The organism is Cupriavidus sp. OV096 (assembly GCF_900115455.1).
GTDB lineage: Bacteria > Pseudomonadota > Gammaproteobacteria > Burkholderiales > Burkholderiaceae > Cupriavidus.
The window spans coordinates 55,222-109,983 of record NZ_FOWM01000014.1 but is presented as its reverse complement, the minus strand read 5'-3'; the positions used below and the strand labels follow the sequence as shown (position 1 = coordinate 109,983).

At 68.2% G+C, this 54,762-nt stretch carries 56 protein-coding genes, 1 tRNA gene and 2 riboswitches (1 of these 59 only partly in view); of the genes, 36 read left to right on the top strand and 21 right to left on the bottom strand.

The features are described from left to right. Positions 1–34: 34 nt before the first annotated feature. Complete coding sequence (gene gcvT, locus BM115_RS23925) at positions 35–1,162, bottom strand: glycine cleavage system aminomethyltransferase GcvT (RefSeq protein WP_092300279.1); 1,128 nt, start codon at positions 1,160–1,162, stop codon at positions 35–37. A gap of 92 nt (positions 1,163–1,254) precedes the next feature. Then, positions 1,255–1,377, bottom strand: a riboswitch (glycine riboswitch). A gap of 21 nt (positions 1,378–1,398) precedes the next feature. Next, positions 1,399–1,486, bottom strand: a riboswitch (glycine riboswitch). A 119-nt stretch (positions 1,487–1,605) separates the two neighbouring features. After that, entirely contained in the window at positions 1,606–1,827 is a 222-nt protein-coding gene (locus BM115_RS23920) for a glycine zipper 2TM domain-containing protein (RefSeq protein ID WP_092300425.1), read from the bottom strand. A 253-nt stretch (positions 1,828–2,080) separates the two neighbouring features. On the opposite strand from BM115_RS23920, the gene BM115_RS23915 reads away from it, so the two are divergent. From BM115_RS23915 to BM115_RS23905, 3 genes are all read left to right on the top strand, one after another. Continuing rightward, positions 2,081–4,189, top strand: coding sequence for a UvrD-helicase domain-containing protein (locus BM115_RS23915; protein ID WP_092300276.1), 2,109 nt, complete (start codon positions 2,081–2,083; stop codon positions 4,187–4,189). A gap of 349 nt (positions 4,190–4,538) precedes the next feature. After that, on the top strand, positions 4,539–5,270 hold the full coding sequence (locus tag BM115_RS23910; RefSeq protein WP_092300273.1) for a response regulator: 732 nt from the start codon (positions 4,539–4,541) through the stop codon (positions 5,268–5,270). A 60-nt stretch (positions 5,271–5,330) separates the two neighbouring features. Then, positions 5,331–6,527, top strand: a complete 1,197-nt coding sequence (locus tag BM115_RS23905) for an ATP-binding protein (protein ID WP_255370965.1) — start codon at positions 5,331–5,333, stop codon at positions 6,525–6,527. 24 nt (positions 6,528–6,551) lie between these two features. On the opposite strand, the gene BM115_RS23900 is transcribed toward BM115_RS23905, so the two are convergent. Next, entirely contained in the window at positions 6,552–7,658 is a 1,107-nt protein-coding gene (locus BM115_RS23900) for an ABC transporter substrate-binding protein (protein ID WP_369823528.1), read from the bottom strand. 254 nt (positions 7,659–7,912) lie between these two features. On the opposite strand from BM115_RS23900, the gene hemN reads away from it, so the two are divergent. Further along, positions 7,913–9,352 carry an oxygen-independent coproporphyrinogen III oxidase gene (gene hemN, locus BM115_RS23895; RefSeq protein ID WP_092300267.1) on the top strand — a complete coding sequence of 480 codons (1,440 nt, stop codon included), beginning with the start codon at positions 7,913–7,915 and terminating at the stop codon, positions 9,350–9,352. A 118-nt stretch (positions 9,353–9,470) separates the two neighbouring features. Here hemN and BM115_RS23890 read toward each other — a convergent pair whose 3' ends face one another. Next, positions 9,471–10,379 carry a c-type cytochrome gene (locus BM115_RS23890; protein ID WP_092300264.1) on the bottom strand — a complete coding sequence of 303 codons (909 nt, stop codon included), beginning with the start codon at positions 10,377–10,379 and terminating at the stop codon, positions 9,471–9,473. Between the two features lie 323 nt (positions 10,380–10,702). Between BM115_RS23890 and BM115_RS23885 the strand changes: the two genes are divergently transcribed. Beyond that, positions 10,703–10,778 (top strand) — tRNA-Arg (locus BM115_RS23885). Between the two features lie 111 nt (positions 10,779–10,889). Here the strand turns inward: BM115_RS23885 and BM115_RS23880 are convergent. Further along, positions 10,890–11,801 carry an SDR family oxidoreductase gene (locus BM115_RS23880; RefSeq protein ID WP_092300261.1) on the bottom strand — a complete coding sequence of 304 codons (912 nt, stop codon included), beginning with the start codon at positions 11,799–11,801 and terminating at the stop codon, positions 10,890–10,892. 238 nt (positions 11,802–12,039) lie between these two features. Here BM115_RS23880 and BM115_RS23875 point away from each other — a divergent pair, with 238 nt between their 5' ends. The 5 genes from BM115_RS23875 (at position 12,040) to BM115_RS23855 (ending at position 19,887) form a co-directional block, all read left to right on the top strand. Further along, the gene (locus tag BM115_RS23875; protein WP_092300258.1) at positions 12,040–13,431 is read left to right on the top strand and encodes an FAD-binding oxidoreductase; all 1,392 of its coding nucleotides are present in this window, start codon (positions 12,040–12,042) and stop codon (positions 13,429–13,431) included. A gap of 71 nt (positions 13,432–13,502) precedes the next feature. Beyond that, positions 13,503–13,907 carry an alternative ribosome rescue aminoacyl-tRNA hydrolase ArfB gene (arfB, locus tag BM115_RS23870; protein WP_092300419.1) on the top strand — a complete coding sequence of 135 codons (405 nt, stop codon included), beginning with the start codon at positions 13,503–13,505 and terminating at the stop codon, positions 13,905–13,907. Positions 13,908–14,093: 186 nt separating this feature from the next. Then, positions 14,094–17,297, top strand: coding sequence for a bifunctional cytochrome P450/NADPH--P450 reductase (locus BM115_RS23865; RefSeq protein WP_092300256.1), 3,204 nt, complete (start codon positions 14,094–14,096; stop codon positions 17,295–17,297). 300 nt (positions 17,298–17,597) lie between these two features. Then, the gene (locus BM115_RS23860) at positions 17,598–18,809 is read left to right on the top strand and encodes an MFS transporter (RefSeq protein WP_092300253.1); all 1,212 of its coding nucleotides are present in this window, start codon (positions 17,598–17,600) and stop codon (positions 18,807–18,809) included. A gap of 52 nt (positions 18,810–18,861) precedes the next feature. Continuing rightward, positions 18,862–19,887, top strand: a complete 1,026-nt coding sequence (locus tag BM115_RS23855) for a GlxA family transcriptional regulator (RefSeq protein WP_092300250.1) — start codon at positions 18,862–18,864, stop codon at positions 19,885–19,887. 27 nt (positions 19,888–19,914) lie between these two features. Here the strand turns inward: BM115_RS23855 and htpX are convergent, their stop codons facing one another. Beyond that, positions 19,915–20,793: a protease HtpX gene (gene htpX, locus BM115_RS23850; RefSeq protein ID WP_092300247.1), complete on the bottom strand. Its 879-nt coding sequence runs from the start codon at positions 20,791–20,793 to the stop codon at positions 19,915–19,917. Between the two features lie 121 nt (positions 20,794–20,914). Continuing rightward, positions 20,915–21,250: a hypothetical protein gene (locus BM115_RS23845; RefSeq protein ID WP_092300244.1), complete on the bottom strand. Its 336-nt coding sequence runs from the start codon at positions 21,248–21,250 to the stop codon at positions 20,915–20,917. A gap of 176 nt (positions 21,251–21,426) precedes the next feature. On the opposite strand from BM115_RS23845, the gene BM115_RS23840 reads away from it, so the two are divergent. The 4 genes from BM115_RS23840 to BM115_RS23830 all read left to right on the top strand — a co-directional run bounded on the left by BM115_RS23840 (position 21,427) and on the right by BM115_RS23830 (position 23,344). Beyond that, a complete protein-coding gene (locus BM115_RS23840) occupies positions 21,427–21,861 on the top strand; it encodes a Cd(II)/Pb(II)-responsive transcriptional regulator (protein WP_092300241.1) in 435 nt (144 codons plus the stop codon). Positions 21,862–21,986: 125 nt separating this feature from the next. Beyond that, entirely contained in the window at positions 21,987–22,133 is a 147-nt protein-coding gene (locus BM115_RS27365) for a hypothetical protein (protein WP_177220001.1), read from the top strand. 163 nt (positions 22,134–22,296) lie between these two features. Beyond that, positions 22,297–22,725, top strand: coding sequence for a nucleoside diphosphate kinase regulator (gene rnk, locus BM115_RS23835; RefSeq protein ID WP_092300238.1), 429 nt, complete (start codon positions 22,297–22,299; stop codon positions 22,723–22,725). Between the two features lie 265 nt (positions 22,726–22,990). Then, positions 22,991–23,344 carry a hypothetical protein gene (locus BM115_RS23830; protein ID WP_092300235.1) on the top strand — a complete coding sequence of 118 codons (354 nt, stop codon included), beginning with the start codon at positions 22,991–22,993 and terminating at the stop codon, positions 23,342–23,344. Between the two features lie 146 nt (positions 23,345–23,490). Here BM115_RS23830 and BM115_RS23825 read toward each other — a convergent pair whose 3' ends face one another. The 6 genes from BM115_RS23825 to gcl all read right to left on the bottom strand — a co-directional run bounded on the left by BM115_RS23825 (position 23,491) and on the right by gcl (position 31,043). Continuing rightward, positions 23,491–24,375: a KPN_02809 family neutral zinc metallopeptidase gene (locus tag BM115_RS23825; RefSeq protein WP_092300232.1), complete on the bottom strand. Its 885-nt coding sequence runs from the start codon at positions 24,373–24,375 to the stop codon at positions 23,491–23,493. A 135-nt stretch (positions 24,376–24,510) separates the two neighbouring features. Then, positions 24,511–25,995, bottom strand: a complete 1,485-nt coding sequence (gene pyk, locus BM115_RS23820; RefSeq protein WP_092300229.1) for a pyruvate kinase — start codon at positions 25,993–25,995, stop codon at positions 24,511–24,513. A gap of 61 nt (positions 25,996–26,056) precedes the next feature. Continuing rightward, positions 26,057–27,388 (bottom strand): glycerate kinase type-2 family protein, encoded by a 1,332-nt coding sequence (locus BM115_RS23815; protein WP_092300226.1) that lies wholly within the window; start codon positions 27,386–27,388, stop codon positions 26,057–26,059. 89 nt (positions 27,389–27,477) lie between these two features. After that, the gene (glxR, locus tag BM115_RS23810) at positions 27,478–28,401 is read right to left on the bottom strand and encodes a 2-hydroxy-3-oxopropionate reductase (protein WP_092300223.1); all 924 of its coding nucleotides are present in this window, start codon (positions 28,399–28,401) and stop codon (positions 27,478–27,480) included. A gap of 57 nt (positions 28,402–28,458) precedes the next feature. After that, a complete protein-coding gene (gene hyi, locus BM115_RS23805) occupies positions 28,459–29,241 on the bottom strand; it encodes a hydroxypyruvate isomerase (RefSeq protein WP_092300220.1) in 783 nt (260 codons plus the stop codon). 17 nt (positions 29,242–29,258) lie between these two features. Beyond that, positions 29,259–31,043, bottom strand: coding sequence for a glyoxylate carboligase (gcl, locus tag BM115_RS23800; RefSeq protein ID WP_092300216.1), 1,785 nt, complete (start codon positions 31,041–31,043; stop codon positions 29,259–29,261). A 295-nt stretch (positions 31,044–31,338) separates the two neighbouring features. Here gcl and BM115_RS23795 point away from each other — a divergent pair, with 295 nt between their 5' ends. After that, on the top strand, positions 31,339–32,019 hold the full coding sequence (locus BM115_RS23795) for a hypothetical protein (protein WP_092300213.1): 681 nt from the start codon (positions 31,339–31,341) through the stop codon (positions 32,017–32,019). Between the two features lie 63 nt (positions 32,020–32,082). Beyond that, positions 32,083–33,000 carry a LysR family transcriptional regulator gene (locus tag BM115_RS23790; RefSeq protein WP_092300210.1) on the top strand — a complete coding sequence of 306 codons (918 nt, stop codon included), beginning with the start codon at positions 32,083–32,085 and terminating at the stop codon, positions 32,998–33,000. A 183-nt stretch (positions 33,001–33,183) separates the two neighbouring features. On the opposite strand, the gene BM115_RS23785 is transcribed toward BM115_RS23790, so the two are convergent. After that, positions 33,184–33,876, bottom strand: a complete 693-nt coding sequence (locus BM115_RS23785) for a GntR family transcriptional regulator (RefSeq protein WP_092300207.1) — start codon at positions 33,874–33,876, stop codon at positions 33,184–33,186. A 62-nt stretch (positions 33,877–33,938) separates the two neighbouring features. Further along, positions 33,939–35,360, bottom strand: a complete 1,422-nt coding sequence (locus tag BM115_RS23780; RefSeq protein WP_092300204.1) for a C4-dicarboxylate transporter DctA — start codon at positions 35,358–35,360, stop codon at positions 33,939–33,941. Between the two features lie 290 nt (positions 35,361–35,650). Here BM115_RS23780 and BM115_RS23775 point away from each other — a divergent pair, with 290 nt between their 5' ends. Together BM115_RS23775 and BM115_RS23770 are read left to right on the top strand one after the other, a co-directional pair. Beyond that, positions 35,651–36,919: an allantoate amidohydrolase gene (locus BM115_RS23775; protein WP_092300202.1), complete on the top strand. Its 1,269-nt coding sequence runs from the start codon at positions 35,651–35,653 to the stop codon at positions 36,917–36,919. Between the two features lie 84 nt (positions 36,920–37,003). Further along, positions 37,004–38,254, top strand: a complete 1,251-nt coding sequence (locus tag BM115_RS23770; RefSeq protein ID WP_369823534.1) for a M20/M25/M40 family metallo-hydrolase — start codon at positions 37,004–37,006, stop codon at positions 38,252–38,254. A gap of 89 nt (positions 38,255–38,343) precedes the next feature. Here the strand turns inward: BM115_RS23770 and BM115_RS23765 are convergent, their stop codons facing one another. Then, positions 38,344–38,850, bottom strand: a complete 507-nt coding sequence (locus BM115_RS23765; RefSeq protein ID WP_092300196.1) for a MarR family winged helix-turn-helix transcriptional regulator — start codon at positions 38,848–38,850, stop codon at positions 38,344–38,346. A 90-nt stretch (positions 38,851–38,940) separates the two neighbouring features. Between BM115_RS23765 and BM115_RS23760 the strand changes: the two genes are divergently transcribed. The 3 genes from BM115_RS23760 to BM115_RS23750 are packed head-to-tail and all read left to right on the top strand — an operon-like array spanning position 38,941 to position 40,499. Next, positions 38,941–39,405, top strand: a complete 465-nt coding sequence (locus tag BM115_RS23760) for a carboxymuconolactone decarboxylase family protein (protein ID WP_092300416.1) — start codon at positions 38,941–38,943, stop codon at positions 39,403–39,405. Continuing rightward, entirely contained in the window at positions 39,402–39,857 is a 456-nt protein-coding gene (locus BM115_RS23755; protein ID WP_092300193.1) for a GNAT family N-acetyltransferase, read from the top strand. The genes BM115_RS23760 and BM115_RS23755 overlap by 4 nt, the downstream gene beginning before the upstream one ends. Positions 39,858–39,860: 3 nt before the next feature. Further along, positions 39,861–40,499, top strand: coding sequence for an FMN-dependent NADH-azoreductase (locus BM115_RS23750; protein ID WP_092300190.1), 639 nt, complete (start codon positions 39,861–39,863; stop codon positions 40,497–40,499). Here BM115_RS23750 and BM115_RS23745 read toward each other — a convergent pair whose 3' ends face one another. Then, on the bottom strand, positions 40,500–41,057 hold the full coding sequence (locus BM115_RS23745) for a GNAT family N-acetyltransferase (RefSeq protein WP_255370964.1): 558 nt from the start codon (positions 41,055–41,057) through the stop codon (positions 40,500–40,502). 123 nt (positions 41,058–41,180) lie between these two features. Here BM115_RS23745 and arsC point away from each other — a divergent pair, with 123 nt between their 5' ends. After that, complete coding sequence (gene arsC / locus BM115_RS23740; RefSeq protein WP_092300185.1) at positions 41,181–41,540, top strand: arsenate reductase (glutaredoxin); 360 nt, start codon at positions 41,181–41,183, stop codon at positions 41,538–41,540. Between the two features lie 97 nt (positions 41,541–41,637). Here arsC and BM115_RS23735 read toward each other — a convergent pair whose 3' ends face one another. The 3 genes from BM115_RS23735 to BM115_RS23725 form a co-directional block, all read right to left on the bottom strand. Then, positions 41,638–41,865, bottom strand: a complete 228-nt coding sequence (locus BM115_RS23735) for a hypothetical protein (protein WP_092300182.1) — start codon at positions 41,863–41,865, stop codon at positions 41,638–41,640. A 105-nt stretch (positions 41,866–41,970) separates the two neighbouring features. Next, the gene (locus BM115_RS23730; protein WP_092300179.1) at positions 41,971–42,642 is read right to left on the bottom strand and encodes a 3'-5' exonuclease family protein; all 672 of its coding nucleotides are present in this window, start codon (positions 42,640–42,642) and stop codon (positions 41,971–41,973) included. Between the two features lie 10 nt (positions 42,643–42,652). Further along, complete coding sequence (locus BM115_RS23725) at positions 42,653–43,303, bottom strand: MBL fold metallo-hydrolase (RefSeq protein ID WP_092300176.1); 651 nt, start codon at positions 43,301–43,303, stop codon at positions 42,653–42,655. A gap of 408 nt (positions 43,304–43,711) precedes the next feature. Between BM115_RS23725 and BM115_RS23720 the strand changes: the two genes are divergently transcribed. Next, positions 43,712–44,377, top strand: coding sequence for a septal ring lytic transglycosylase RlpA family protein (locus tag BM115_RS23720; RefSeq protein WP_092300413.1), 666 nt, complete (start codon positions 43,712–43,714; stop codon positions 44,375–44,377). 77 nt (positions 44,378–44,454) lie between these two features. Here the strand turns inward: BM115_RS23720 and rsmI are convergent, their stop codons facing one another. Beyond that, a complete protein-coding gene (gene rsmI / locus BM115_RS23715; protein WP_092300173.1) occupies positions 44,455–45,390 on the bottom strand; it encodes a 16S rRNA (cytidine(1402)-2'-O)-methyltransferase in 936 nt (311 codons plus the stop codon). 15 nt (positions 45,391–45,405) lie between these two features. Between rsmI and BM115_RS23710 the strand changes: the two genes are divergently transcribed. The 13 genes from BM115_RS23710 to soxB form a co-directional block, all read left to right on the top strand. Then, positions 45,406–45,807 (top strand): YraN family protein, encoded by a 402-nt coding sequence (locus BM115_RS23710; RefSeq protein WP_092300170.1) that lies wholly within the window; start codon positions 45,406–45,408, stop codon positions 45,805–45,807. A gap of 30 nt (positions 45,808–45,837) precedes the next feature. Further along, positions 45,838–46,425, top strand: a complete 588-nt coding sequence (locus BM115_RS23705; RefSeq protein ID WP_092300167.1) for a phosphoheptose isomerase — start codon at positions 45,838–45,840, stop codon at positions 46,423–46,425. Between the two features lie 186 nt (positions 46,426–46,611). Then, on the top strand, positions 46,612–47,427 hold the full coding sequence (locus tag BM115_RS23700) for a BON domain-containing protein (RefSeq protein WP_255370963.1): 816 nt from the start codon (positions 46,612–46,614) through the stop codon (positions 47,425–47,427). A 21-nt stretch (positions 47,428–47,448) separates the two neighbouring features. Further along, positions 47,449–47,853, top strand: coding sequence for a c-type cytochrome (locus BM115_RS23695; protein WP_255370962.1), 405 nt, complete (start codon positions 47,449–47,451; stop codon positions 47,851–47,853). A 10-nt stretch (positions 47,854–47,863) separates the two neighbouring features. Then, a complete protein-coding gene (locus BM115_RS23690) occupies positions 47,864–49,156 on the top strand; it encodes an NAD(P)/FAD-dependent oxidoreductase (RefSeq protein WP_092300158.1) in 1,293 nt (430 codons plus the stop codon). Positions 49,157–49,206: 50 nt separating this feature from the next. Next, positions 49,207–50,100, top strand: coding sequence for an EamA family transporter (locus tag BM115_RS23685; protein ID WP_092300155.1), 894 nt, complete (start codon positions 49,207–49,209; stop codon positions 50,098–50,100). A gap of 226 nt (positions 50,101–50,326) precedes the next feature. Continuing rightward, the gene (locus BM115_RS23680; RefSeq protein WP_092300152.1) at positions 50,327–50,653 is read left to right on the top strand and encodes a c-type cytochrome; all 327 of its coding nucleotides are present in this window, start codon (positions 50,327–50,329) and stop codon (positions 50,651–50,653) included. A 120-nt stretch (positions 50,654–50,773) separates the two neighbouring features. Then, positions 50,774–51,229: a thiosulfate oxidation carrier protein SoxY gene (soxY, locus tag BM115_RS23675; RefSeq protein WP_092300149.1), complete on the top strand. Its 456-nt coding sequence runs from the start codon at positions 50,774–50,776 to the stop codon at positions 51,227–51,229. 76 nt (positions 51,230–51,305) lie between these two features. Beyond that, positions 51,306–51,617, top strand: coding sequence for a thiosulfate oxidation carrier complex protein SoxZ (soxZ, locus tag BM115_RS23670; protein WP_092300146.1), 312 nt, complete (start codon positions 51,306–51,308; stop codon positions 51,615–51,617). 22 nt (positions 51,618–51,639) lie between these two features. Next, positions 51,640–52,113, top strand: coding sequence for a DsrE family protein (locus tag BM115_RS23665; RefSeq protein WP_092300143.1), 474 nt, complete (start codon positions 51,640–51,642; stop codon positions 52,111–52,113). Between the two features lie 135 nt (positions 52,114–52,248). Then, positions 52,249–53,088, top strand: coding sequence for a sulfur oxidation c-type cytochrome SoxA (soxA, locus tag BM115_RS23660; protein ID WP_092300140.1), 840 nt, complete (start codon positions 52,249–52,251; stop codon positions 53,086–53,088). A gap of 16 nt (positions 53,089–53,104) precedes the next feature. Beyond that, entirely contained in the window at positions 53,105–53,800 is a 696-nt protein-coding gene (soxX, locus tag BM115_RS23655) for a sulfur oxidation c-type cytochrome SoxX (protein WP_092300137.1), read from the top strand. Between the two features lie 19 nt (positions 53,801–53,819). After that, positions 53,820–54,762: the 5' portion of a thiosulfohydrolase SoxB gene (gene soxB / locus BM115_RS23650; RefSeq protein WP_092300134.1), read on the top strand. 779 nt of this gene lie beyond the right edge of the window; only the first 943 of its 1,722 coding nucleotides appear in the window; its start codon is at positions 53,820–53,822; the stop codon falls past the right edge of the window.

The window sequence follows — 54,762 nt, the reverse complement described above, 5'->3', positions numbered from 1 at the left end:
GATGGCGACCGTTGGTGTCAGCCGGGCGGATGCCTCAGCTCACGAGTGCCTTGCCATTGCGCACAAACGGCAGTTTAACCACAGTCGCGGTCAGTTTGCGGTCACGAATCTCGACCTGGACCTCGGTGCCGGGCACAACGCCCTGCGGCAGCCGGGCAAAGGCAATGGATTGGGAGAGGGACGGGCTGAAGGTGCCGCTCGTGATCTCGCCGTCGCCGGCGGGGGTGATCACCTTCTGGTGCGCACGCAGCACACCGCCCTTGTCGCGCAGGATCAGGCCGGCAAATGTCTTATGTTGTCCGGCTGCCAGCAGCGCCGACTTGCCGATGAAATCGCGCTCGCTCTGCAGGTCGACGGTCCAGGCCAGGCCGGCGTCGAGCGGCGAGGTGTGGATGTCCATGTCCTGGCCGTACAGGTTCATGCCGGCTTCCAGGCGCAGCGTGTCACGCGCGCCCAGTCCGGCCGGGCGCACGCCCACGGACTGCAGCTTTTCCCAGATGCCGGCCACGTTCTCGGCCTCCACCACCAGCTCGAAGCCGTCCTCGCCGGTGTAGCCGGTGCGGGCCACCATCAGCTCGCCGACCATCGGGTCCCGCACCACCACCGCGTTGAACGGCTTGAGTGCGTCGGCCGGCTGGGTCGACGGGAAGGCCTCGTGCACCTTGGCGCGCGCGTTCGGGCCCTGCACGGCGATGATCGCCAGCTTGCCCACGCCGGCCGGCGCCACGTCGCCCCGGCGCGGGGTGATCGTCACGCCGCTGCCGGTGGCCGCGTTGCGGGCCGTGATCCATTCGATGTCGCCCAGCGCCGTGCTGGCGTTCACCACCAGGCGGAAGCGGTCTTCGGCGAAGAAATAGACGATCAGGTCGTCGATGACGCCGCCCTTTTCGTCGAGCATGCACGCATACAGGGCCTTGCCCGGGGTCTGGAGCTTGTCGACGTTGTTGGCCAGCAGGCCGCGCAGGAAGGCGCGCGTGTTGGGGCCGGACAGGTCCACCACGCACATGTGCGAGACATCGAACATGCCGGCATCGCCGCGCACCGCGTTGTGTTCCTCGATCTGGGAGCCGTAGTTGACCGGCATGTCCCAGCCGCCGAAATCGACCATGCGGGCACCGAGCGAGCGGTGGATGGCGTTAAGGGGCGTGGCCTGGAGCGTCATGGGAAATCCTCTGGAGCGAATACGGCAGCGAAAACGAAAAAAGGGTCATCCGCCGTGGGGATCGATGGCAATGCCACCAATCCGCCGCGGCGGATGACCCCTCTGTCCTCGATACCTGAGAGATTACGATGCAGCTTGCCGCATCGCGCGCCCCTTCGGTGGACACGCTCGCCATGCGTTGGCACGGGCGGGTGTCGCTCTCCAGAGTGCGGCATGCATCGTGTGCATGTTGCATGCCGATCCGACCGGTCCGTGGTGCCTGAGAGTTTTCGGGTGATACCCCTTCGGCGGCGCAATGGCTGCGCGCTCTCCCGGTTGGATGCGCGTGAATGTACGGGACGGGTTGACCTTTGTCAACGCGGCGCCGACGCCACCTTGCTAGGCGCCGGGGAGGGGGCTGGCTGTAATTCCTGCCGCCTGAGGTAAGGACTACCCGCGCCGGATCAACGATCCTTCGTGACGACGTTACCCACCACGCCACCCACCGCCGCGCCACCCACCGTGCCGAGCGCGCTGCCGTTGGTCAGCGCCGCGCCGCCGAGCGCGCCAACGCCCGCGCCAATGGCGGTGTTGCGGGTCTTGGGGCTCATGTCCGCGCAGCCGCCAAAGGCCGCCAGCGTGACACCGATCAGCGTGATTTTCGCCAGGGTTCGCATTGTTTTCATGATCGCCTCCGAATGTGCCGAATTTGTCATCAGGACGGCGTCGCCGCCGGTCCCGCATGACCGTATGAGGCAATCTCCATGCCCCGGATGTCCCCTCGGACGTCACTTTTACGAAGTGTTACCGCGATGAAACACTGGTAGCACTTGCGTCCTTGATGTCCGTCATCAGGCACCGGCGCAGGCCACCCTGCGTGTTAACATCGACGCCTTTCGCGCGCCCGCCAAGCGTGCGCCATCCGGCACCCGCCCACCTATGACCCACGGACTCAACGCCGCCCAATCCGAAGCCGTTCGCTATCTGGACGGGCCCTGCCTCGTCCTCGCGGGCGCCGGGTCCGGCAAGACGCGCGTCATCACGCAAAAGATCGCCCACCTGATCGAGGACAAGGGCTTCGAGCCGCGTCACATCGCCGCCGTCACCTTCACGAACAAGGCGGCGAAAGAGATGCAGGAGCGCATCGGCAAGCTGATGGAGGGCAAGACCACGCGCGAGGGCAAGCGGATTCCGCTCAAGCAGCTCACCGTCTGTACCTTCCACTCGCTCGGCGTGCAGATTTTGCGGATGGAGGCGGAGCACGTCGGCCTGAAGCCGCAGTTCTCGATCATGGATTCGGACGACTGCTTCGGACTGGTGCAGGAGCAGCTCGCCACCACGGACAAGAAGCTGATCCGTAGCGTGCAGGGCACGATCTCGCTGTGGAAGAACGGCATGATCGATCCGGAGACCGCGCTGGCCCAGGCCGCCAATGCCGACGAGCACCAGGCCGCCATGGTCTACCGCAATTACGTGGCCACGCTGCACGCCTACCAGGCGGTGGATTTCGACGACCTGATCCGCCTGCCCGCCGAGCTGTTCGCGCGCGACGAGGCCGTGCGCCTGAAATGGCAGAACCGCCTGCGCTACTTCCTCGTCGACGAATACCAGGACACCAACGCCTGCCAGTACGCGCTGCTCAAGCTGCTGGCCGGCGGCTCGCACCTGCGCGCGCCGGCGTTCACGGCCGTGGGCGACGACGACCAGGCCATCTACGGCTGGCGCGGCGCCACGCTGGACAACCTGCGCGGCCTGCAGACCGATTTCCCGGACCTCAAGGTCGTCAAGCTCGAACAGAACTACCGCTCGACGGTGCGCATCCTGGAGGCGGCCAACGCGGTCATCGCCAACAATCCCAAGCTGTTCGACAAGAAGCTGTGGTCGGAGCACGGCATGGGCGACCCCATCGCCATCCATCCGATGAACGACGAGGAGCACGAGGCCGAGTCCGTGGTGTTCCGCCTGTCCGCCCACAAGTTCGAGCGCCGCGCGCAGTTCCGCGACTACGCCATCCTGTATCGCGGTAACCATCAGGCGCGGCTGTTCGAGCAGATCCTGCGGCGCGAGCGGATTCCGTACGTGCTGTCCGGCGGCCAGAGCTTCTTCGACAAGGCGGAGATCAAGGACATCTGCGCCTACCTGCGGCTGATCGCCAATCCGGACGACGATCCCGCGTTCATCCGCGCCATCACCACGCCCAAGCGCGGCGTGGGCAACACCACGCTGGAGGCGCTCGGCACGTTCGCGGGGCAGGCCAAGGTGTCGCTGTTCGAGGCCGCCATGATGGGCGGCATCGAAGGCAAGCTCCAGCCGCGCCAGCTGGAGCCGTTGCGCGTGTTCTGCGAGTCGATGGTGCGCCTGGCGGACCGCGCCAAGACCGATCCGGCCACCGTGCTGCTCGACGACATGATGGCCGGCATCCACTATGAATCGTACTTGTACGATACCTTCGACGAGCGCCAGGCCCAGTCGCGCTGGACCAATACGCTTGAATTCCTCGACTGGCTCAAGCGCAAGGGCACGCGCCCGGAACCCGAGGCCGGGGAGGGCGAGGCCACCGGCTTCGACAACGCCGACGGCTTTGGCGACGAAGGCAAGAACCTGCTCGAACTGACACAGACCGTGGCGCTGATGAGCATGCTCGAAGGCCGCGAGGAAGACCCGGACGCGGTGCGGCTCTCCACGCTCCACGCGTCCAAGGGCCTCGAATATCCGCACGTGTTCCTGGTGGGCGTGGAGGAGGGCATCCTGCCCCACGCGCGCGAGGACGAAGACATGAGCGACGAGAAGATCGAGGAAGAGCGCCGGCTGATGTACGTTGGCATCACCCGCGCCCAGCGCAGCCTCCAGATCAGCTGGTGCAAGAAGCGCAAACGCGCCCGGGACACCTACTCCTGCGAACCCTCGCGCTTCATCGCCGAAATGAAACTCGAAGAAGCGCCGGCTCCCGTCGACGAGACCCCGGCCATGAGCCCCAAGGACCGGCTGGCCAATCTCAAGGCGCTGCTGGGTACGCCGGGCGCACCCGGCAAGCCGGTGACGGGTTGAGTCGCATCCCCTACCAAGCATCACGGCCGATACAAGGCAGACAAGACCGCGCGCCTCGCGCTTTCTAATATGGCGACGCGTCAGACGCCTCGGCGACTGGCGCCGTGCCGCGCCTGCCCTTCGGTTAGCGGTGCGGCTGGGTACGCTTGCGTGCCTGGCTCTTCCCTGTTGAACGCTCCCGGCGCGGCAGTGCCGGGGGCGTCGTTTTGTCAGGCGAAGTTATCCACAGCGCACGTATCGAACCTGATACAAAGCCGCCACAGCGCGAATATTGCAAACTGGTACAGTTGACCGCCGGTCGTTGCGCAGGCCGTCGCCCGCCGGCGTTTCCCATCCCTCCCGCTTTGCCATGGACCTCACTCCCGCCTTGCCTACCCGCCTGCTGATCGTCGACGACGATCCCCAGATCCGCGCCATGCTGGCCGAATACCTGGCCACGTTCGGCATGGCGGCCGATGGGGCCGAAGGCGGGGCGTCGATGCGCACGGCCATGGCGCAGCATCACTATGACCTGGTCATCCTGGACCTCTCGCTGCCCGGCGAGAACGGCCTGACGCTGTGTCGCGAGATCCGCGAGCGCACGGACATCCCCGTAATCATGCTGACCGCCCGCGCCGAACTGGCCGACCGTGTGGTCGGACTCGAGGTGGGGGCGGACGACTACGTGACCAAGCCGTTCGAGATGCGTGAACTGGTGGCGCGCATCCACACGGTGCTGCGGCGCAGCCGGGCCGATGTGCGTCGTTCGGCACCTACCCCGGCGGGGCACGAGGTCAAGTTTGGCGCGTGGCGGCTCAACACCACGCTGCGCCAGTTGCTCGACGAGGAAGACACGGTCGTGCCGCTGTCGAACGCCGAGTTCCGCCTGTTGCTGACCTTCATCGAGCACCCGAACCGCGTGCTGGATCGCGAACTGCTCATCAACCAGGCACGCGGTCGCGACCTCGACGTGTTCGATCGCAGCATCGACCTGCTGGTCTCGCGCCTGCGCCAGAAACTGCGCGACGATCCGCGCGACTCGGCGCTGATCCGCACGGTGCGGGGCGAGGGCTACGTCTTCACGGTCAACGTGGATTCCTGACGCATGGCCGCGTCCCCCCCGCCGCCGAACGCCACCGCCGGCGTCCGGACAGACCCCACCATGCGGCGCCACCTTTTCGATTCGATGTTCCTGCGGCTGTTCCTGGTCATGGCCGCGATCATGGTGGCCGTGCACGTGCTTGGCGTGACCGTCATCGAGGGCCTGTTCCCGCGCCCCGGCTCGCCGCGCTGGGAGGAACGCATGCGCGAGGCGGCCTCGGAGGCCGCCGCCGCCGGCAAGCCATTCCACCGCCCCGAGCCGTCGCAGCGCGGCCCGCGTTTCGAGGAAGACGAGGAGGCGGGCGAGGGCGGCCCGGCCGGGGAGCGCGGCATGTTCCGTCCCGGCCATCCCGACCGGCGCGGGGAGCCGCCCGGACCGCAGCGCCACTTCCCCCCCTGGCACGGACTCTGGCCCCTGCATCCTGGCCTGATCTTCCAGTTCATCGCCATCGTGATTTCGTCGTGGGTGGGCGCGCGATTGCTCGCGCGGCCGGTGCAGCGGCTGGCCACCGGTGCGAACCGGCTGGCCCAGGATGTGCACGCCCCGCCACTCGACGATGATGCGGGTCCGGCCGAAGCGCGCGCCGCCACCAAGGCGCTGAACCTGATGCAGCAACGCATCCGCACGCAGCTGGCGCAGCAGTCGCGCTTCCTGGCGGCAGTCTCGCACGACCTGCGCACGCCGCTCACGCGCATGAGCCTGCGCATCGAGCGCATCGAGGACAACGACGTGCGCTACCGCCTGCGGCAGGATCTGGCCGAGATGAACGGGCTGATCGACGCCACGCTCTATTACCTGCGTGACCGCGACGACGGCACCGGCCCGCGCCAGCGCGTGGACGTGCAGGCGCTGCTCCAGGCCATCGTCGACGATGCCGAGGAACTGGGGCAGGACGTGCGGCTCTCCGGCACCGCCGCGCCGCTGCTGGCCTACCCGGCGGAGTTGCGCCGCGCCGTGGTCAACCTCGTCGAGAACGCGCACCGCTACGGCGGCGCCGCGCATATCGTGCTGACGGACAGCCCCGAGCGCGTGCAGATCGACGTCTGCGACAACGGCCCCGGCATTCCGCCGGCCGAGTTGCAGCGCGTGCTGGAGCCGTTCTATCGCGTGGAGTCGTCGCGCAGCCGGGCTACCGGCGGCGTGGGGATGGGGCTGTCGATTGCCGCCGATATCGTCAATCGCCATGGCGGCGAGCTGACGCTGGACAACCGCGTCGAAGGCGGCCTGCGCGTGCGCATCACGCTGCCGCGCGACTAACTAATAGATATAGCGGCGCGCGGGTCAGGCGCGCTGCGGCACGCCCGACTTGCCGATCGGCGCCAGTTGCACGTACTGAGAGCCGCGCAGCCCGCGCGTGAAGTCGAGCGTGAAATCGCCCACATCGATGCGCGACTGCAGCGCGCGGCGCAATTCCAGCGCACCCGGCGCCTTGGCCGCGCCGGCAGCGCGCACCAGCCAGGCGGCGCCAATGTAGCCGGCCAGCGTGGCCGGGGAGGGCGGTTCGTCGAGGTACTGCTTCATCCGCGCCACGTGTTCCTTGACCACGCGCAGCGTGGATTCCTGCGGGCCGGGCGCCACCTGCGTGACCACCACGCCCCCCGCGTAGTTGCCGCCGAGAATCTCGCGCGCCGAGGCCGGGCTCACGGCCGACAATCCCACCAGAAAACCGTACCAACCCTGCGAGGCCAGCGCGCGGCCAAGGCCGCCGTAGGCAAGCGTGTCGCCGGCCACGATGACCGCGCCGGGCCGCGTCGCGGCGATGCGGCGCGCGCCGTCATCGACACTGCCGGTCAGCGTCACCGCGCGCGTACCGAGGTCGCGCTCCATCCGATCGAGCCACGGCGAGCCCGCCGCGAGCGTGCCGGCGGCGAAGTCGGGCGACACGGCCAGGACGATGTTCTTGAGGCCGTAGCTGCGCAGCTGCCGCACGGCGGCGTCCAGCTCGGCCTGATAGTCGGCGCGCGTGAACCAGATGTTGTCGGCGGCAAGCGAAAGCCCGGAGAGCGGGGCGACGATCTGCACGCCGCGCCGGCTCAGTTCGGACGACGTGGCCAGCGTGGGCAGCAGGGTGTCGCCGGGGCCGAACAGCACGTCGATATGGTCCGACTCGGCCATGCCGATGGCCTGCGAGGTGGCGATGCGCGGGCTGGCATCGGCATCCCGCACCACGTGTACGATGCGCGGCCCCTGAACCGAGGCGTTCGCCGCATCGAACAGCACCTTGGCGCCGGCCAGGTAGTCGCGCGCCAGATCCGCTTGCGGCCCCACGCGGTCCAGCAGATGGCCGACCACCAGCGCCCGGCGCTGCGAGGAGGGCTGCGGTTGCGGCTGGGCGAACGCGGCCGGTGCCGCGAGCATCGCGGCCAGCGTGCCGAACGACCGGAGCATGCGGCGGCGCGCCGGCGCGGCGGGCGACATCGTTCTGGGCGAGGCTGGGCGCATGGTCGGCGGGCGTTGGAATCGGGTGGAGGAGGGGACGGCGGGCAGAGCCTATCGGCCGTTCGTGACGCTCGGATGACGCCAACGCCCCACGGTGGCGGGGCTGCGGGCGCAAGCGCGGCGTGCGCTTGATGCGCGTCAAGGTGAGCGACGGCGCAGGGGCATAGCATCGTGACCATCTTCGCCCGCAAAAAGAGCGCACCATGTCCGCCCCCACCCTCCCCAGCATGCCTGCCGCCACGGCGTTCGACCGCCGCGCACTGGCCGACTTCCGCAGCCTGGCCGGCCGCATCGACGGCAACGGCCCCCGCTACACCTCCTACCCCACCGCCGACCGCTTCGACGCCGAAGTGGACGACGCCCGCTACCTCGCCGCGCTCGACGCCTGCCGCGCGGACTCCCCCGCGCCGCTCTCGCTCTACCTGCACATCCCGTTCTGCGAGAACATCTGCTACTACTGCGGCTGCAACAAGATCATCACCAAGGACCACGCCCGCAGCGCGCGCTACGTTGACTATCTCGCCCGGGAAATGGCAATGGTTGCCGGCCGGCTCGGCGAGCGCCGCGCGGTCATGCAATCGCACTGGGGCGGCGGCACGCCGACCTTCCTCGATCCCGACGAAATGCGTCGCGTAATGGCGGCGCTGACGCAACACTTCCACCTGCTGCCCGGGGGCGAGCACGCCATCGAGATCGATCCGCGCCGCGTGACCGATGCGCGCATGGCGCTGCTGGCGGAACTCGGCTTCAACCGGATCAGCCTCGGCGTGCAGGACTTCGACCCGGAGGTGCAGGCGGCGATCCATCGTGTGCAGTCCTATGAGGAAACGCGCGATGTGGTGCTGGCGGCGCGCCGGCTCGGCTTCCGCTCGGTCAGCATGGACCTGATCTACGGGTTGCCGCACCAGACCACCGAACGTTTCGCGGCGACCATCGACCGCGTGCTGACGCTGCGGCCGGACCGGCTCTCGGTCTACAGCTACGCGCACCTGCCGCATGTGTTCAAGCCGCAGCGGCGTATCGACGAGGCGACGCTGCCGCCCGCCGGCGAGAAGCTCGACATCCTGGTATCCACGATCGAGCACCTGACCGCCGCCGGCTATGTCTATATCGGCATGGATCATTTCGCGCTGCCGGACGACGACCTTGCCATCGCCCAGCAGGCCGGGCGCCTGCAACGCAACTTCCAGGGCTACGCCACGCATGCGGGGCACGATCAACTGGGCTTCGGCGTCTCGGCGATTGGTGCGGTGGCGGGCCACTACGTGCAGAACGCGCGCACCACGGACGAGTACTACGCCGCGCTGGACGAGGGCCGGCTGCCGGTGGCGCGCGGCTTTGGCATGTCCGCCGACGACCACCTGCGCAAGGCGATCATTGGCGCGCTGATGTGCCACGGCACGCTCGACATCGCGGCGGTGGAGGCCGGGCATGGCATCGACTTCGCCCGGACCTTCGCGCCGGAACTGGCGGGGCTGGACGCGCTGGCGACGGAGGGGCTGTTGCGGCGCGATGCGTCGCGGATCGACATCACTCCGCTGGGCCGGCTGCTGGTGCGTCGCGTGGCGATGGTGTTCGACCGCTACCTGCGCCAGGACGCGGGGCGCGAAGTGCCGCTGGTGCGCTATTCGCGCGTGGTCTGAACTGCTGCCTATATATATAGGGATAGGGGCGCCGGACCGACCGGCCCCCAATCGAAACAAAAAAGCCCGCGAGGATCGTCGCGGGCTTTTTTGCGTGGACTTACAGGTGCGCTTTGCGTTACTTCGAGGCGTTGACCATGTAGTCGGCGGCGGCGATCACATCGGCATCGGCGCCGGCATAGCCACCCTTGGGCGGCATCACGCCCTTGCCCTTGAGCGCGAAGTTGTGGACGGCGTCCATGCCTTCCTTGATGCGCGGTGCCCAGGCGGCCTTGTCGCCGAACTTCGGCGCACCAGCCACACCGGCGGCGTGGCAGGCGGCGCAAACCTGGTCATAGACCTTCTTGCCGGTTTCGGCCGATGCAGCGGCCGGGGCGGCAGCCGCCGCAGCAACGGGTGCGGCGGCAGCGGGTGCCGGTGCAGCAGCCGGGGCAGCCGGCGCGGCAGGAACCGCCGGGGCCGCGGCCTGTGCGTCAGGCGCCGAAGCCGCAGCCTGGGCCGGTGCCGCCTGGGCAGGCGCGGGCGGTTCCGGGAACTTGGCGCCGCCGGCGTCGGCCAGGTGCACCACGGCACGGGCCAGTTCGTAGTCGGTGTAGTCGTCCGGCGAGGTGCCGGCGCGGGGGGGCATCGCGCCCTTGCCGTTCATCACGGACTTCAGCAGGCCGTCAAAGCCCTGGCCGATCCGCGCGGTCCAGTCGCCGGGTGTGCCGTGCTTGGGCGCTCCGGCCGCACCGGTGGCGTGGCAGGCGGCGCAGACTTCCTTGTAGACCTGCTCGCCGGTCTTGAAGACGCGCGGCGCGTTCGGGTCCTTGATTTCCAGGGAAGCGACGGGTTGGATGCGATGGTTGACGGCTTCGGCCGTCTGGGTGGAGCCGGCGCCCTCGTGGGTGCCGTGACCAACAAAACTAACCAACAGGACGATCACGAGAATCGGCACCACGAAGGCGGCGATCACGACAGCGATCAGTTGTTTCGGGGTCTTGATGGGAGACTCGTGGTGGTCGTTTTCTTGGTGGACGTCACTCATACAGAACTCTCGATTTTGCAGGGAAACCTAGTGCAGCGCGTTGGGGGCGGCTTGCTTTGTTGGCCCTTGTCGGGGATGGGTCTGTTTTCGCCTTTCGGCTATCTGCGTCCGGGCCATGTCTCGTGTCCCGGGTACGTCTCGTTTCGACGCAAATAGCTGGCGATTATAGACCCAAGCCGTGGCGTCCGGGGCCAAAAGCGGCGGCTGCGAGACCTGCCGGAACCCTTCCCGGCGCAACCCGCATGGACGCCGCCCGACAAACGAGGTATCCTATGCGACTTTCCGACGCCGGCCCTCGTCCGACGTCAATCGCAGCTCACATCGCGCCCGTAGCTCAATGGATAGAGTACTGCCCTCCGAAGGCAGGGGTTGCTGGTTCGATCCCAGCCGGGCGCACCAATAGACTGGCTTGCAGTCAGTCCACGCTAGTCAATCCCGCGCACGCGAATTTCCAACAGTTTGTGGTCCGAAGCCAGGTCGACTTCCAAGCAGCGGACGCTTGCGCCCGTCTCACCGATACCCCGTGATATCCGCCGGCTTGCCCGCATCGACCACTTCGGTCATGTAGCGCCAGGCGTCGGGCTGGCTGCCGTCGAGGTCGGTGAAGCCGTAGACCTGCGCCAGTTGGCCGCTGGATAGCGTCTGGCCGTTCCAGCGGGCCAGCTCGGGGTCGGCGGCGAGGGCGGCCACGGCGCGGCCTACGTAGGCGGGGGTTTCGGAGATTGCGAAATGGGGTTGCCGTGCGGTGGCGTCGCGCCAGTTGGCCTCGGTGACGCCGTAGGCGTCCAGCATGGCCTCGGCGCGCAGCCAGCCCGGCGTCAGTGCCACGGCGGTGGCGCCGTACGGCCCCAGTTCATGCGCGAGGGCGAAGGCCATGCGCAGCACGCTGGCCTTTGCCAGATCGTAGAAGAACGACACGCGGTAGTTGGTGGCGTTGTAGGCCGCGGTGCCGTCGGTCACTTCCACCACCAGCCCACCCGGCGATTCGATCAGTAGCGGGATCGCAAAATGGCTGGTAATCGCATGGGTATGCACGCCCAGTTCGAGCGTGCGCAGGCCAATGTCGAGCGACGATTCCCACACGGTCTTATTCCACTCCATGACCGTGGCGCCCCAAATGTCGTTGACGAGGATGTGCAGCGCGCCGTGGTCGGCGCGGATGCGGTCCACCAGCGCGCTGACCTGGGATGGCACCGTGTGATCCACCCGCACGGCGATGCCCCGGCCACCTGCCGCCGACACCAATTCGGCAGTTTCCTCGATGGTCTCCGGGCGATCCATCTCGGAGCGCTGTGCGCGCGTGGAACGCCCGGTCACGTAGACCGTGGCCCCGGCCGCCCCCAGTTGCACGGCGATGCCGCGTCCAGCGCCACGGGTGGCACCGGCCACCAGCGCGACGCGGTCTCTGAGCGGAGCAGTCATGGGAACGATGCTAGGCAACCGGCGCGCGTGCCGCAAGGTACGCCGCCGCGCGCGAGGCGTCTCCGGCGCCGCCTCACCGCTGTAACCGATCGGTCGATTTCCGGCCCCCGGCGCACGCGGCGCGGCCCGGCGGTAGCCGGCAGGCCAGCGTGGATGCCCCCTCCGCGATTGTGGCGCGCGCCTTGCAAGGAGAAGAGGTTCCGTCGCCCGCATCGCGCACACCGTGGAGGAAACCGCCATGCCAACCCTGACCCCTGCCCATCTCGACATGCTGCGCCAGTCCGTGCGCGGCAAGGTCCTGCTGCCCGCCGACCCCGGCTACGACACGGCCCGCACCGTCTGGAACGCCACCGTGGACAAGCGGCCGGCCGTGATCGTGCAGTGCACGGGCACCGCCGACGTGATCCAGGCCGTCAACTTCGCGCGGGACCGGGGCCTGGTGCTGGCCGTGCGCGGCGGCGGACACAATATCGCAGGCAGTGCGATCTGCGCCGACGGGCTGGTCATCGACCTCTCCGCGCACCGCAGCGTCCAGATCGATCCCAAGGAAAAAGTGGCCTGGGTCAGCGGCGGCGCCTTGCTGGCCGATTTCGACCACGAGGCGCAGGCGCTCGGGCTGGCCACGCCGCTCGGCATCAACTCCACCACCGGCGTGGCCGGGCTGACGCTCGGCGGCGGGTTCGGCTGGCTGACGCGCCAGTACGGCATGACTGTGGATAACCTGCTCGGCTGCGAGGTCGTCACCGCCGATGGCCAGCGCCGCTGGGCCAGCGCCACCGAGGAGCCCGACCTGTTCTGGGCCTTGCGCGGTGGCGGCGGCAACTTCGGCGTGGTCACGCTGTTCCAGTTCAAGCTGCACGATGTCGGGCCGATGGTCACCACCGGGCTGCTCGTCTTCCCGGCCGCCGAGGGCAAGTCGGTGCTGCGCCAGTACCGCACCTTCGCGGAAAACACGATGCCGGACGACCTGAACGTGTGGGTCGTGCTGCGCAAGGCGCCGCCGCTGCCGTTCCTGCCTTCCTCCGCGCATGGCAGCGACGTGGTGATCCTGGCCGTGTTCTACAACGGCGATCCCGACAAGGCCGACGCGGCCATCGCCCCCCTGCGCCAGTTCGGCCAGACCGTGGGCGAGCACGTGGGGCCGGCGCCGTACGCAGCGTGGCAGCAGGCGTTCGATCCGCTGCTCGGCCCGGGCGCGCGCAACTATTGGAAATCGCACAATTTCTCGCGCCTGGACGACGCCGCCATCGACGCGATGACGGACTTCGCGCTGCGCCTGCCGTCGCCGCTGGCCGACATCTTCATCGGCCAGGTGGGCGGGGTGGCCAACCGCGTGGCGCCCGATGCCACCGCCTACGCGCACCGCGACGCCCGCTACGTGATGAACGTGCACGCGCGCTGGGAGCGCAATGACGAGGACAACGCCTGCATCGCCTGGGCGCGCGACTTCTTCCGCGCGACCGAGCCGTACGCCACGGGCAGCGTCTACGTGAACTTCCTGACCGAGGAGGAAACCGCGCGCGTGGGCGCCGCCTATGGGCCGAACTACGACCGGCTGGCGCGCATCAAGCGTCAATACGATCCGCACAACCTGTTCTGCACGAACCAGAACATCGCCCCGGCGCCGTAGCGGCATTGCCCGACTGTGGCGGACACGTTCCGCCACACATCGCCGGCGCATGCGTTGCTATGATGGCGGCCATGGCCGGCGACTTCCTCATCCCTCATCACGAATACGAGATCACCGCGATCCGCGCCCAGGGCGCGGGCGGGCAGAACATCAACAAGGTGTCCAACGCGGTGCACCTGCGCTACGACGTACGCACGGCGTCGCTGGCGGCCGACCACAAGGAGCGGCTGCTGGCCCTGCACGACCACCGCATCACCCGCGACGGCGTGATCGTCATCAAGGCGCAGCAGCACCGCAGCCTGGAGATGAACCGCGAGGAAGCGGTTCGGCGCCTGCACGAGCTGGTGGAGAGCGTGGCCACGCCGCCGCGCACCCGGCGCGCCACGCGGCCCACGCTGGCATCGCGCAAGCGGCGCATCGAGGCCAAGACCCAGCGCGGCCAGATCAAGGCGCTGCGCGGGCGGGTGGTCGATTAGTCGTTAGTCACCCAGTCAACGCCAGTCACCGATCGGTCACTTTATTCGAACGTTTATTTCAAACGCACGGCGGATGCCTCGCGGCGGCGGGAATTGGAGGGCATGCTCGGTGTCCGCGCGTTGACTTCGCCCCCGAAACTCGGCGATTGTCTACGGCAGTCAAGACCCGCCCCCAGGCCCGCCCCCATGTCCATCGTCCAGCCCGCCGTTGCCCTCCAGCCCATTCCGCGCGACCCGGGCTGGCCCATCGTCGGCAATCTGTTCCAGATCACGCCGGGCGAGGTCGGGCAGCATCTGCTGGCGCGCAGCCGGCACCATGACGGCATCTTCGAGCTGGACTTCGCGGGGCGGCGCGTGCCGTTCGTGTCGTCCGTGGCGCTGGCCAGCGAGCTGTGCGACGCCACGCGCTTCCGCAAGATCATCGGCCCGCCGCTTTCCTACCTGCGCGACATGGCCGGCGACGGCCTGTTCACCGCGCACAGCGACGAGCCGAACTGGGGCTGCGCCCACCGCATCCTGATGCCGGCGTTCAGCCAGCGCGCGATGAAGGGCTATTTCGACGTGATGCTGCGCGTGGCCAATCGCCTCGTGGACAAATGGGACCGTCAGGGCCCGGACGCCGATATCGCCGTGGCCGACGACATGACCCGGCTCACGCTGGACACCATCGCGCTGTCCGGTTTCGGCTACGACTTCGACTCCTTTTCCAGCGAACGGCTAGACCCGTTCATCGTGGCGATGGTCGGCGCGCTGCAGGAGGCGATGAACAAGCTCACGCGGCTGCCGATCCAGGACCGCTTCATGGGCCGCGCCCACCGCCAGTGCGCCGCGGACATCGCCTATATGCGCAACCTGGTGGACGATGTGATCCGCCAGCGCCGTGCCGCGCCCACCGCCGGCATGGACCTGCTGAACCTGATGCTGGAGGCGCGCGACCCCGAGACCGACCAACGCCTGGACGACGCGAACATCCGCAATCAGGTCATCACCTTCCTGATTGCCGGGCACGAGACCACCAGCGGCCTGCTGACCTTCGCGCTCTACGAACTGCTGCGCAACCCCGGCGTGCTGGCGCAGGCCTATGCGGAGGTGGACGCCGTGCTGCCCGGCGACGCCGCGCCGGTCTACGCCGATCTCGCCCGGATGCCCGTGCTGGACCGCGTGCTCAAGGAGACGCTGCGGCTCTGGCCGACCGCGCCGGCGTTCGCCGTGGCGCCGTTCGACGATGTGGTGATCGGCGGGCGCTACCACCTGCGCAAGGATCGGCGCATTTCGGTGGTGCTGACCGCGCTGCACCGGGACCCACAGGTGTGGGCCCACCCGGAGCGGTTCGATATCGACCGTTTCCTGCCCGAGCACGAGGCGCGGCTGCCGGCGCACGCCTACATGCCGTTCGGGCAGGGCGAGCGCGCGTGCATCGGCCGGCAGTTCGCGCTGACCGAGGCCAAGCTGGCGCTGGCGCTGATGCTGCGCCACTTCGCCTTCCACGATCCGTACGACTACCAGTTCAAGCTCAAGGAAACGCTGACGATCAAGCCCGACAACCTCGTGCTGCGCGCGCGGCGGCGCCGCCCGCACGAGCGCATCGCGGCCCAGCCCGTGGCGGCGGAGGCCACGCCCGCCGCGCAGGCCGAGGTACGCGGCCACGGGCAGGCGCTGACCGTGCTGTGCGCGTCGAGCCTGGGCACCGCGCGCGAGCTGGCCGAGCAGATCCACGCCGGGGCGGTGGGCGCCGGTTTCGCGGCGAAGCTGCAGGATCTCGACGACGTCGTCGGCGCGCTGCCGGCGTCGGGCATCGTGGTGATCGTCGCCGCTACCTACAACGGCCGCGCGCCGGACTCGGGCCGCCGCTTCGAGGCGATGCTGGACGCGCACGCGGCGGCCGGCTATCGCGCCGACGGCCTCCGGCTGGCGCTGCTCGGCTGTGGCAATTCCCAATGGGCGACCTATCAGGCGTTCCCGCGCCGCGTGTTCGACTTCTTCACGTCGGCTGGCGCCGTGCCGCTGCTGGCGCGTGGCGAAGCCGATGGCAACGGCGACTTCGACCAGTCCGCCGAACGCTGGCTGGGCCAGCTCTGGCAGGCCTTGCAGGCCGATGGCGTGGACCCGGGCGGGGCGGGCACGGGCGGCATCGTCGCGGAGGTCCGCAGTCTGGCGGCGATCCGCGCCGAGACGCTGCCGGCCGGGACGCTGGGCTGCACGGTCTTGTCGAATACCGAACTTGTGAACGATCCGAGCAGCCTGTGGGATTTCTCTCTTGAGGCGCCGCGCACCTCCACGCGCGACATCCGCCTGCAACTACCGCCCGGCGTGACCTACCAGACCGGCGATCACCTCGCCGTCTGGCCGCAAAACGACGCCGCGCTGGTGGAGGCGCTGTGCGAACGGCTCGACCTCGACGCGAACGCCATGGTCACGCTCTCCGTGCCGCAAGGCACCGGGCGGGGCCTGCCGATTGGCCAGCCGCTCCCGCTGCGGCAGTTGCTGACACACTTTGTTGAATTGCAGGACGTGGTTTCCCGGCAGACGCTGCGCGGGCTGATGCGCGCCACGCGCTGCCCGTTCACGCAGCAGGCGCTGGCAATGCTGGCCTCGGACGATGCCGAGCGCGGCTACGCGGCGCAGGTGGCGGCGCGGCGGCTGGGTCTGCTCGACGTGCTGGTGGCGCACCCGGCGATCACGCTGTCGCTGGAGGGCCTGCTCGGTTGCGTGGTGCCGATGCGGCCGCGTTTCTATTCGATTGCCTCGTCGCCGCTGGTGTCGCCGGACGTGGCGACGCTGCTGGTCGGCACGGTCTGGGCGCCGGCGCTGTCCGGGCGCGGGCAGTTCCGGGGCGTGGCCTCGACGTGGTTGCAGGGGCTGGCGCCGGGTGCGCGCGTCGCGGCGTCCATCCGCACCCCGAACCCGCCGTTCGCGCCCGAGGCCGACCCGCGCGTGCCGATGCTGCTGATCGGCCCGGGCACCGGCATCGCGCCGTTCCGGGGCTTTATCGAGGAACGGGCGGCGCAGCGCGCGGCGGGGCAGGCCGTGGCGCCGGTGCAACTCTACTTCGGCTGCCGCCATCCTTCGCACGACTGGCTCTACGGCGACGAGATCGCCGCCTGGGCCGGGCAGGGCGTGGCCGAGGTTCATGTCGCCTATTCGGTGGTACCGGAGGCGCCGCGCTATGTGCAGGATCTGCTCTGGCAACGGCGCGACGCCGTCTGGGCGCAGATCGAAGCCGGCGCCACGGTCTACGTCTGCGGCGACGGCCGACGCATGGCGCCGGCGGTACGCCAGACGCTGATCGACATCGGCACGCAGGTAGGCGGGATGGACGCCACGCAGGCGTCCGACTGGTTCGCCGGGCTGGTGGCGCAGGGGCGGTACCGGCAGGACGTGTTCAACTGACGGCGCGTATTGAGGCGCTGTCCCTCTCCCCCGGCCCCTCTCCCGCAAGCGGGCGAGGGGAGACCCCACTCGGTTTGCCAACCGGCCGTTGGCGATGGAGACCCCGCTCGGTTTGCCAATCGGCGAGGGAGACGACCCTTCGGTTTGCTCCCCTCTCCCTCTGGGAGAGGGGCCGGGGGAGAGGGCAGGCGCCTGCCGGAGCCCCACCGCTTCCTGGCAGAATTCGACGGATCATTGTCCGTCAGCCGCCCCGCGTCGCCCGTACGCTGGTAGCCATCCCCCTCTTATCCGGAGAATCCGATGGCTACCTCCGCCATGCGGCAGGCGCGCGTGCTGGCGCTGTGCCAGGCGCTTTACACCGCCGCGCTGTCCGTTGACCTGACGCTGACCGGGCTGGTCGGCTACACGCTCGCGCCGGACAAGGCGCTGGCCACCTTGCCGTTCGCGCTGATTACCGTGGCCTCGGCGCTGACCGCCATCGCCGCCGCATTCCTGATCGAGCGCTTTGGCCGCCGGCTGGCGTTCTCGCTCGGGGGGCTGGCCTGCGCGCTGGGCGGCGTGGTCTCGGTCTGGGCGATCTATACCCATCACTTCGTGTTGTTCTGCGTCGGCACGGCGCTGGTCGGCGTGTTCCAGGCGTTTGCGCGCTTCTACCGGCTCGCCGCCGCCGATGCCGCGCCCGCGCCGGACAAGCCGCGCGCCATCTCGGCCGTGCTCACCGGTGGCGTGGTCGCCGCCGTCTGCGGGCCGGCCATCGCCGCGTGGAGCGCGGACATGATGCAGCCGCTGCCGTTCGCGGGCTCGTACGCGGTGGTCGCCGTGTTCGGCGTGCTGACCATGCTGGTGCTGGCCTTCGCCTACCGCGAGCCGGCCTCGCTGGCCGCCGGCAGCGCCGCCAGCGATGGCCTGCCCGCGCGCCCGCTCGGCGAGATCGTGCGCCAGCCGATCTTCCTCGCCGCGTTCGCCAACAACGGCATCGGCAACGCGGTGATGATGTTCGTGATGACGGCCACGCCGATTGCCGCCGTGGCGTGCCAGCACACGATCACGCAGGGCGCGCAGATCATCGAATGGCACCTGGTCGGCATGTACGCGCCGTCGTTCTTCTCGGGCTGGCTGCTGCAACGCTTCGGCAATCCGGCGATGCTGGCCAGCGGCATTGCGCTGTCGGCGCTCGCGGCGGTGGTGGCACTGTGCTCGACCGCGCTGCCGGCCTTCTACCTCGCGCTGCTGTGCCTCGGCATCGGCTGGAATTTCATGTTCGTGGGCGGCACCACACTGCTGGCGGGCAGCTACCGCACCGCCGAGCGCGCGCGCACCCAGGCGACGGCCGAGTTTTCCGCCGCCGTGCTGACGGCGCTGGCCACGCTGGCGGCGGGGCAGGTGCTCTATCACTGGGGCTGGCAGGCCGTGAATCTGGCCGTGCTGCCGGCGCTGGCGCTCGCGCTGGTCATCACGCTGCGCTGGCAGCGACATGCGCGGCGGGTGGGGGCGATGGCGGCACCCGCATGATCGGCCGGCGTATGATCGGGGCCACTCCCTTCGCTCAAACCGCTCGATTCCCATGCCCACCGACCTCCATCTCATCGCCGCATCGCCCCGCGTGGTGGTGATCGTGGCGCCGGACCCGGCGCAGGAGCTTGACGTCACCGGGCCGACCGCCGTGTTCGGCGCGGCCAACAAGCTGTGCGGGCGGGCCGAGCCGTTCTACGACGTGCGCGTGGTCAGCGTCAGCGACGACGCCATCGTGCGCACCGAAAGCGGCGTGCGGATGCTGGCCGACGCGCCGTACCACCAGATCGCCGACGCCATCGGCCAGCCCATCGACACCCTGCTGATCTCGGGCGGCTCCGGCCACGCGGCGGCGTCTGACGACGCGCGGTTGATCGGCTGGATCCGCGAGCAGGCGCCCCGGGTGCGGCGGCTCGGCGCGGTCTGCACCGGCGCCTTCGTGCTCGCCCGCACCGGGCTGCTGGACGAAGCGCGCGTGACCACGCACTGGCGCCACGCGGACCGCCTGGCCACGCGCTACCCCCGGCTGACCGTCGATGCGGACCCGATCTGGATTCGCGCGGGCCGCTACTACACCTCGGCCGGCGTGACGGCGGGCATGGACCTGTCGCTGGCGCTGGTGGAGGAAGACCTCGGGTACGCGGTGTCGCTCGAAGTGGCGCGCGAACTCGTCCTGTTCCTGCGTCGACCGGGCAACCAGGCGCAGTTCTCCACCTCGCTGCGCGCGCAGGCGGCCGAGAGCGTGGAGTTGCGGGCCTTGCAGGGATGGATGGCGGATCACCTCGACCGCGACCTCTCGGTAGCCGTACTGGCCGAGCGGGTGGCGATGAGCCCGCGCAACTTCGCGCGCGTGTTCGCCAAGCAGGTGGGGGAGACTCCGGCGCGCTACGTGGAGCGGCTGCGGGTGGAGGCGGTGCGGCGGATGCTGGAGGCCAGCGACCGCCGGCTGGAGAGCATCGCCCACGCCACCGGCTTCGCCAACGCGGACGTCATGCGGCAGGCCTTCCTGCGGCATGTCCAGACCACGCCCGAACGCTACCGGGCGGCCTTCCGGGCGGAACGGGGCGCGGCGGCCTAGCGACCGCCGACCCGCGCCCTTATCCCATTAACGGCTGGATTGCAGCGCCGCGATGCGCTGTTCGATCGGCGGATGGCTCGAGAACATCGCCAGCCACTTGCGGCCGCCCGAGATCCCCATCGCCTGCATGTTCTGCGGCAGGCCATCGGCATCGAGGCCGCCCAGGCGGCGCAGCGCCGAGACCATCGGCGTGGGCGTGCCCATCAGGCCGGCCGCGCCTGCGTCCGCACGGAACTCGCGCTGGCGCGAGAACCACGCCACGATCACGCTGGCCAGGATGCCGAAGAGCAGCTCGCAGACCACCACGGTGATCATGTAGCCGATGCCGGGGCCGCTCGACTCCTCGTCGTTGCGGCGCAGCCACGAATCCACGAAGTAGCCGACCACGCGTGCCATGAAGATCACGAAGGTGTTCACCACGCCCTGGATCAGCGTCAGGGTGACCATGTCGCCATTGGCGATGTGGGCCACCTCGTGCGCCAGCACGGCTTCCACTTCGTCGTGGGACATCGACTGGAGCAGGCCGGTGGACACCGCCACCAGCGAGCTTTTCTTCGACGCGCCCGTGGCGAAGGCATTCGGCTCGCCGTCATAGATCGCCACTTCGGGCATCGGCAGGCCGGCTCGGGTGGCGAGTTTCTCGACGGTCTGCATCAGCCACAGCTCGGTGCTGGTGCTCGGATGGGTGATGATCTGGGCACCGACCGACCACTTGGCGATGGTCTTGGACATCAGCAGCGAGATGAACGAGCCGCCGAAGCCCATCAGCGCGGCGAACGCCAGCAGCATGCCGAGGTTGAGGCCGTTGGATGTCAGGTAGCGGTTCACGCCCAGCAGGCTGGCCGCGACGCTGAGGACGAGCATGACGGCGATGTTGGTCGCCAGGAACAGGAAAATACGTTTCATGGTGTGTGGGGCAAGGATAAAGACGCGGACGAGCCGCAGGCGCGCACGGCGCTGACTGGGCGCCGCACGACAAACGGAACGCGCACGGCCGGCCAGTGGCGGCCACGCGCGCAATGGGGGATCAGCCGCGCGGCGGGCGCGGCAAGCGGGGAAGGTGGGGGTCCGGCAGCGTGATGCCGGCATAGCGCGGCAAGGCGCCGCGCACAGAGGGGGCGGCCACACGCGGCATCGGCGCGGGCAACAGCTGTTCGGCGAAGTCGGCGCCCGGCGGCGAGGGCTCGGCGCTATCGGCCGGCATCGGCAGGCCTGGCTCCGCCGGCGCGGCGAAGTCGGCCTGATCGGCCAGCACCGGGTCGGCGGCAATCATCACCGCCTGCATCGACGTCTCCACCTGGGCCACCGGCGTGCTGACGCCTGCCCAGGCCTGCAACGGCAGGAAGGCAAGCAGCACGATCATCAGCAGGAGCCGAAGCGGTTGCACGGAGCGGTGTGACGAGGGGGACGACATTGGCGTCGATTCTACCGCAGGGGGCTGGCGGCCGTTGCCCCGCAGCAAGCTGACGGCAAATCGTCTACACTCCCTCCGTAACCCTGTAATCGCTACAGGGATTTCCGAACCCGGAGAACCAGACCATGCGTATCGGCGAACTGTCCCGCCACAGCGGTTGCGACGTCGAGACCATCCGCTATTACGAGCGCGAGGGGTTGCTCGATGCCCCGCAGCGGGAAGACAACGGCTATCGCCGTTACGGCGACCCGCATCTCGTGCAGCTCAACTTCGTGCGCCATTGCCGTTCGCTGGGGATGAGCCTGTCCGATGTGCGCCGGCTGCGGGATTTCCAGCGCAATCCGTCGCTGGCGTGTGGCGATATCGACACGCTGCTTGACCGCCAGATCGACCAGATCCACGCCCAACGCGTGGCGCTGGAAGCGCTGGAAGGGCAGTTGCGTGCGCTGCGGCATACCTGCGAGAACCCGAACCCGCATCCGGCCAGCGAGTGCGGCATTCTCCAGAACCTCCAGCAGGCAGCCGAAGGGGCGGCCTGCGAATGCCATCCACGGCATTGATGTAATGCGCTCGATTGTATAAGAGCGTATCAATGCGGCGCATAGGGTACACCCTCAGCCCGCGCCATCGGACGGCTGTGCTAGCATGGCCGTTCGTTTTCCCTGCATCTCAGATCATTCTCACGATGTCCCGTCATCTGCCGTTCACCGCATTCGCCATGGTCCGCTTCCAGCGGCCGGCGGGCGCGTGCGTGCGGGTGACGCGCATCGCCATGCGCAGCATCGACCGCCGGATCAACGCCCCGCTTGATCCCGCCCGGTTCCCGGCCTGACCGATCCCCACCAAGCGGGCCCGGCGCCGAACCGGGCCCGAGTCACCGCAGTTTCCATCCTGCCGGCGTCGCCCCATTGCGCCGGCCATTGAATTCCTGACACCCTGGCCGCCGCGCGCCTGAATCTGCGCTCGGCTGCCGCCTTGCGAGAGAGACCTTTGCCATGGCCAAGTCCAACGGCGTTTCCAGCAACGCCCCCACCCTGTACCTGACCGAACTGGACGTGACGCGCCTGGAAGGTATCGCCAGCCGCGCCGCCACCGCCGAACTCGACGAAATGCTGGACGCGCTGCTCACCCGCGCGGCCATCGTGCCGCCGGACGCGATCCCCAAGGACGTGGTGACGATGAACTCGCGCGTGGTCTGCGCACTGGAAGGGGAGCCGGCGCCGCGCGACTGGACGCTGGTCTATCCGGACGATGCCGACCTGGCCGGCGGCCGCCTCTCGGTGCTCTCCCCGGTGGGGCAGGCGCTGCTCGGCGCCCGCGCCGGCCAGACCGTGGACTACCGCCTGCCGGACGGCCGCCAGCAACGCGTGACCGTGCTGGAAGTGGCCTTCCAGCCCGAAGCCAGCGGCCAGTTCACGCTCTGATCTCGCGCTGATTCCCCCGGTCATCCGCCTGGATTGACCGGTCAACGCGGCTGGCACCCCGCCAGTCGCGCCCCCGCGGCCACCGTTCATCGGCAGGTCCAGCGTTTCACGGCGTGCAACGCACCATTCGTCGCAGCGGTATTTCTCGTTGGCGGCCGACCCACTAACCTTCACTCCGTGCTCAGATGGCAACGCAGATTGTTCATCCGGGCAGCAGTTCAGCTGTCTACATAAAAAAGCAGTGAATCAGTTGAAGGAGTCCCAGATGAACGCCAAACGTATCCTTGGCGGCGCCCTTGTGTTCGCCGCATTCGCAGCGTCAGCCGCGGCCATGGCCGCGCCGGCCGCCACCAGCAAGGCTGGTAAGTTCGACGTCTATGCCGATGCCTTGCGCACCGGCAGGTTCGATGTCTACACGGACGGTGCAAAAACCGGCCCGTTCGACACCTATACGGATGGCGCCCGCCAAGGCCCGTTCAACCCGTTCGGCGAAGGCACCCGGCAAGGCAAGTTCGACAGCTTCAGCGAAGGCAGCCGCACGTTCAGTGGAGAGATCTCCGCGACGCCGGTCGACAACTCGCGCAATGGCGACTTGTACGGCTACAACTATCGCGTCTGAACCTAGCTCGTCCTGACGGACAACGCGGCCACTTAGGTGGCCGCGACAGTTTTCTCTCCCACCTGCCCGGCCGACCTCCTCCTTCTCTCTCTCCGCCCGGCAGGTGATTTTTCCTTCCGCTGTTCCCGCCGTTCCCGCTTCCCCGCTTACAGCTTCTTCGCCGCAAACGTATCGCATTTGCGGATATCCCCCGTGGTCAGCCCCTGCCTGAGCCAGCGCACACGTTGTTCGCTCGTGCCGTGGGTGAACGCCTCCGGCACCACGTAGCCCTGCGCTTGCCGTTGCAGCCGGTCGTCACCAATCGCGGCGGCGGCTTTCAGTCCTTCCTCCACATCGCCCGGTTCCAGCAGTGCCTGATTGGCCTTTTGCGCCGTCGCGGCCCAGACGCCGGCCAGGCAGTCGGCCTGTAGCTCCAGACGCACGGATAGCTGGTTCGCCTGCGCCTCGCCCATGCGGCGGCGCGCGGCGTCCACCTTGGCGGACACCCCGAGCAGGTTCTGCACATGGTGGCCAATCTCGTGGGCAATCACGTACGCCTGGGCGAAGTCGCCGCTGGCGCCGAAGCGCTTGCGCAGCTCGTCATAGAAGGCCAGGTCGATATAGACCTTCTGGTCACCCGGGCAGTAGAACGGCCCCATCGCCGACTGACCGGTGCCGCACGCCGTGGGCGTGGCGCCCGAGAACAGCACCAGCGTGGGCGGCGCGTAGCGGCGGTTCAGGTCGGTTTCGAAGATGTGCTCCCATGTCCGCTCGGTATTGCCGAGCACCTTGCGCGTGAACACGGTGAGCTGGTCGGTGGCCGGCGGGCGGTGCGCCTGGGACTGCGGCGCCTGCTGCGGCTGGCCCTGGATGACCGAGGCGCCCTGGAAAATCACCGACGGATCGACCCCAAAGAAATACGAGGCGGCCAGCGCGATAACGATGGTGCCGATACCGATCGATTTGCCGCCGATGGGGAAGCCGCCGCCGCCAAATCCGCCGCCACGGCGGTCTTCCACATTCTGGCTTTCGGCTTCGTCGTCGAGACGCATGAGGGCTCCGTCATAGCTTGTAGATCGGCGGCCACGTGGGGCCGCCATATGTCGGAGCAGTATAGCAATGGCGCCCGACGGTAGATGTCAGCCATCCACCGTCAGGTACATCCCTTAGTGGCCCTCAGCGGGCCCTCAGACCGCCGCCGGCTGGCGCAGCGCGCCGCCGATGCCGAGGTCCGCGTCCAGGCTGCCCGCCACTTCGGTGCCGACTTCGGCCACGCGCAGCAGGTTGGTCGTGCCGCCCTGGCCGAACGGCATGCCGGCCGCAATGGTGATCTGGTCGCCCGGCGCCGCGTAGCCTTCCACCAGGGCCGCGCGGGAGGCGGCTTCCACCATCTCGTCCACGCTCTGCACATCCGGGCTGACCGTCGAATGGATCCCCCAGGCCATGGCCAGCCGCCGCGCAATCTCAAGATTCGGCGTGATGCTGACGATGGGCGCGCACGGCCGCTCGCGCGCGGCACGCAGCGCTGTGGCGCCGGACGACGTGTACGTCACCGTAGCCACCGCGCCGATGATCTGCGTGACCTCGCGCAGCGCCGCGCAGATCGCATCCTGGCGCGTGGAGAGCGGCGCCTCGTGCTGCGCATCGATCATATTGCGGTACAGCGGGTCCTGCTCCACCTCGGTGATGATGCGGTCCATCATCGATACCGCCGGTACCGGATGCCGGCCGTTGGCCGATTCGGCGGACAGCATCACGGCATCGGCGCCGTCGTAGATGGCGCTGGCCACGTCGGAGGCCTCGGCGCGCGTGGGCACCGGCGAGTCGATCATCGATTCCAGCATCTGCGTGGCGATGACGATGGGTTTGCCCAACTGGCGGCAGATGCGCAGGATGCGCTTCTGCACGCCCGGCACGCGCTCGGGCGGCAGTTCCACGCCGAGGTCGCCGCGCGCCACCATCACCGCGTCGGACACGCGCACGATCTCTTCCAGCTGCTGCAATGCCGCCGGCTTCTCGATCTTCGACAGCACGCCTGCGCGCGTGCCGATGATCTCGCGCGCCTCGGCGATGTCCGAGGGCCGCTGCACGAAGGACAGCGCAATCCAGTCCGCGCCCAGCTCCAGCGCGAAGGCCAGGTCGCGGCGGTCCTTCTCGGTCAGCGCGGGGATGGGGATCACCGCGTCCGGCACGTTCACGCCCTTGCGGTCAGACAGCGTGCCGTTGTTGGCCACGCGCGTGGTGATGCTGCCGCTCGCCACGGCCACGATGTTCAGGCGCACCTTGCCGTCATCGATCAGCAGGGACTGCCCGGCACTGGCCGCGCGGAACAGCTCCGGGTGCGGCAGGTAGACGCGCGTGGCATCGCCGGGCGTGGGGTCGCTGTCCAGCACGAAGGTGTCGCCGGCCTTGACCGCCACCTTGCCCACCGCGAAGGGGCCGATGCGCAGCTTCGGGCCCTGCAGGTCGGCCAGGATGGCGATGGGGCGGCCGGTCTCGGCCTCCACCTGGCGCACGGCGTCGTAGCGCGCGCGATGGTCCTCGTGCGTGCCGTGGCTGAAGTTCAGCCGGAACACGTCTGCGCCGGCATCGAACAATTGGCGGATGACCGCGATGTCCGAGCTGGCGGGTCCGAGCGTAGCAACGATCTTGGCTTTGCGCTGGCGTCTCATGATGTCTCCTTCCTGTTTCCGTGGGGCTCTTGTGCGTCTTGTGGGGCGGCGCGATCCGGGATCAGACGATCAGGATCGCGCGGAAATCGTTGACGTTGGTACGGGTGGGGCCGGTCACGACGAGGTCGTCGAGGCCGGCGAAGAACCCGTAGCCGTCGTTGTTGTCGAGGTGGGCGCGGGCGGACAGGCCACGGGCGCCGGCCCGCGTCAGCGTGTCCGGGCCGAGCAGGGCGCCGGCGTTGTCTTCGGAGCCGTCGATGCCGTCCGTGTCCCCGGCGATGGCGTGCACGCCGGGCAGGCCGTCGAGCGCCACGGCCAGCGCCAGCAGGAATTCGGCATTGCGCCCGCCGCGCCCGTCGCCGCGCACGGTGACGGTGGTTTCGCCGCCGGACAGGATCACGCACGGCTTCTGGAATGGCTGGCCGCGCGTGGCGACCTGCCGGGCGATGGCGGCGTGCACTTCGGCCACATCGCGCGCTTCGCCCTCGATGCAATCGGACAGGATGTGCGCGGTCAGGCCCAGCTCGTGCGCGCGGGCCGCGGCGGCTTCGAGCGACTGCTGGGCGCTGGCCAGCGTGACGCTGCGGTGGCCGGCAAAGCGCGCGTCGCCGGGCTTGGGGGTTTCGCCGGCGCCGCTCTCCAGGTGCCGGCGCACGTTGGCGGGCACCTCGATCTGGTATTTGGCGATGACTGCGAGCGCGTCGGCGCAGGTGGTGGCGTCCGGCAGCGTGGGGCCGCTGGCGATCAGGGTCGGGTCATCGCCGGGGATATCGGAAATCAGCAGGGTCTCGACGCGTGCCGGCGCGCAGGCCAGCGCCAGCCGGCCGCCCTTGAGCGCGGAGAGATGCTTGCGCACGCAGTTCATCTCGCCGATGTTCGCGCCGCTGCGCAGCAGCGCCTTGTTGACCGCCTGCTTGTCTTCCAGTGTCAGGCCCGGGGCCGGTGCCGCCAGCAGCGCGGAGCCGCCGCCGGAAATCAAGCAAAGCACGAGGTCATCGGCGGTCAGTCCCCGCACGGCTTCCACCATGCGTTGGGCGGCGCGCTGGCCTGCGGCGTCGGGTACCGGGTGGGCGGCTTCCACGACCTCGATGCGCCGGCAGTCGGCGCCATGGCCGTAGCGCGTGACCACCAGCCCCGACAGCTCGCCTTGCCAGTGCGCCTCCACGGCCTGCGCCATCGCGGCGGCAGCCTTGCCTGCGCCGATCACCACGGTGCGGCCCTTGGGGGGCGATGGCAGGTGCGGCGGCAGGCAGTGGGCGGCGCTGACGGACGCCACGGCCGTGTCGAACAGGTCGCTCAGCAGCGCGCGCGCGTGGCGGGGATCGCGGAAGTCAGGGAGGCTGCCCGGTCGCTGGGGCGACAGCAGGGCGGCGGTGGCGTCGGTGGCAAGCATGTGGGGTCCGGAAGGCAAGGCAAGACCCGGGCACGGGGCCCGGGCGGGTGAGGCTAGGTACGCTTACTTCGCGCTATTACATCGCGCTATTACTTCGCGCTTTTTGCGATCTCATGGTTCGACATGATCTCGATCGCCCGGCACAGCGCCGAGTGGTCGAGCTTGCCGAAGCCGTTGGCTGCGCATGCGTTGAACAGCTCCTGCGCGGTGGCCGTGTTCGGCAGCGACACGCCCAGCGTCTTGGCCCCTTGCAGCGCCAGATTCAGATCTTTCTGATGGAGTTCGATGCGGAAGCCGGGGTCGAACGTGCGCTTGACCATCCGCTCGCCGTGCACTTCCAGAATGCGCGACGCCGCGAAGCCGCCCATCAGCGCCTGACGCACCTTGGCCGGGTCGGCGCCAGCCTTCGACGCGAACAGCAGCGCCTCGGACACCGCCTGGATGTTCAGCGCCACGATGATCTGGTTGGCCACCTTGGTGGTCTGGCCGTCGCCGTTGCCTCCGACCAGCGTGATGTTCTTGCCCATCAGCTCGAACAGCGGCTTGACCTGATCGAACGCTTCGGCCGGGCCGCCCACCATGATGGTCAGCGAGGCCGCCTTGGCGCCCACCTCGCCGCCGGAGACCGGCGCGTCGAGGTAGGAGGCGCCGAGCTTGTTGATGCGCGCCGCGAAGTCCTTGGTGGCGATCGGCGAGATCGAGCTCATGTCCACCACGATCTTGCTGTAGCTGGCTTCCTTGCCGGCCGTCTTGAGCGCCGCCGCCACGCCCTTGTCGGCGAACAGCACCGCCTCCACGTGCGGGGTGTCCGGCACCATGATGACGATGATGTCCGCGCGCTTGGCGACTTCCTCGGCGCTGGTGCACACGGTCACGCCGGCATCGACCAGCGCCTGCGGCGCCGGATTGACGTCGTGCACGAACAGCGTGTGCCCGGCGGCGCGCAGGTGGCCCGCCATCGGCGCGCCCATGATGCCGAGGCCGATAAAGCCGACGTTTCGTTGATCTGCCATGGAATGTCTCCTCTCTAATCTATCGAAAAATTCTTGAATGTCTGCGGGGCGCGCGGCTTACTGCACGCCCATCGCGGCGCGCCAGCCCAGGCCGGCCTCGGTGGTGGTCTTCGGCTTGTACTCGCAGCCGATCCAGCCGGTGTAGCCAATCTCGTCCAGGTAGCCAAACAGGAACGGGTAATTCAGCTCGCCCGTGCCCGGCTCGTTGCGGCCCGGGTTGTCCGCCAGCTGCACGTGGCGGATCTTCGGCAGGTTGGCCTTGAGCGTCGCGGCGATCTCGCCCTCCATGCGCTGCATGTGATAGATGTCGTACTGCACATACAGATTCGTCGCATTGACTTGACCGATCAGGTCCACCGCCTGCTGGGTGCGCGAGAGGAAGAAGCCGGGGATGTCGAAGGTGTTGATCGGCTCGATCAACAGGTCGATCTGCTCCTTCGCCAGCGCGGCGGCCGCGAAGCGCAGGTTCTCCACCAGCGTCTCGTTGGCCTGCTCACGCTTGACGTCCTGCGGCAGCTTGCCGACCAGGCAGTTCAGCTGGCGCACGCCGAGCACCTTCGCGTACTTGATCGCCTCGCCCACGCCTTCCTGGAACTCGCCCACGCGGTCCGGGTGGCAGGCGATGCCACGCTCGCCGGCCTCCCAGTTGCCGGCGGGCAGGTTGTGCAGCACGAGGTCCAGCTGGAACCGGCTCAGCCGGTCGGCAATCTGGTCCGCATGGAACGCGTACGGGAACAGGAACTCCACGCCCCGGAATCCGGCGCGGGCGGCGGCCTCGAAGCGGTCCAGGAAGGCCACTTCGTTGAACAGCATGGTCAGGTTGGCGGCGAGCTTTGGCATGTGTGTCTCTCTCCCGGTCAGGCGGTGGCCACTTCTTCGGACAGGATGGCCTCGTCGGCGTCCTCGATGTCCTCGATCGGCTCGAACTCGTTGATGTTGTCGATCTCGGTACCCATCGCGATATTGGTCACGCGCTCCAGGATCACTTCCACCACCACCGGCACCGAGAACTCGGCCATCAGGTCACGCGCCTCGGCGAAGGCCGGCGCGATGTCCTCGGGCTTGTGCACGCGGATCGCCTTGCAGCCGAGCCCTTCCACCACCTTGACGTGATCCACGCCATAGCCGTCCAGCTCCGGCGCGTTCACGTTGTCGAACGCCAGCTGCACGCAGTAATCCATCTCGAAGTTGCGCTGCGCCTGACGGATCAGGCCGAGGTAGGAGTTGTTCACCACGAGGTGGATGTACGGCACCTTGAACTGCGCGGCGACGGCCAGTTCCTCGATCATGAACTGGAAGTCGTAGTCGCCCGAGATGGCCACCACGTCCGATTCCGGCGAGGCCGTCTTCACGCCGATGGCGGCGGGGATCGTCCAGCCGAGCGGGCCGGCCTGACCGCAGTTGATCCAGTGGCGCGGCTGGTTCACCGACAGGAACTGCGCAGCGGCGATCTGCGACAGGCCGATGGTGCTGACGTAGCGCACGTCGCGCGGGAAGTACTGGTTCATCTCGCGGTACACGCGCTGCGGCTTGATGGGCACGTTGTCGAAGTCGCTCTTGCGCTTCATGGTGCGGCGGCGCTTCTGCACATCGGCCACCCAGGCCTTGCGGCACGGCAGGCGGCCGGCCATCTTCATCTCGCGCGCCACTTCCACGAACAGCTCCAGCGCGGCCTTGGCGTCCGAGACGATGCCGAGGTCCGGGCCGAACACGCGGCCGATCTGCGTCGGTTCGATATCGACGTGAACGAATTTCCGACCCTTCGTATAGACATCGACGCTCCCCGTGTGGCGGTTGGCCCAGCGGTTGCCGATGCCCATCACGAAGTCGGACGCCAGCAGCGTGGCATTGCCGTAGCGGTGCGAGGTCTGCAGGCCGACCATGCCGGCCTGGAGCGGATGGTCGTCGGCGAGCACGCCCCAGCCCATCAGCGTCGGCACCACCGGCACGTTGACCAGTTCGGCGAACTGCACCATCAGGTCGGCCGCATCGGCGTTGATCACGCCGCCGCCGCAGACGATCAGCGGGCGCTCGGCCGCGTTGAGCATGGCGATGGCCTTCTCGATCTGCGCGCGCGAGGCGGCCGGCTTGTACGGCTGGAGCGGCTGGTAGGTCTCAGGGTCGAATTCGATCTCGGCCACTTGCACGTCGAACGGCAGGTCGATCAGCACCGGACCCGGGCGGCCCGAGCGCATCAGGTGGAACGCCTGCTGGAAGACCTGCGGCACCAGCGCCGGCTCGCGCACGGTCACGGCCCACTTGGTCACCGGCTTGGCGATCGATTCGATATCGACGGCCTGGAAATCTTCCTTGTACAGCCGGGCGCGCGGGGCCTGGCCGGTCACGCAGAGGATGGGGATGGAATCCGCCCAGGCCGAGTACAGGCCCGTGATCATGTCCGTGCCGGCGGGGCCCGAGGTGCCCACGCACAGGCCGATATTGCCCGGCTCGGCACGCGTATAGCCCTCGGCCATATGCGAGGCGCCTTCCACGTGGCGGGCCAGCAGGTGCTTGATCGAACCGGCCTTGCGCATGGCCGAGTAGAACGGGTTGATCGCGGCGCCGGGCACGCCGAACGCGGTGGTGATGCCTTCCTTCTCCAGCACGGCGATGGCCGCGTCAACTGCTCTCATCTTCGGCATGTCTGTCTCCAGGGATCGAATTGAAATGGGTGAAATGTCCGCTGGCGTCGATCCTATGCCCGCAGCGGGGCGCGGATAAACAGAAGGGCGATCAGTTGATTCGATACCTGGGGTATGCAATGACCTCGCCGGCGCCGCTATGAAGTGACGAATTCAATACGTTGCAGTGCGGAATCCGCGTCCCCCACAAGCGTGGGGGTTGGGTCGATTTGGGGTGGATTGGGTGCAATTCGGGCTTTCGGTAGCAGGCCGCCCCAGCCAAAATAGCGGGCTCTGTTCTCGCCATCGCCTTGCCATGTACACGCGGCTGCCGTCCACCTATGAATTGATCGAAGCGCTCCAGGCCGGACCCACCGAGCGCGCGCCGGACAGCCGGCTCGCGGGCGTGCTCTGGGCCGGCTTCGTGCTCGCGCTGGTGCCGGCGCTGGTGGCCGGGGGCGGGCTGGTCTGGTGGCACGAGATCCTCGGCCAGGCGCCGCCCGTGTGGCTGCCGCAGGTGTTCCACGGGCTGCTGGCGGTGTGCGGCGTGTTCTACGTGGGCGCGTGGCTGGTGCGCCTGCTGGTGCGGCGCGATGCGCTGCGGCATCCGCTGCGCTGGCTGTCGCGCCGGGTGGATGTGGAGAGCGATGCCGAGGACGCGCTGGTGCTTCGGCTCGGGCGGGTTCCCGCGCTCCAGTTGCGCGCGCGCCAGCGGCGCATCGTGCTGCAGGCGCGGCTCTGGGAAGGCGCCGCCCGCACGGTAGCGCTGGTGCTGGCGCTCGGCCCAGCGGCGGCCGTGCTGGCCGATGGGCTGGTCGTGGCGGCGCCCGACAAGGGGCCCGCGCTGGTGGCCGTGTACGGCGCCGTGCTGGTGGCCGGCGCGGCGTTCGCCCTGTTCGCCCAGTTGCAGTGCTGCGCGCCGCTGCGGCGGCTGGCCCACGTGCTGGGCGAGGCCGCCGAGATCAGCGACGCGCTGTTGCGCAGCCGCCCCAGCTGACCCGCCGGGGCTGCGAATGCCTCACAATGTGCCAGCAGGAGACAACCGGCTTGACTGGCCCATATGGATAAACTCAAACAAATCGAAGCCTTCATCGCCGTGGTGGAACATGGCAGCATGGCCGCCGCCGCGCTCACGCAGAACGTGACGCCGGTGATGATCGGCCGCCGCATCAACGCGCTCGAGGCGCGCATCGGCGTGAAGCTGCTGCACCGCTCCACACGCCGCATCGTCGTGACGGAGCAGGGCGCGGCGTTCATGGAGCAGTGCAAGAAGGCGCTGTCCGACCTGGACCGCGCCGAGATGCTGATTGCCGAAGGCAAGCACAAGGCCACCGGCCACCTGATCGTGTCCGCCCCGGCCGCGTTCGGCCGCAAGCATGTGGCGCCGCACGCGCCGGCGTTTCTGCGTGCCAATCCCGAAGTGCAGATCTCGTTCAACCTGACGGACCGCGTGGTGGATCTCGTGCGCGAGGGCTACGACGTCGGCATCCGCATCGGCGGCGCCATCGACCCGAATTTCGTGGCGATCAAGCTCGCGACGAACAAGCGGGTGGTCTGCGGCACGCCGGCCTACTTCGCCAAGCATGGGGTGCCGCACACGCTCGAGGATCTGGAGCGGCATAACTGCCTGGCCTTCAACCTGCAAGGCGGGCAGCAGCGCGGCTGGTATTTCCAGCAGAACGGCAAGACGGTGACGGTGCGCGCGCGTGGCAACCTCGATTGCAACGACGGGGAATTGCTGCACCGCTGGACCGGCGAGAGTCTGGGACTGGGCTGGCGCTCCACCTGGGAGATCCTGCCGCAGCTGGAGAGCGGCGAGTTGATCACGGTGCTCGACGAATACGCGCTGCCGGACTACGACATCCTCGCGGTGTACCCGCAGCAGCGGCCGGTGCCGGCCAAGATCCGCTTCTTCATCGAACACCTGAAGACGGCGTTCGCAAAGCCCGGCTACTGGACCGGGCGCGCCGAAGCGTAAATCGGGGCCGTAAACGAAAAAGCCCGCAGCCGTTGCGGTCTGCGGGCAGCCCTTCTTGCGAAGGGCGGGGAGAGCTCATGAAGTGCGCCCCCGCAACTTCATGGCGAGAGGAATGATGCGCCTCCCGCCGCGTTTTGGACTTGATCGCCGTCAAGCGCCAGGCATTCCCTGACGATGCAGCGATCAGGCCAGCAACGCCGTCACCAGATCCTTGCCGCGCGATGCGCCCGGCACCTCCTCAAAGTGCAACGCCGCCTCCACATGCGCGAGGTGATCGACCATCAGCGTGACTGCCCGCTCCGCATCGCCCGCGCGCGCGGCGTCGATGAACTCGCGATGCTCGTCGGAGGAACACGTGGCATCGCGCCGGCTCTGGTACAGCATGGTGATGACCGCGCTGCGCATGGACAGCTCGCGCATGATCTCGGTCAGCACGTTGTTGCCAACCACCTCCGCCAGCACGATGTGGAAGTCGCCCAGCAGCCGGGTGCGCACCTGCGCGTCGTTGCCGCCCAGGGACTTGCGCTCGGCGGCCAGATGCTTGTCGATGCGCTTGTAGTCCGCCGCCGTGGCCTTGGCCACGAACTCGCGCGCCAGCGCGGCCTCCAGGATGCGGCGCACCGCGAAGACTTCACGCGCCTCCTCGGCACTCGGCTTGGCGACGAAGGCGCCCTTGTCCGGCACGATCTGGATGACCTTGTCCTTGGACAGCATCAGCAGCGCGGCCCGCACCTTGGTGCGGCTGACGCGATAGACGCTGGCCAGCGCCTCCTCCCGCAGCTTGGTGCCGGGGGGCAGGCGGTGCGAGACGATGGCGGCGACGATGTCGTCGGCAATCGCCTCGGCGGTCATGTCTGGATCGATGTGCTCGGGCATGGTGTCGCGCCTCTCGCCTCTGGGGGCGGACCGGCGCGGTGCGGGATTGGGAATGCGTGATTCTAGCGCCCCGCGACCGTGCCAGGCAGCGGCGCACCCACGGGGACTTTCCCGGTGTCCGCGCCGAGGCTGTCGCCCAGCGCCTCCAGGCCCGCGTCGAGATCACCCGCCGGAATCGTGCCGTTGAGCACCGCGTGGGCACGCTCCCGGTCGATATCCTTCTCCCAGGCCGCCACCACCACCGTCGCCACGCAGTTGCCGATCAGGTTGCCCACGGCGCGCGCGATGCCGATGAACCAGTCGACGGACAGCACCAGCACCAGGCCGATGGCGGGAATCGCCGGATGGGCCGACAGCGTCGCCGCCAGGATCACGATGGCCGAGCCCGGAATGCCGTGCGCGCCCTTCGAGGTGACCAGCGCCACGGCGAGGATGCCGAGCAGGTCGCCCAGCGCAAGCGGCGTATTCGTGGCTTGGGCGATGAAGACCGCCGCGAGCGTCAGGTAGATCGAGAACGCATCGAGGTTGAACGAGTAGCCGGTAGGAATCACCAGCCCGACGACCGACTTGCGCACGCCCATGAATTCGAGCTTCTTCATGACCTGCGGGAGCACGCTGTCCGAGGACGCCGTACCCAGCACCACCAGCAGTTCAGCCTTCAGATAGCGGATCAGCTTGATTACCGAGAACCCGCAGATCCGCATGATGGTGCCGAGCACCACGAGCACGAAGATCGCCACCGCGCCGTAGAACAGGATCACCAGGAAGCCGAGCTGCTTGAGCGAGCCGATGCCGTACTTGCCCACCGTGAACGCCACCGCGCCGAGCACGCCCAGCGGGGCCAGCTTGATGATGAAGCCCATCATCTTGAACAGCGTGTGGGAAAAGGTGTCGATCAGGCGCACCAGCGGCTTGCCCGACTCGCCCACCAGCGACAGCGCGCAGCCGAACAGCACGGAGACCAGCAGCACCTGGAGCACGTCGCCGTTGGTGAAGGCGCCCATCACCGTGTTCGGGATCAGCTTGAGCAGGAAATCGACCGTGCCGGCGCTTTTCACCTTCTCGGCGTTGTCGATATAGGCGGCCATGGCCGAGATATCGAGCGTGCGCGGGTTCACGTTCATGCCCGTGCCGGGTTGGAACACGTAGGCCAGCACGATGCCCAGCGCCAGCGCGATGGTCGTGACGATCTCGAAGTAGATCACCGCCTTGATGCCGACCCGGCCCACCTTCTTCAGCTCGCCGGCGCCGCAGATACCGGCCACGACCACGCAGAACACGATGGGGCCGATCAGCATCTTGATCAGCTTGATGAAGGCATCGCCAAGGGGCTTGAGCTTGGCGGCGAACTCGGGAAAGCAGAGCCCGAGCAGGGTGCCGAGCACCAGGGCGATCAATACCTGGCCGAATAGCGAGCGAGTCAAGCGGCTAAAACTGCGGGCATGCAGGCGAGGGGGGCGCTGCGCGGGAAGGGATTGCTGCATCGTTGTCTCCGTGCCGGGCGGGTCCGGAATGGCCTGCCCTGATCTGGGTTTGGGAACGCCACGCCACCCTCGGCCGGGCTCGACAGGATTGTCGATAAACGATTGTCCGGGCGGGATTGTCGGTGCGTGCAGGCCAATATAGTGCATATCATTTTTGTATGCAATTTTTGAATTCACTGTGCTAACATGAATCGCAGAGAATAGAGCTTCGGCACCGGGCGCCCGCCCGGACTGGCGCCCCCGCCAGGACCCTCAGCGCCGGGCTACATGTAGATCGCAGGAGACCCGCTATGGCAGTAACCCCGGCAGCAACCCCGACGACTTTGGCCCCGGAGGCCGGCGCCCGCATCATGGCCTGGGCCGACGCCCTGGCCGTCCACACCGAGCAGCCCGGGCTGCTGACCCGCACCTACCTGACCGACGCCCACCACGGCGCCGCCGCACAACTAGCCGAATGGATGCGCGAAGCCGGCATGACCGTGCGCCGCGACGCCGCCGGCAACGTCATCGGCCGCTACGAAGGCACCTCGCCCGACGCTCCCGCGCTGCTCACCGGCTCCCACTTCGACACTGTGCGCGATGCTGGCCGCTATGACGGCAACCTCGGCGTGATCCTGCCGATTGCCTGCGTGGCCGAGTGGCACCGCCAGGGCAAGCGCTTCCCGTTCGCCATCGAGGTGGTCGGCTTTGCCGAGGAGGAGGGCGTGCGCTTCAAGGCGACGCTGCTGGGCAGCCGTGCGATTGCCGGCACCTTCGACACCAATGTGCTCGACAACGTCGATGACTCCGGCAAGACCATGCGCGAGGTAATGCGCGCGGCCGGCTTCGACGCTGCCGAGCTACCCGCCGCCGCCCATGACCGCCAGCGCGTGCTGGGCTTCGTCGAGGTGCATATCGAGCAGGGCCCGGTGCTGCTGAACGAGGGCCTGGCCGTGGGCGTGGTCACCGCCATCTCGGGCGCCACGCGCTTTATCGTCGAACTGGAAGGGCTGGCCGGCCACGCCGGCACCGTGCCGATGGACATGCGCCGCGACGCCGCGATGGCCGGCGCGGAGATCGGCCTCTATATAGAGAAGCGTTGCAGCGGCAAGCCGGGCCTGGTCGGCACCGTCGGCCAGTTCAACGTGCCCAATGGGGCGACCAACGTGGTGCCGGGCCGCGCCGTGTTCTCCATCGACATCCGCGCCGGGCAGGACGCCGAGCGCGAGGCCGCCGTCAACGACGTGCTGGCCGAGATCGAACGCATCGGCGCGCGCCGCAACGTGCGCGTGCAGGTACGCAAGACCCACGAAGCCAAGAGCGTGCCGTGCGCGCCGTGGCTGCAATCGCAATGGGCCGCCGCCGTCGAGCGCCAGGGCGTGCCGGTGCGGCACCTGCCCTCGGGCGCCGGCCACGACGCCATGGCGATTTCCGCGATTGCCGATGTGGCGATGCTGTTCGTGCGCTGCGGCAACGGCGGCATCAGCCATCACCCCACCGAGACCATGACCCCCGAAGACGCGCAGACCGCCGCGCGGGTGTTCGCCGATTTTGTCGAGCACTTCCAGCGGCAGCAGTAAGCCCCGGCGGTACCACGCAGCGCGCCCAAGCCATTTATCGAACAAATCCGAATCCAGAGCCAGAACATGACCGCACGAGACAACATGAACCTCATCGAGACCACGCTCACGCAGACCATCGACGCGCTGCGTCCGCAGCAGGAGGCCTTCCTGGCCGAGCTGGTCAAGGTGCCGTCCGACAACCCGCCCGGCGACTGCGACGCCCACGGCAAGCGCGCCAGGACGCTGCTCGAAGGGCTGGGTTTCCAGGTGGAAGCGCACAAGGTGCCCGAGGACAAGGTCCGCGCGGCGGGCATGATCAGCGCCACCAACCTGCTGGTGCGCAAGACCTTCGGCAAGGGCGGCCCGACCATCGCCATGAACGCCCACGGCGATGTGGTGCCCCCCGGCCTGGGCTGGACCAAGGACCCGTACGGCGGCGAGATTGCCGACAGCGAGCACGGCCCGGTGATGTATGGCCGTGGCGTGGCGGTGTCCAAGTCGGACTTCGCCACCTACGCCTATGCGGTGCTGGCGCTTCAGGAAGCCGAGAAGCAGGGCGCCAAGCTCAACGGCACGGTGGAACTCCAGTTCACGTACGACGAGGAAACCGGCGGCGACATCGGCCCGAAGTTCCTGCTCGACGAAGGGCTGACCAAGCCTGACTACGCGATTTCGGCCGGCTTCTCGTACGGCATCACCTCGGCCCACAACGGCTGCCTGCACGTGGAAGTGACCGTCAAGGGCAAGCAGGGCCACGCGGCGATGCCGCACACCGGCGTGGACGCCATCGAGGCCGCCACCCACATCCTGCAGGCGATCTACGGCCTGCGCGCGGAGCTGGCCACGCGCAAGAGCAAGGTGCCGGGCATCGACACGGCCACGCTGAACGTCGGCCTGATCAAGGGCGGCATCAACACCAACGTGGTGCCGGACCTGGTCACCTTCCGCGTGGACCGCCGCATGATTCCGGAAGAGATCGGCTTCGATGCCGAAGGCGAACTGCGCGCCGTGGTGGAGCGTGCCGCCAAGGACCGCCCGGGTATCGAGGTCAAGGTGGAACGCATCATCCTGGCCGAGCCGCTGTCCGAGCTGCCCGGCGTGGAGAAGCTGATCGGCGCGCTCAAGAGCCGTGCCGAGGCCGTGTTCGGCGTGGAGATCCCGGTGCAGGGCGTGCCGCTCTACACCGACGCCCGCCACTACACCAGCCACGGCATTCCCACGGTGCTGTACGGCGCCGGCCCGCGCACGCTGATGGAGGCGCGCGGCCACAACTCGGACGAGAACCTGCGCCTGAACGACCTGAACCGCGCGACCAAGGTGGTGGCGCTGGCGCTCTCGGACCTGATGGCCTGATTCCGATGGTCTGAGCGCCTGTAAAGAACCCTTTGTTGTGACTTGCGGCCCGCGCGACTTCCGTCTCGCGGGCTTTTTTCATGGCCCGGCTAGGCGGTCAGGCCCTCTTCGGGCGATGCCAGGCTGACCAGCCAGCGCCGCACCACCTGTTCTTCCTCGGACGTCAGCCCAGCGCGCAGATCCTCGTCGACCTTTGTCGCACGCGCCTTGCAGCCCGCCAGCAAGGTGCGGCCGGCCTCGGTCAGGGCGATGGTCTGGATGCGCCCGTGCACCGGATGCGGCGTGCGGGCGATGGCGCCCACCTTTTCCAGGTTGTTCATGATCACGCTCACGGTCTGCGGCGTCAGCAGCGCCAGCCGCGCCACGTCCGCGCCCGAGATGCCCGGGTAGGCGCCTAGCATCGTCAGCACGAAGAACTGCGGCACGGTCACGCCGAGGTCGTCGAGCGCGCGTTCCATGCGCAGCCGGTTGGCGGCGCTGGCCTGCCGCAGCAGGTAGGCCAGATAGCCGCTCTCGCCGCGCTTGCCTTCGCCGGGCGCCGGAAGGCGTGACGCCTCCGCCGCTGATGCCCCTACCTGCGCTGTGGTCTTAGCCATAATGTCAAAGCTCTTATATCATGTTCGAACTCTTACATCTTACCTCAACCGACCGACCGGGCCAACCGGACCAAGGAGCACGACATGACGATGGATTTCCAACAATTTACGGCGACAGCCCCCGATGTCTACGCCGCACTGGGCGGCGTGGGACGCGCGGTGGACGCGTCCGGCCTGGACAAGGCGCTGACCGAACTGGTGAAGCTGCGGGTCTCCCAGCTCAACGGCTGCGCGTTCTGCCTGCAATTCCATCTGAACATCGCGCGCAAGCTCGACATCGACCCGCGCAAGTTCGATCTGCTGGCCGGATGGCGCGACGCCGGCATCTACACCGTGCGCGAGCAGGCGGCCCTGGCCTTGGCCGAAGCGCTCGTCCGCATGACCGACCACGCCGCGCTGGACGCCGCGCAGGCGCAGGTCAAGGCGGTCTTCACGAAGGAGGAACGCGTGTTCCTGGCCACCGCCATTGCCGCCATCAACGCGTGGAACCGCATCGCCGTGGGGCTGCACTTCCCGCCGCCGGCCGCCACGCCCGCCACCGGGAGCCGCGCATGAGCACCGTCGTCAAAGAAATCGACCTGATTCAGATTCGTCGCATCGACACCGGCGGCGAAGTGGCGGCCTGTTTCCCGCTGATGCACCAGCTCCGGCCGCATCTGGCCGATGCCGATGAACTCGTGGCGCGCTGGCGGCGGCAGGCCGACGTGGGCTACCGCCTGGTCGGCCTGTGGGATGACGGCCAGCTCGTGGCGCTGGCCGGGTACCGGATGCAGGAGAATCTCGTCTACGGCGATTTCCTGTATGTGGACGACCTGGTTACGGACGCCAACATACGCAGCGCCGGGTACGGCCGGATGCTGATGGACTGGCTCAAGGAAGAGTCCCGCGCGCTCAATGCCCGCCTGCTGGTGCTGGATACGCCACTCACCAACGTGCTGGGCCATCGTTTCTATTACCGTAACGGTCTGCTGGCCCAGACGCTGCGCTTCAAATATCAATTGGACTGAGACATGACGACATTGCTCCACCTGAACGTCAGCCCCCGGGGCGAGACGTCGCACAGCCGCCGCGCGGCCGACTGGATTCGCCAGAAGCTGGCCGCGCAACACGCGCCGCTGACCGTGCTCGAACGGGACCTCGCCGCCGACCCGCTGCCACCCATCGGCGCGGCGTTCACGGAAGCCAACATGGCCGGCGCGGCCGGGCTGCTGAAGGAAGGGGAGGTGCCGCCGGCGCTCGCGCTGTCCGAGACGCTGATCGCGGAACTCGAGGCGGCCGACATGGTGCTGCTGGCCACGCCGATGCACAACTTCACGGTGCCGGCCACGCTGAAGACCTGGATCGACCTCGTCGTGCGGCCCGAGCGCACCTTCCGCAGCTCGCGGCAGGGCAAGATCGGACTGCTGCGCGACCGGCCCGTGCTGGCCGTGGTGGCCTGCGGCGGCCCGGTCCGCGAGGGCCCCGGCAGCCAGCAGGACTTCCTGACGCCTTACCTGAAGTACGTGCTCGGCACGATCGGCCTCACCAGTGTGGAAGTGCTGCGCATGGACAACACCGCCCGAGGTCCGGAGTACATCGCCCACGGGCTGGAGCACCTGCAGACCTGGGCCGATGCCACGCTGCCGGGGTTGGCGGTGGCTGCCGCCTGATCAGCCGGGCACCGAGGCGTCGCCCACCCCCAGCGGGCGCTGCATCAGCACCGTGTCGATCCACTGGCCGTGCTTGAGTCCGACCGATTCGAGCCGGCCCACCGTCCGGAAGCCCAGCCGCTCGTGCACGGCCACGGACCCGGCACCCTCGCCGCTGGCGGTGATGGCCACCACAGCCACCATCTGGCGCCACGGCCCGGCCTCGCAGCGGGCAATCAGTTCGGCCAGCAGCGCGCGGCCCAGGCCCTCGCCGGTATGGCGATGACCGATATAGATCGAATCCTCGATAGCGAAGCGGTAGGCGCTGCGCGCGCGGTAGGACGACGCGTAGGCGTAGCCCAGCACCTCGCCATCCCGCTCGGCGACGATGTACGGCAGGTGCTTCTTGAGTACCTCGCCATACCGCAGGCGCATGTCGTCCACGGACGGGATCACTTCCTCGAACGAGGCGCGCCCGTGCTCGACATGATGGGCGTAGATGGCATGGATGGCCGGCACGTCGTCGGGCGTGGCATCGCGGAGGTGGAAGGGCTTGCGGGGGGCGGATGATTCGGACACGGTGTTTCGGAGGCAGTCAGGCCAGTCAGGGAAATCTTGTGCGAAGCACATTCCGTACCTTACCGCGTCGCGCGCGCAGGCGCTTGTATATAGTGCGGTGATATTTATCCGGAGAACGCCACCATGATCACGATCTACCACAACCCCCGTTGCTCGAAGTCGCGCGAGACGCTCGCGCTGGTCGAGTCGGCGGCGGCGCGTCTGGGCGAGCCGGTTGAGGTGGTGGAGTACCTGAAGCAGCCGCCCACGCTGGCCACGCTGCGCCAGCTCCATACGTTGCTGGGCCTGCCGGTGCGCGAGATGCTGCGCAGCAACGAGGATGTCTACAAGGAGCTCGATCTGGCCGACCCCGGCCTGACCGACGGCGAACTGCTGGCCGCCGTAGCCGACAACCCGATCCTGCTGCAACGCCCGGTGGTGGTCCGCAACCGCCAGGCCGCCATCGGCCGCCCGCCCGAAGCCGTGTCGGCCCTGCTGGACTGACCGGCTGCACCAATTCGGGGCCCGAAATAGAACCGGCCTCCCGCAAGGGGAGGCCGGCCGGTCAGACAGGCGATTCGCGTCAGGCGAGTCGTCGTAATCAAACACCCAGCCAGTGCAGGGCCTCCTGACCGAAAGCGATGGCGGCGAGCACCACCAGCAGCGTCACCAGCGTGACCGTGCTGACATAGACCGTAGCCTTGGCGATTTCCGCATCCTCGCTCGGAGAATGCATCCGGGTGATGGCGGAAGTGCGCGCGTGGGTGCGGTGTGGCCAGTGCAGTCTGCCGCTCAGGTCCTTGAAATGGAGATCGGGATGGAATCGCATGGCACACCTCCTCGGGCGTCGGTAGCCGCTTCAACAGCCACTTCTACTATAGGCAAACGCCACGGGAAACGCGCCGTTTCCTGCGACCGCCGGGGCGTACCCAGTTCAGCGTTCGACGGTTGGATGTGAGCTATCGCTATCGTTGGAATCCGCGCCAACAGCAGAATTTGCCGAAGCGACCGTCGCCAGCGTCGCTTCCCGCGCGCGCAGCTCGGCCAGCATGTTGCAGAACAGGGCGCCCTGCTCGAGGGCGTCGTCCAGGGCGATGTGGGTGTGTGGCAATGGGTCGTGCCAGTGGGCCGGGAAGGCCGGCTTGACCGACTTCCGGTACGGCCGCCCGGTCAGCGCGAAGCCGAGCGTCTTGATGTCCAGCGCCGCCCAGCCGAAGGGCGAGCGGCCGGCGTACCGCATCATGTACCAGAACACCCAGGTGAAATCGAAACCGGCCGGAAAGGCGATGAACACCGGCTTGCCCGGCAGGCTTTCCACCCATTCCACGTAGCGCGGCATCACATCCTCGGGGCGTTCGAGGTCGCGCCGGCACGCCGCCCAGGCCTCAGGCTGGGTCTTCCACCACTGCATCTGCACCGGATGGCCGGCGGCGCCGGGCAGGGTTTCGAGGTTGGCGGAGAAGGTGCCGAGCACGGTCTTGTCGGCCAGCATCGCCGCCGAGGCGAACGAGAGCATCGAATGCGGGCCCGGGATCGGGCCGTCGGCCTCCACGTCGGTGCTGACGTAGATCTCGGGACGGGTATCGGGTGCCTGCTTCTTCGCCATCGGGATGATTTCAGGCCGCGTCGATCAGGTGATCGGCCACGTAGGGGTTGTTGCGGCGTTCCTCGCCGAAGGTAGACACCGGGCCGTGCCCGGGCACGAAGGTCACGTCCCCGCCCAGCGGCCACAGCCGCGTGCGGATCGAGCGGATCAGGTCGGCGTGGTTGCCGCGCGGGAAATCGGTCCGGCCGATTGAGCCCGCGAACAGCACATCGCCGACGATCGCCAACTGGTTGGCGCGCGAGAAGAACACCACGTGGCCCGGTGTGTGGCCGGGGCAGTGGTAGACCTCGAGCGTCTCGCCGCCGAACGTCACGGTGTCGCCGTTGTCCAGCCAGCGATCCGGCTCGAACGCCTCCGCATGGCCGAAGCCGAAGCGGCGCGTCTGGTCGGGCAGTTGATCGATCCAGAACCGCTCGTCCTCGTGCGGCCCCTCGATCGGGATGTCGAGCTGGCGCGAAAGCGCCGCCGCGCCGGCGCAATGGTCGACGTGACCGTGCGTCAGGAAGATCTTTTCCAGCGTCACGCCTTGCTCCGTGACGGCGGCCAGGATGCGGTCGAGGTCGCCGCCGGGGTCGCACACGGCGGCACGGCCGGTGGTCTCGTCGATCCACAGCGAGCAGTTTTGTTGGAACGGGGTGACGGGAATCAGGAGGACTTTCATGGGTCGATGCGGGCGCTTTGTCGTGTGCGCCACGGCACGGTCTGGCCGAGGCGGTCATTGTAACGTCGCCCCATGGCCCCCCGTCTCAAACGGGTGTCAGACCCGTTGAGACGACTCTGAAAGTGAATTTCAAGACACTCATAAATGCGCTTGTCATATTCGGCGCAATCCCTTGTCAGGCTTTGGATTGCGGGGATTCGTGCCGATCTTCAAAGCCACTTGATTAAATTTCGTAACAAAATCAAGGATGTAGCGCTCGGACACCGATGTTAGACTGCGCCCATGTTCAATTTGCCCGTATCTCGTCCGGGGTTTGGCCTCGCACGCGCGACGCAACGCGCGACCCCCGCCAAACCGGAAACTAACCGCTTGCTGCGTCGCTGCGCGATCCTCGTATCGGCGCTGGTGATGGCCGCCTGCGCGACGCCGCCGGAGAGCGACTCCCAACAAAACGCCGACGCCAATGGCGCGGTGCCCACGCGCGCCGCCAAGGCGAAGCTCGACAAGTCCGGCGCTCGCCCCGATGAGCGCGGCAACTGGGATTTGTTCGGCTGGGGCAAGGATGACAACGCGCCGTCGCAATCGTCGCTGGACGGCCTGCGCCCGGATCTGGGCACTTTCGAGCAGCGCGGTACGGCGTCCTGGTACGGCAAGGGCTTCCATGGCCGCAAGACCGCCAATGGCGAACGCTTCGACATGCGCGCGATGACTGCCGCGCACCCGTCGCTCCCGCTCGATAGCTGGGTACTGGTGCGCAATCTGCGCAACGACAAGGTGGCAGTGGTGCGGATCAATGACCGCGGCCCTTACCACGGCGGGCGGGTGCTCGATCTGTCCTATGCGGCGGCCAAGCGGCTGAGTTTCGTCGAACGTGGCGCCACGCAGGTGGAAATCCGCCGGCTGTCGCGCACGGAAGTCGCGGCGCTGGGTCCGCAGCTTGAGGCGGGCGGCAACGAAGCCGGTGACGGCAGCGGCGCCGACGACCTGCCCGAGACCGCCAACACGCTGGTCCCGGCCAAGTCCAAGGCCAAAGCGCGGATGGTCAAGACGACCACCAAGCGCAAGCCCCGGTAGGCACCCCGATGCGGCCTGGCGTGATCGACTCCCGTTCCACCGCCAGCCCGCTCCCCCCTCTCCCTTTCAGACTTTTCTCATTCCTCGCTGTCGCTGTCGTCACCCGCGTCAGTCTCGGCGGCGCGTTGCGCCAGCGCCAGCCGGTAGAGCGCATCGGTCTTCGCACCGGTGATCGCCGCCGCCAGCTTGGCGGCGCGCTTGGCCGGCAGCTCGGCCACCAGCAACTTCAGCACGCGCTGGGCCTCGGCATCGGGCGCATCGGCATCGGCATCTTCGGCGCGCCCCGCGCCTTCCACCACCAGCACGAACTCCCCCTTGCCGCGCGATGCCTCGGCGGCCAGCCACGCCGGCGCCTCGGCCACGGTCAGCACCGGCGTCTCCTCGAACAGCTTGGTCAGCTCGCGGCCCACCAGCAGCCGGCGCGTGCCGGGCAGGGCGGCGGCCAGTGCCGCCAGCGTGTCGGCGATGCGGTGCGGCGCCTCGTAGACCACCCAGGCGTGGTCCAGGGCGGCCAGTTGCGCAATGGCGTCAGCGCGGGCCTTGGGTTTGCCGGGCAGGAAGCCGATGAACGTGAAGCGGCCTTCGCCGGCTTCGAGCATGTCGCCGGCCACGGACAGCGCGGTCACGGCGGCGCTCGGCCCCGGCAGCGGCACCACGCGCAGGCCGGCCGCCCGCACCGCTTCCACCAGCCGGGCGCCAGGGTCGGAGATGCCGGGCGTGCCCGCATCGGACACATAGGCAATGCGCTCCCCGGCGGCCAGCCGGGCGACGATCTTCACCGCCGCTTCGCGCTCGTTGTGCTCGTGCACGGCCACCAGCGGCCGCTGCAGGCCCACGCGCGAGAGCAGTTGGCCGGTGTTGCGGGTGTCTTCGCAGGCGATGGCGTCGGCCAGCCCGAGCACATGCAGCGCGCGCAGGGACAGGTCGGCCACGTTGCCGATGGGCGTGGCCACCACGTACAGCGTGCCGGGCGGGTAGGTCTGGCCGGCGGCCAGCGAGGTCCAGTCACTCATGCTTGAGAACTTCCGTTGATTCGCTCATTCAAAACCACCACGACCGCGCGCGGCGCGGCGGCCGAGGATCGCGCGCTGGCCTATCTGCTCAGGCAGGGGCTGGCGCTGGTGGTGCGCAATTATCGCTGCAAAGGCGGCGAGATCGACCTCGTGATGCGCGCCGCCGATGGCACGCTGGCGTTCGTCGAGGTCAGGCAGCGCAGCGGTCGTGCCTTCGGCGGTGCGGCGGCCAGCGTCACGCCGGCCAAGCAGCGCCGCGTGCTGCGGGCGGCCGAACACTACCTTGGCACGCTGGACCACACGCCGCCGTGCCGCTTCGACGTGGTGGCGCTGGAGCCGGGGCACCTGGCCTGGCTGCCGAACGCATTCGATCAAAACACCGGGAGTGACGATGGCGCGTCTTGGGCTGCGTCATAATGCGCGGGATTGGGCAGAAGTCAAAGAGCCATGAGTATTGAAAGTATCGAACAGCATTTCCTGGACAGCGCGGACACCAAGCGGCAGGCCGCCACGCTGATGGCGCCGCATATCGACGCGGCGGTGGAGCGCATGGTGGCCGCGCTGACCAGTGGGAACAAGATCCTCGTCTGCGGCAATGGCGGGTCGGCCGCCGACGCCCAGCACTTCGCCGCCGAACTGATCGGCCGCTTCGAGCGGGAGCGGCCCGGGCTGGCGGCGATTGCCCTGACCACGGACAGCTCCATCCTGACCGCCATCGGCAACGACTACGATTTCACGGTGGTGTTCTCCAAGCAGGTGGAGGCGCTGGGCCAGCCCGGCGACATCCTGTTGGCGCTCTCCACCTCCGGCAATTCGGCGAATGTGATCGCGGCCATCCAGGCGGCGCGCCAGCGCGACATGAGCGTGGTGGCGCTGACCGGCAAGGGCGGCGGCAAGATCGCCACGCTGCTGGACGAGTTCGACATCCACCTGTGCGTGCCGAGCGACCGCACCCCGCGCATCCAGGAAGTGCACCTGCTGACGCTGCATTGCCTTTGCGACGGGATCGACGAGGCGCTGCTGGGCGAGGCATAGGGCCTGGCGGATAGGGAGCGGGGTGGTTATCCCGCGTTATCCACAGGATTTGCCCAAGATATTCACAGGAATTGCGGCGTCATCCACAGAGTCATCCACAGCGCCGCGCCGGTTTCGTCATATTTCCGCATCATTCCGTATCCAGCCAAGGACCGCATGACTAACGTAACGACCGCAACCACCGCAATGACCCAGAAGACCACTCCGGCGCGCGTGGCGCGCACGGCCATCACCGTGGCCGCGCTGCTGGTGTCGGCCACGCAACTCGCCGGCTGCTTCCCGGTGCTGGCCGGCGCGGTCGGCACGGGCGTGGTCATGGCCACGGACCGCCGTCCCACCGGCACCCAGGCCATCGACCGTGGCCTGCAGCTCGAGATCGACAACACGCTGGACGCCAAGTACAGCGGCCAGGCCCGCGTGGACGCCGCCGTGTTCAACCGCAAGGTGCTGCTGGTGGGCGAGGCCAACAACGCCAATACCAAGCAGCAGGTGGAGCAGTACGTGAAGAGCCTGCCGAATGCGCGCGAGGTGATCAACGAACTCGAAGTGGCTTCCACGCCGGGCTTCATGGCTCGTAGCAACGACGCCTACCTGACCAGCAAGGTCAAGACCTTCCTGGTGACGGCCGATGGCGTGCCGGCCAATTCGATCAAGGTGACCACCGACAAGAGCGTGGTCTACCTGATGGGCGTGGTCACTGCCGCCGAGGGTGACCGCGCCACCGACGTGGCCCGTAACGCCAGCGGCGTGCAGAAGGTGGTCAAGGCATTCGACTACGTCAGCGAGGCCGAGCGCGCCCGCCTGGACGCCACCGCCAGCTCGCAGAATCCGGATTCGGGCAGCCAGTCCGTGGGTACGCCGGCGCCGGTGCAGACCGTGCCCGGTACCGCGCCGAACGCGCCGGTGACCTCCGATGCGCCGGCTGGCACCGTTACGACGGCGCCGGTCGCGGCCCCTGTATCGTCCCCGACGGCGCTGCCGCCGGGCCGCAACCTGCCGTAGGTCTCCCCAAGGAGCTGAACCATGCGCCCCCTCCCTCGCCACAAGATGTCCACCGCACGGCTGGCCTTCTGGATTGGCGGATGGGTGGCGCTGGCGGCCATCGCCACGATTGGGGCGGCGTTCGCCCAGACCGGCACGTCCGGCCCGGCCAGCGAGGCGCGCACCACAGTGGAGGCGCAGTCGGCGCGCATGCAGCAGGCGCGCAACCAGGCCGCCTCGTGCGCGGCCTGCCATGGTCCCGACGGTCGCGCGCCGGCCGATAGTCCCGTCCCGGGACTCGCCGGCCGGCCCCGCGCGGAACTCGTCGAACTGATGCTCAACTACAAGAACGGCAAGCTGCCGGGCACCGTGATGCCGCAGATCGCCAAGGGCTATAGCGATACGGAGATCCTCGGCATCGCGTCCTGGTTCGCCGATCAAAAATAAGAAGAACCTCATGCGCCGACGCGCCGCTTTGGGAATATTGGGATCGCTCGGCGGCGCCGCCGCGCTGGGCATGCTGACCCCGCGCCAGGCCCGCGCTGCCGCGCCGGCCCGGGTGGTGGTCATCGGCGGCGGCTTTGGCGGGGCAACGGCCGCGCGCTACCTGCGCCACTGGAGCCGGGGCGCCGTGGATGTGACGCTGGTCGAACCCGACGCGGCGTTCGTCTCCTGCCCACTCTCGAATCTCGTGGTCGGCGGCCAGCGCGGCATGGCCGACATCACACTCCCCTATGACGCGCTGGTACGCCGGCATGGCGTGCGACATGTGCGCGATACGGCGCTTGCGATCGACCCCGCTGCGCGCACCGTGCGGCTGGCCGGCGGCGCCACGCTGCGCTACGACCGCCTCGTGCTGTCGCCCGGCGTGGAGATGCAGTCCAGTGCGATTCCCGGCCTGGCGCAGCCCGGCGGGGACCAGATCCTGCACGCCTGGAAGGCCGGCCCGCAGACCGACGCGCTGTTCCGCCAGTTGGCGGCGATGCGCGACGGCGGCACCTTCGCCATCACCATTCCACTCGCCCCGTACCGCTGCCCGCCCGGCCCGTACGAGCGCGCCTGCCTCGTCGCGGACTACCTGCGCACGCACAAGCCGCGCAGCAAAGTGCTGATTTTCGACGCCAATCCGGACATCACCTCCAAGGGCGCGCTGTTCCGGCAGGTCTGGGAGACCCGCTACCGGGGCATGATCGACTACCGCCCCCAGCACGAGACCGTGGACGTGGACCCCGCCACGCGCACCCTCAAGTTCGAGGTCCAGGACGACGAGCGCGCCGACGTGGTCAACCTGATCCCGCCGCAACGCGCCGGGGCCCTCGCGGTGTCCACCGGGCTCGCCACGGCCAATGGCCGCTGGTGCGAGGTCGATTTCCTGACCATGGCCTCGCGCGTGGCGCCCGAGATCCACGTACTGGGCGATGCCGTGCAAATCGCGCCGCTGATGCCGAAGTCCGGCACCATGGCCAACCAGCACGGCAAGGTGGCCGCCGCCGCCATCCTCCAGCTGCTGGCCGGGCAGGCGCCCGACCCGACCCCACTGTATACAAACACCTGCTACAGCTTCACGTCCGCCGACGAGGCCATCCACATCGCCAGCGTCCATCGCTACGACGCGGCCGAGCGGACGATGGTCACGGTGCCCGGCGCCGGCGGGTTATCCACAGCCCCGAATGCGCTCGAAGGGCGCTACGCATGGGCCTGGGCGCGCAGCATCTGGTCCGACATGCTGGGCGAGGTGCTGGTAGGCTAGCGGGTTCCGGTGTGTTGCGCCTCCGTGACACGCCGCCCCCGATACAGACCATGCAAGCCAAAGACCGCCTTCTAGCCCTCGCCATCATCGTGGTGTGGGGCGTCAACTTCGTCGTCATCAAGGTGGGCCTCGCCGGCGTGCCGCCGATGCTGCTGGGCACGCTGCGCTTCGCCCTGGTGGCATTCCCGGCCGTCTTTTTCATCCCGCGCCCGCGCATTCCGCTGCGCATGCTGCTGGCCTATGGCGGGTTTATCAGCCTCGGCCAGTTCGCCTTCCTGTTCTACGCGATGGCGGTGGGCATGCCGGCCGGGCTGGCGTCGCTGGTGTTGCAGTCTCAGGTGTTCTTCACCGTGGCGATTGCCGGGATGTGGCTGGGCGAGCCGGTGCGCTGGCACAACGTCGCCGGCATGGCGATCGCGGCTGGCGGGCTGGCGCTGATCGGCAGCGGCGCGGCGCACGGCCCGGGCGGCATGAGCGTGGCGGGCTTCGGGCTGACGCTGTGCGCAGCGTTCTGCTGGGCCTCGGGCAATATCGTCAGCAAGAAAATCGGCCCGGTGGACCTGCTCGGGCTGGTGGTCTGGGGCGGGTTGGTGCCGATCGTGCCGTTCGCGCTGCTCTCGTACTGGTTCGAAGGCCCGGCGCGGATCACGGTGGCGCTCGGCCAGATCCCGATGATGAGCGTGCTGGCGATCTGCTACCTGTCCTTCGCGGCCACGCTGTTCGGCTACACCATGTGGGGCCGGCTGCTCACGCGCTATCCGGCCAGCAAGGTGGCGCCGCTGACGCTGCTGGTGCCGGTGGTGGGGCTGATCTCGGCCCACGGGCTGCTGGGCGAGGACTTGTCGCTGGCGCAATGGCTCGGCGCGCTGGTGGTCATGGGCGGGCTGCTGCTCAACGTGTTCGGCGGGCGGCTCGGGGCAGGGCGGCGGCTGGCGCGGCGTTGATATCCGGGGGTTAACCCTTGATTCGACAGCGATTTCCCGTGGTTTTGTGAATACCCTTATCACTGCCGCATCCGTAGGCCGATGGATTATTGAGGCAAAATAGCGGACTGGCCGCACCTGCCCGCAGAGGCATCGCCCCAACGGCGGCCGAGCGTGCCGCGCCGCCCGACCGATGAAGCGCGGCCTTTGCCGTCCCCACGGCTCAATCCGTTTGGAGCAACACAAAATGAAGCAGTTTGTCATCGCCGCCGCGCTGTTCGCGGCCGCTGCCTCGGCGCACGCCGTGGACGCCGCCCGTGCGCAGGAGATTGCCAACAAGAACGCCTGCATGGGCTGCCATCAGGTGGACAAGAAGCTGGTGGGCCCGGCCTACAAGGAAGTGGCCGCCAAGTACAAGGGCGACAAGGGTGCCCTGGCCAAGTTGTCGGCCAAGGTGAAGAGCGGCGGTTCGGGCGTCTGGGGCCCGGTGCCGATGCCGGCGAATGCCGGTGTCAGCGACGCCGATATCAAGACGGTAGTGGAGTGGATCCTGGCCGGCTCACCGGCCAAGTAAGCCCCATCAGGTATCGCGGGCCGTCCGGCAGCGCCGGCGGCCCGCGCTGTTTCCGGCAGACCCGGAAGCGGCGGGCAGTATGAGTACCGGGGTCGGCAGCAAGCAAGTACGGGACAGAGCATGAATCAAAAACGACGACAAGTATTGCGGGTATCCGCGGTGCTCTCGCTGATGGCGGCCACGGGCCTGATCAGCGAGGCGCAGGCCGCGGAGTGGAACAAGACGGCTTTCGACGGCAAGAGCGTGGCCGATGTGATCAAGGCGCTGGGCGGCAGCGGCACCGAGAAGAGCGGCGCCATCACGTTCAATGCACCGGATATCGCCGAGAACGGCGCCGTGGTGCCCGTGGCCGTGACCAGCACGCTGCCGGACACCGAGCAGATCGCCATCCTGGTTGAGAAGAATCCGAATACGCTGGCGGCCGATTTCACCATCCCGGCCGGCACCGAGCCGTTCGTCTCCACGCGCGTGAAGATGGGCCAGACGTCCGTCGTGTACGCGGCGGTCAAGGCTGGCGGCAAGTGGTACGTGGCATCGAAGGAAATCAAGGTCACGCTGGGCGGCTGCGGCGGCTGACGCCTGCGCCCCCCATCGGACCGATTTCCGCGATTTATCCCAAGCCACCCCGAACCACCCCGAGCAGGAGAGCCAGATGGCAGACCCGATGCGCGTCCGCGCCACCGAGAACGGCGGCGTCGTAGACGTAAAGATTCTGATGAAGCACGACATGGAAACCGGCCAGCGCAAGGATGCGGCCGGCAAGACGATTCCGGCCTGGCACATCCAGACCGTGATCGCCACGTACAAGGGGCGCGAGGTGTTCAACGCCCAGTTCGGCCCGGCCGTGTCGAAGGACCCGTTCCTGAACTTCAAGTTCAAGGGCGGCGCCAAGGGTGACAAGGTCACCGTGACCTGGGTCGACAACCGGGGCGACAAGCGCACCGACGAGGCCACCATCGCCTGATCGGGCGAAGCGAGGAAGCAGCATGCGGCGAGCATTCATTCGGGCCACGGCGGCGTTGGCTGCCATCGGCCTTTCGGCCAGGGCGGCGGCACAGCAGGCCCCGGCCCCGGCAGGCACGGCAGCCAAGAGCGCCAAGGGCGGACGGGTCAAGGTGGTGTACCAGTTGTCCGAGGGCATCGACCAGGCCGTGCGCGCCATGGCCAACCTGCGCAATCACCTGAACGCGGCGCCGGACACCAAGATCGTGGTGGTGGCGTTCGGCTACGGCGTGGACTTCCTCGTGGAAGGCGCCAAGGATTCGCGCGGCAACACGTTCGAGGCCGCCGTGGGCGCGCTGGGATCGTCGGGCGTGGAGTTCCGCGTCTGCCGCAACACCCTGACTGCGCGCAAGATTTCCGAGCAAAGCCTGCTGATGGACGCCAAGATCGTGCAGGCCGGCGTGGTGGAAATCGCCCGCCTGCAGTTCGACGAAGGCTACGCGTACCTGAAGCCCTGATCGTTTTGCCTGACATCCGGCCAGGAGCCAAAGTAGCCGGATGCCATTCGGACAGTGCAATAGAACAGTGATGCACCGCCCAGCCTCTTGATGAAGGGCTGACGCCGGCGGCGCCATCGCGAGGAGAAGCCCCCAATGCGCAATACCCGTCGCCGCCTGCGCGGCACCGTGGCGCTGGCCGCCATGGCCACCGCCGCCGCCTCGCTGGCCGGGCTGGCCCAACTGGCGCAAGCCCAGGGCAGCACCGCCGAGGAAATCGCCAAGTATCGCCAGATGCTGGCCGAAGGCAATCCCGCCGAACTCTGGGAAGCCGCCGGCGAGGAACTGTGGAAGAAGCCGGCCGGGCCGAAGAACGCCTCGCTCGAACAGTGCGACCTGGGCAAGGGCCCGGGCGTGACCAAGGGCGCCTACGCCGAGCTGCCGCGCTACTTCAAGGACGCCAACAAGGTGATGGACCTCGAGCAACGCCTGGCCTGGTGCCGGGTGACGCTGCAGGGCCTGACCCAGGAAGAGGCGACGAAGCAGCCGTTCTCGGCATCGGGCAAGTCGTCCGACATCGAGCGGCTGGCGTCTTACCTGACCGGCGAGTCGCGCGGCGTGAAGATGAACGTGCAACTCACGCACCCCGAGGAAAAGCGCGTCTACGCGCTCGGCCAGAAGATGTTCTTCTACCGGGGCGGCGCCTACGACTTCGCTTGCGCCACCTGCCACGCCGTGGACGGCCAGCGCATCCGCCTCCAGGACCTGCCGAACCTGCTGGAGTCGAAGGGCGCCCAGGCCGCGTACACCACGTGGCCGGCATACCGCGTCTCGCAGGGCGAGGTCCGCACCATGCAGCATCGGATCTACGACTGCCTGCGCCAGCAGCGCTTTCCCGAGCCCGCCTATGGCTCCGACGTGATCACCGCCCTGTCGATGTTCCTGGCGAAAAACGCCAACGGCGGCACGTACGACGGTCCCAACATGAAGCGCTGAGCACGGAGAGCACACGATGACGCGATACCAATCGATGGCGCTGACCGCCGTCGCTACCCTGGCCCTGGCTGCCATGGCCACGTTCAGCCTGTCGGCCCTGGCCCAGGATGCCGCCAAGCCCGCCCGCGCCACCAAGTCGGCCAGCGCGGCCACCACCGCCAAGGTCACCGACGCCGACGTGCGCCAGATGATCGAAAGCTCCTTCACCTCGAAGGGCCCCGCCACGGTGGAGGGCGTGATCAACCAGGATGGCGCCCAGAAGGCCTGCAGCCAGTACCCGGACCGCACGCGCGTGCCGGCCACCATCGCCAAGAAGGTGGAAGCGGCCGAGCTGAAGCAGGTGAAGTATCCGGCCGACAGCAACTGGATCGGCGACTGGAAGGAGGGCGAGAAGATCGCCCAGAATGGCCGTGGCATGCAGTTCACCGACCCGGTGGGCGGCGTGAACGGCGGCAACTGCTACGCCTGCCACCAGATGACCAAGGCCGAGATCTCATTCGGCAATATCGGCCCGTCGCTGTACCAGTACGGCAAGCTGCGCGGCAATTCGCCGGAGGTGGTGAAGTACACCTGGGGCAAGATCTGGGACTCCAACGCCTACAGCGCCTGCTCCAACATGCCGCGCTTTGGCCACAAGGGCATCCTGACCGAGCAACAGATCCGCGACGTGATGGCGCTGCTGCTGGACCCGGCATCGCCGGTCAACCAGTAAGGCCGGCGCGGCTCCGGGCATGAATCGACGCGAATTCCTGCAGGTGCTGGCCGTGGCCGGCGCGGGCGGCATGGCCTTGCCCGCCGGCGAGGCCCAGGCCGCCCGCGCCGCCCAGCAGTTCTACGACGTGCCGCGCCACGGCAACGTCCACCTGCTGCATTTCACCGATTGCCACGCCCAGTTGCGGCCCGTGCACTTCCGCGAGCCGAGCGTGAACGTTGGCGTGGGGCCGTGGGCGGGCAAGCCGCCGCATCTGGTGGGCGAGGCGTTCCTGCGCCAGTACGGCATCCGCCCGGGCACACCGGCCGCGCACGCGTTCACCTCGATCGATTTCACCGAGGCCGCGCGCCGCTACGGCAAGGTCGGCGGGTTTGCCCACCTCGCCACACTGGTCAAGCGCCTGCGCGCCAGCCGCCCCGGCGCGCTGCTGCTGGATGGCGGCGACACCTGGCAGGGCTCGGCCACCGCGCTGTGGACCCAGGGCCAGGACATGGTCGATGCCGCGCTGCAACTTGGCGTGGACGTGATGACGCCGCACTGGGAGATGACGCTCGGCGCGGACCGCGTGAAGGAAATCGTCGGCAAGGATTTCAAGGACCGCGTGTCCTTCCTCGCGCAGAACGTGAAGACCAACGATTTCGGCGATCCGGTGTTCGATCCGTACGTGATCCGGCACATGAACGGCGTGCCGGTGGCCATCATCGGCCAGGCGTTCCCGTACACGCCCATCGCCAACCCGCGCTACCTCGTGCCCGACTGGACCTTCGGCATCCAGGAGGAAAGCCTGCAACAGGTGATTGACGACGTGCGCGGCAAGGGCGCCCAGGTGGTGGTGCTGCTGTCGCACAACGGCATGGATGTGGACCTGAAGCTGGCCTCGCGCGTGCGCGGACTGGACGCCATCCTGGGCGGCCACACCCACGACGGCGTGCCGGCGCCGGTGCCGGTGAAGAACCCGGGCG

What these genes read in the sequence shown, in the direction of transcription:
- BM115_RS23695 (WP_255370962.1), top strand. Translation starts at nt 47,449, where the DNA reads ATGCGCCCCCTCCCTCGCCACAAGATGTCCACCGCACGGCTGGCCTTC.
- BM115_RS23700 (WP_255370963.1), top strand. Translation starts at nt 46,612, where the DNA reads ATGACCCAGAAGACCACTCCGGCGCGCGTGGCGCGCACGGCCATCACC.
- htpX (WP_092300247.1), bottom strand. Translation starts at nt 20,793, where the DNA reads ATGAAACGTATTTTCCTGTTCCTGGCGACCAACATCGCCGTCATGCTC.
- BM115_RS23815 (WP_092300226.1), bottom strand. Translation starts at nt 27,388, where the DNA reads ATGCTTGCCACCGACGCCACCGCCGCCCTGCTGTCGCCCCAGCGACCG.
- soxY (WP_092300149.1), top strand. Translation starts at nt 50,774, where the DNA reads ATGAATCAAAAACGACGACAAGTATTGCGGGTATCCGCGGTGCTCTCG.
- gcvT (WP_092300279.1), bottom strand. Translation starts at nt 1,162, where the DNA reads ATGACGCTCCAGGCCACGCCCCTTAACGCCATCCACCGCTCGCTCGGT.
- arsC (WP_092300185.1), top strand. Translation starts at nt 41,181, where the DNA reads ATGATCACGATCTACCACAACCCCCGTTGCTCGAAGTCGCGCGAGACG.
- BM115_RS23665 (WP_092300143.1), top strand. Translation starts at nt 51,640, where the DNA reads ATGCGGCGAGCATTCATTCGGGCCACGGCGGCGTTGGCTGCCATCGGC.
- BM115_RS23880 (WP_092300261.1), bottom strand. Translation starts at nt 11,801, where the DNA reads ATGACTGCTCCGCTCAGAGACCGCGTCGCGCTGGTGGCCGGTGCCACC.
- BM115_RS23825 (WP_092300232.1), bottom strand. Translation starts at nt 24,375, where the DNA reads ATGCGTCTCGACGACGAAGCCGAAAGCCAGAATGTGGAAGACCGCCGT.
- rsmI (WP_092300173.1), bottom strand. Translation starts at nt 45,390, where the DNA reads ATGAGTGACTGGACCTCGCTGGCCGCCGGCCAGACCTACCCGCCCGGC.
- BM115_RS23860 (WP_092300253.1), top strand. Translation starts at nt 17,598, where the DNA reads ATGGCTACCTCCGCCATGCGGCAGGCGCGCGTGCTGGCGCTGTGCCAG.
- BM115_RS23755 (WP_092300193.1), top strand. Translation starts at nt 39,402, where the DNA reads ATGAGCACCGTCGTCAAAGAAATCGACCTGATTCAGATTCGTCGCATC.
- BM115_RS23735 (WP_092300182.1), bottom strand. Translation starts at nt 41,865, where the DNA reads ATGCGATTCCATCCCGATCTCCATTTCAAGGACCTGAGCGGCAGACTG.
- BM115_RS23915 (WP_092300276.1), top strand. Translation starts at nt 2,081, where the DNA reads ATGACCCACGGACTCAACGCCGCCCAATCCGAAGCCGTTCGCTATCTG.
- BM115_RS23780 (WP_092300204.1), bottom strand. Translation starts at nt 35,360, where the DNA reads ATGCAGCAATCCCTTCCCGCGCAGCGCCCCCCTCGCCTGCATGCCCGC.
- BM115_RS23705 (WP_092300167.1), top strand. Translation starts at nt 45,838, where the DNA reads ATGAGTATTGAAAGTATCGAACAGCATTTCCTGGACAGCGCGGACACC.
- BM115_RS23910 (WP_092300273.1), top strand. Translation starts at nt 4,539, where the DNA reads ATGGACCTCACTCCCGCCTTGCCTACCCGCCTGCTGATCGTCGACGAC.
- BM115_RS23855 (WP_092300250.1), top strand. Translation starts at nt 18,862, where the DNA reads ATGCCCACCGACCTCCATCTCATCGCCGCATCGCCCCGCGTGGTGGTG.
- BM115_RS23830 (WP_092300235.1), top strand. Translation starts at nt 22,991, where the DNA reads ATGAACGCCAAACGTATCCTTGGCGGCGCCCTTGTGTTCGCCGCATTC.
- BM115_RS23730 (WP_092300179.1), bottom strand. Translation starts at nt 42,642, where the DNA reads ATGGCGAAGAAGCAGGCACCCGATACCCGTCCCGAGATCTACGTCAGC.
- BM115_RS23905 (WP_255370965.1), top strand. Translation starts at nt 5,331, where the DNA reads ATGCGGCGCCACCTTTTCGATTCGATGTTCCTGCGGCTGTTCCTGGTC.
- arfB (WP_092300419.1), top strand. Translation starts at nt 13,503, where the DNA reads ATGGCCGGCGACTTCCTCATCCCTCATCACGAATACGAGATCACCGCG.
- hyi (WP_092300220.1), bottom strand. Translation starts at nt 29,241, where the DNA reads ATGCCAAAGCTCGCCGCCAACCTGACCATGCTGTTCAACGAAGTGGCC.
- BM115_RS23775 (WP_092300202.1), top strand. Translation starts at nt 35,651, where the DNA reads ATGGCAGTAACCCCGGCAGCAACCCCGACGACTTTGGCCCCGGAGGCC.
- glxR (WP_092300223.1), bottom strand. Translation starts at nt 28,401, where the DNA reads ATGGCAGATCAACGAAACGTCGGCTTTATCGGCCTCGGCATCATGGGC.
- soxA (WP_092300140.1), top strand. Translation starts at nt 52,249, where the DNA reads ATGCGCAATACCCGTCGCCGCCTGCGCGGCACCGTGGCGCTGGCCGCC.
- BM115_RS23845 (WP_092300244.1), bottom strand. Translation starts at nt 21,250, where the DNA reads ATGATCGTGCTGCTTGCCTTCCTGCCGTTGCAGGCCTGGGCAGGCGTC.
- BM115_RS23770 (WP_369823534.1), top strand. Translation starts at nt 37,004, where the DNA reads ATGAACCTCATCGAGACCACGCTCACGCAGACCATCGACGCGCTGCGT.
- BM115_RS23765 (WP_092300196.1), bottom strand. Translation starts at nt 38,850, where the DNA reads ATGGCTAAGACCACAGCGCAGGTAGGGGCATCAGCGGCGGAGGCGTCA.
- BM115_RS23725 (WP_092300176.1), bottom strand. Translation starts at nt 43,303, where the DNA reads ATGAAAGTCCTCCTGATTCCCGTCACCCCGTTCCAACAAAACTGCTCG.
- BM115_RS23840 (WP_092300241.1), top strand. Translation starts at nt 21,427, where the DNA reads ATGCGTATCGGCGAACTGTCCCGCCACAGCGGTTGCGACGTCGAGACC.
- BM115_RS23900 (WP_369823528.1), bottom strand. Translation starts at nt 7,658, where the DNA reads ATGCTCCGGTCGTTCGGCACGCTGGCCGCGATGCTCGCGGCACCGGCC.
- BM115_RS23760 (WP_092300416.1), top strand. Translation starts at nt 38,941, where the DNA reads ATGGATTTCCAACAATTTACGGCGACAGCCCCCGATGTCTACGCCGCA.
- BM115_RS23890 (WP_092300264.1), bottom strand. Translation starts at nt 10,379, where the DNA reads ATGAGTGACGTCCACCAAGAAAACGACCACCACGAGTCTCCCATCAAG.
- BM115_RS23865 (WP_092300256.1), top strand. Translation starts at nt 14,094, where the DNA reads ATGTCCATCGTCCAGCCCGCCGTTGCCCTCCAGCCCATTCCGCGCGAC.
- BM115_RS23720 (WP_092300413.1), top strand. Translation starts at nt 43,712, where the DNA reads ATGGCCGCCTGCGCGACGCCGCCGGAGAGCGACTCCCAACAAAACGCC.
- BM115_RS23875 (WP_092300258.1), top strand. Translation starts at nt 12,040, where the DNA reads ATGCCAACCCTGACCCCTGCCCATCTCGACATGCTGCGCCAGTCCGTG.
- soxZ (WP_092300146.1), top strand. Translation starts at nt 51,306, where the DNA reads ATGGCAGACCCGATGCGCGTCCGCGCCACCGAGAACGGCGGCGTCGTA.
- BM115_RS23785 (WP_092300207.1), bottom strand. Translation starts at nt 33,876, where the DNA reads ATGCCCGAGCACATCGATCCAGACATGACCGCCGAGGCGATTGCCGAC.
- soxX (WP_092300137.1), top strand. Translation starts at nt 53,105, where the DNA reads ATGACGCGATACCAATCGATGGCGCTGACCGCCGTCGCTACCCTGGCC.
- BM115_RS23790 (WP_092300210.1), top strand. Translation starts at nt 32,083, where the DNA reads ATGGATAAACTCAAACAAATCGAAGCCTTCATCGCCGTGGTGGAACAT.
- pyk (WP_092300229.1), bottom strand. Translation starts at nt 25,995, where the DNA reads ATGAGACGCCAGCGCAAAGCCAAGATCGTTGCTACGCTCGGACCCGCC.
- BM115_RS23795 (WP_092300213.1), top strand. Translation starts at nt 31,339, where the DNA reads ATGTACACGCGGCTGCCGTCCACCTATGAATTGATCGAAGCGCTCCAG.
- BM115_RS23685 (WP_092300155.1), top strand. Translation starts at nt 49,207, where the DNA reads ATGCAAGCCAAAGACCGCCTTCTAGCCCTCGCCATCATCGTGGTGTGG.
- gcl (WP_092300216.1), bottom strand. Translation starts at nt 31,043, where the DNA reads ATGCCGAAGATGAGAGCAGTTGACGCGGCCATCGCCGTGCTGGAGAAG.
- BM115_RS23750 (WP_092300190.1), top strand. Translation starts at nt 39,861, where the DNA reads ATGACGACATTGCTCCACCTGAACGTCAGCCCCCGGGGCGAGACGTCG.
- BM115_RS27365 (WP_177220001.1), top strand. Translation starts at nt 21,987, where the DNA reads ATGTCCCGTCATCTGCCGTTCACCGCATTCGCCATGGTCCGCTTCCAG.
- BM115_RS23920 (WP_092300425.1), bottom strand. Translation starts at nt 1,827, where the DNA reads ATGAAAACAATGCGAACCCTGGCGAAAATCACGCTGATCGGTGTCACG.
- BM115_RS23690 (WP_092300158.1), top strand. Translation starts at nt 47,864, where the DNA reads ATGCGCCGACGCGCCGCTTTGGGAATATTGGGATCGCTCGGCGGCGCC.
- BM115_RS23680 (WP_092300152.1), top strand. Translation starts at nt 50,327, where the DNA reads ATGAAGCAGTTTGTCATCGCCGCCGCGCTGTTCGCGGCCGCTGCCTCG.
- rnk (WP_092300238.1), top strand. Translation starts at nt 22,297, where the DNA reads ATGGCCAAGTCCAACGGCGTTTCCAGCAACGCCCCCACCCTGTACCTG.
- hemN (WP_092300267.1), top strand. Translation starts at nt 7,913, where the DNA reads ATGTCCGCCCCCACCCTCCCCAGCATGCCTGCCGCCACGGCGTTCGAC.